We start from the raw sequence: 55,560 nt of genomic DNA on the forward strand, positions 1-55,560 counted from the left end.
GACGCCGCCGGGCGGCGGCACCACGGACTATGCGGTCGACATCTTCCATGCAGCCGTGAAGGGCGAGCCTTACACCTGCTTCCTGAAGGAAGACGAGGCCCTGCCGATGATGTACATGCCCGACGCGCTGCGCGCCACCATCGAGCTGATGGAGGCGCCGGCCGAACGGCTGGGCGAGCGCGGCAGCTACAACATCGCCGGCACCACCTTCACGCCCGCGCAGATCGCCGCGGCGATCCGCGAGCACGTGCCCGGCTTCGAGATCCGCTACGAGCCCGACTACCGCCAGGCGATCGCGCAAGGCTGGCCGGATTCGATCGACGATTCGGTGGCGCGCGCGGACTGGGGCTGGAAGGCGCAGTACGGACTGAAGGAAATGGTCGCGGACATGCTGGCCAACCTGAGGGCGACACTGGCCGCCTGAGCGCTACGGCACGGCAGCGTCGATCGCGATCCGCACGCCTTCGCTGCCGACCGCGAGCGGGCCGCTGCGCCCGACCAGGTCGCCCGACTGCGGCATGGCATTGCCGCTCGCGGAAAGGCGCGCTTCCACCACTACCTGCGTGTGTCCCGACAGCTTGCGGTCGGGCCGCATCGCCATTGCGTCGTCCAGCGTGAACGTCAGCGGCAGGTCGCGCGCCTGCCGGCGCAGCACCGCCAGCGGCAGGCGCGAGCCATCGACAGGAAGGGCGTAGACGAAGAGGGTGTCGCCCGGCTGCGGCGTGCGCCCCGCCTTTTCACTGAGCGTGACCATGCCGGTAATCCTCGCCGGCTGCGCGATGGACGTGCCGCGCGCCGCGGCAAGGTTGGCGGCAACGCGTGCCGCGGTCTGCGAGTCCGGCGGCAGCAGCCGGTACAGGTGTTCCCAATAGCCGATCGCCGCTGCCGTGTCGCCACGTTCCACCGCCGCGCTGGCCGCCAGTGCCAGCGCCTTGGGGTCATCCGGATCCAGCGCCAGTGCCCGGCTGATCTCCGCCATTGGCAGACCTTGCAGTGAGCCATTGCTGAGACTGGCCAGCACATCGGCGTAATCGGAGCGCAGCGAGGCCACGTCGGGCGCCAGCTCCACGGCGCGGGCGTAGGCCGCGGCGGCGTCGGCATACCGCTCCAGCACAGCGTAGGATCGCGCCAGCATGGCCCAGCCTTCGGGATCGGCCGGGGCTTCGCGCAGCCGCTGGGCCAGCTGGTTGACCATGCCTTCGACCTGCGCGCCGCTGAGCTGGTGCTGGCTGCCGGTCGCTTGCGGCATGTCGTCGGCGCGCCAGAGCGCGACCGGGTTGCCCAGGTGCAGGTAGAGCAGGATGGCGGCGCTGGGCAACGCCGCCAGCAGCGTGGCGGCGAGCAGCGGCGAGGTGCCGGCCCGGCGCGTGCCGGTGGCGGTGTCGGCGGTCTCGTCCAGCAGCCGGCGGCCGAGTTCGTCGCGGGCTTCCGCGTGCCGGGCCGCGCTCAGCGTACCGACACGCAGGTCGGCGTCGAGTTCGCGCAGCTGGTCGCGGTACAGGTCGACCAGCAGCGTGCGCTCCGGCATGGCGGGATCGGCGGGGGCGTGGCGGCGCAGCAGCGGCCACAGCAGCCCGGCCATGGCGGTGGTGATCGTTGCGGCGGCGAGCAGCCAGAAGGTCGTCATGGTTGTCGGGGGGCGGCAGGATCGGCGGCGTCGTTGAGCAGGCTTTCCAGGTCGCGCCGTGCGCCGCCGTCAAGTGGAGTGTCCGTGCCGCCATGCCTCGCGCGGGCGCGCACGATCGCCCAGGCAACACCGGCAACCAGAAGCAGCGGGCCAAACCACAACAGCCACGTCAGCGGCCGCAGCGGCGGCTTGTACAGCACGAAGTCGCCATAGCGTTGCGCCAGGTAATCCTTGACCGCCTGGTCGCTGGCGCCGCCGCGCAGTTGCTCGCGGATCTGGCGGCGCAGGTCGACGGCCAGGTCGGCATTGGAATCGGCCAGCGTCTGGTTCTGGCACACCAGGCAGCGCAGTTCGTTGGAGAGCGCATGCACGCGCGCATCGAGCTCTGCCTCGGTCGGCGCTGCGGTCGCCTGCAGCGACAGGCAGCATAGCCACAGTGCTAGCGCTGTCCGTAGCCTACGCATGGCCGCTTCTCTGCCGCTGCAGGCGCTCGATCAGCGGGATCAGCTTCTGCTCCAGCACCTCGCGCGTGACCGGGCCGACCTGGCGGTAGCGCACCACGCCCTGCTGGTCGATGACAAAGGTTTCGGGCACGCCATAGACGCCGTAGTCGATGCCCACGCGCCCGTCGGCATCGACCAGCGATGCTGTATAGGGATTGCCCAGCCGCTGCAGCCAGTCGCGCGCGGCGCCGGCCTCGTCCTTGTAGTTCAGGCCGTACAGCGGCACCGGCGCGCGCGCGGCGAAGTCGACCAGCACCGGGTGCTCGGTGCGGCAGGCCGCGCACCACGACGCCCACACGTTCAGCAGCCACACCTTGCCGCGCATGTCGGCGGACGCCAGCGTGCGGCCTTCCGGCTCCAGCAGCGGCAGCGTGAAGGCTGGCGCGGCCTTGCCGACCAGCGGCGAGGGCAGCTCGCGCGGATCGTGGCGCAGGCCCGCGGCCAGCGCGACGGCCAGCGCGAGGAAGGCGGCGAGCGGCAGCAGGAAGCGCGTCATGCCGGCGTCTCCTCGCGCGTGGAGGCCAGTGCGGGCGCGGCAGGGGCATTCGCAGGCGCAGGAGCGGCTTCGGCCGCGGCGAGGCGGCGCAGCCGGTAGCGCTTGTCACACGCCGCCAGCAGGCCACCCAGCGCCATCAGCACGCAGCCAGCCCAGATCCAGTCGACAAAGGGCTTGACGTGGATGCGCACGGCCCAGGCGCTGCCGTCGACGCCGTTGGCCACGTTCTCGCCCAGCGCCACGTACAGGTCGCGCGTCAGGCCGCTGTCGATCGCGGCTTCGGTGGTTGGCATGTCCTGGCTGCGGTAGATGCGCCGTTCGGGATGGAGCACCGCCACGCGCTTGCCGTCGCGCGATGCGGTCAGCGTGCCGCGCAGCGCGTCGTAGTTGGGGCCGGCGGCCTGCCTCACGCCGGCGAAGCGGAAGTCGTAGCCGCCGACGCTGACGGTATCGCCCGCGCGCATCGGCAGTTCGCGCAGGCTTTCCTGCCCGGTGACCAGCGTCACGCCTGCGATGAAGATGCCGACGCCGGCGTGCGCGAGCAGCATGCCCCAGTAGCTGGGCGCGAGCTGGCGCAGCGCAACGAGCCGGCGTCCCTGCTGGTGGCGCAGCCGTGCCGCCAGGCTCGCCACCGCGCTCAGCACGCACCACGCCGCCAGCAGCAGCCCCAGCCCGGTCATGGCGGAGGCGTTGCGAAGCACCAGCAACAGCCCCAGGCCGATGGCCACGCTGGCGATGCCGGCCCAGCGCAGCCGCCGCGCCATGTCGGGCAGGCCACCATGGCGCCAGCGCGCCAGCGGCGCCGCGCCCATCAGCAGCACCGCGGGTGCCATCAGCGGCACGAACACCTGCTCGAAGTAAGCGGGGCCGACCGAGATCTTGCCCAGCCCCAGCACATCGACCAGCAGCGGGTAGAGCGTGCCGAGCAGCACCGTTGCCGCCGCCACCGCCAGCAGCACGTTATTGGCCAGCAGCAGCGATTCACGCGAGATCGCGGCAAACTCGACACGCCGCGACAAGCGCGGCGCGCGCCATGCGTACAGCGCCAGCGCGATGCCGGTGACGAGGCCGAGCAGGGCCAGGATGAAGACGCCGCGCTTCGGATCGACCGCGAACGCGTGGACCGAGGTCAGCACGCCGGAGCGGACCAGGAAGGTACCGAGCAGGCTCAGCGAGAACGTGAAGATGGCGAGCAGCACGGTCCACGCGCGGAACGCCCCGCGTTTCTCCGTGACCGCCAGCGAATGCATCAGCGCGGTGCCGGCCAGCCACGGCATGAACGAGGCGTTCTCGACCGGGTCCCAGAACCACCAGCCGCCCCAGCCCAGTTCGTAGTACGCCCACGCGCTGCCCAGCATGATGCCCAGCGTCAGGAACGCCCACGCCACCGTGGTCCACGGCCGCGACCAGCGCGCCCAGGCGGCATCGACGCGCCCGGCCAGCAGCGCCGCCACGGCAAAGGCAAAGGTCACCGAGAAGCCGACATAGCCCATGTAGAGCAGCGGCGGGTGGAATACCATGCCCGGGTCCTGCAGCAGCGGATTGAGGTCGCGCCCGGCCATTGCCGGCGGCAGCAGCCGCACGAAGGGGTTGGAGGCAAACAGCAGGAACAGCAGGAAGCCCGCGCTGATCGCGCCCATCACGCCCAGCACGCGAGCCACCGCGGCCAGCGGCAGCTGGCGGCTGTAGTGCGCCACCGCCAGCGACCACAGCGCCAGCATCAGCGTCCACAGCAGCATCGAGCCTTCATGCCCGCCCCATACCGCTGCCATGCGGTAGGCCAGCGGCAGCGCGCTGTTGGCGTTGGCGGCGACATAGCGCACGCTGAAGTCGTTGGCGACGAAGCTCCATGTCAGCGCCGCGAACGACGCTGCAACCAGCGCGCATTGCACGCGCGCCGCCGGCCGTGCCACTGCCATCCACGCCAGCCTGCCGCGCGCCGCGCCGGCAAGCGGCACCACTGCCTGCACCAGCGCGACCAGCAACGCGACGATCAGCGCGAAATGTCCCAGCTCGGCAATCATTGGCGCGCTCCCTGCGCCGGCGCCCCGGCCATGCGGCGGTTCACCTGTTCAGCCTGCTTCAGCGCATCGGCGGCTTCGGGCGGCATGTAGTTCTCGTCGTGCTTGGCCAGCACCTCGCTGGCGACGAAGGTGCCGTCGGCTTCCAGCTTGCCGCGCGCGACCACGCCCTTGCCCTCGCGGAACAGGTCGGGCAGCAGGCCGCGGTAGCGCACCGGCACCTGCCGCGCGGTGTCGGTGACGACGAAGCGCACGGTCATGCCGTCGCCTTCGCGCCGGATCGAGCCGGGTTCGACCAGTCCGCCGAGCCGGAAGCTGCGCGCCACCGGCGCCTCCTGCGCGGCTACCTGGCTCGGGCTGAAGAAAAACACCAGGTTGGAGCGAAAGGCATTGAGCACCAGCGCCAGCGCGATGCCGCCACAGGCCAGGGCCGCGGCGAGCATGCCGAAACGGCGCTGGCGCGGCGTCATCGGCGCGTGCCGGCCTGTTGCGCGCTGGCGCGGCTGCGGCGCGCCAGCAGCACCAGTTCCAGCGCCAGCAGCAGCGCGGTCATGCCGAAGGCGCCGGCGATGAAGATGCCGTGGTGCCCGTATTGCAGCACATTCGGCAACAGCGACGACAGGCTCATGATGTCTCTCCGTTGACTGGTGCCTCGCCGCGCTCGCGCAGGATGCAGCGCACGCGCACCAGCGCGACGGCGATGGTGTACATCCAGCATGCCAGCGTCATCAGCAGCATGCCGGCCAGCATCGTGGCCGCCATCGACGGCGCCGCGGTCAGGCTGACAGAAGCGCCCTGGTGCAGCGTGTTCCACCACTGCACCGAGAAGTAGATCACCGGGATGTTGGCTACGCCCACCAGCGCCAGCACCGCGCAGGCGCGCTCGGCGCGGCGCGGCTCGTCGATGGCAGATTCCAGCGCGATAAAGCCCAGGTACAGGAACAGCAACAGCAGTTCGGAGGTAAGCCGCGCATCCCAGACCCACCACGTGCCCCAGGTCGGCTGGCCCCACAGCGCGCCGGTCCACAGCGCCAGCGCCGTGAACAGCGCCCCGGTGGGCGCCAGTGCCGATGCCATCATCGACGACAGCCGCGTGCGCAGCACCAGCGCCAGCGCGCAGTAGCCCGCCATGACCAGGTAGATGAACATCGACATCCATGCCGCCGGCACGTGGATGAAGATGATGCGGTAGACCTCGCCCTGCTGCGCATCGGTGGGCGCCACGGCAAAGCCGACCCACAGGCCGGCCAGAGCGAACACCGCCGCCGCGGCGAAGAACCAGGGCACCATGCGTCCCGCCAGCGGATAGAAGCGCACTGGCGCGGCAAAAGCCATCCAGCGGCCGCCGCTACGCGGGTGCGGCGCCTCGGCCGAGTGCAGCGAAGGCAGCGGCTGGCTCATGCCGGCGTCTCCATGGCGATGCGCAGCCCGACGGCGGTGGCCAGCGGGCACAGGAACAGCGACAGTGCCAGGCACGCGCCCAGCAGAGAGAACTGCGGCACGACGTCGAGCCCGGCATCGGCGGCCGCCGCGGCGCTGGCGCCGAATACCAGCACGGGCACGCACAGCGGCAGCACCAGGATGCACAGCAGCACCGCGCCGCCGCGCACGCCCAGCGTCAGCGCGGCGCCCACCGCGCCGATCAGGCTCAGCGCCGGCGTGCCGACCAGCAGCGAGGCCGACAGCAGCAGCGACGCGCTCCACGGCAGCCCGTACTGCTGCGACAGCAATGGCGTCAGCAGCAACAGCGGCAGGCCGCTGGTCAGCCAGTGCGCGGCAATCTTGGCCAGCACCAGCAGCGCCAGCGGATGCGGCGACAGCAGCAGCTGGTCAAGGCTGCCATCCGCATGCTCCTGCGCGAACAGCCGCGACAGCGACAGCATCGACGCCAGCAGCGCCGTGACCCACAGGATGCCGGGCGCCAGCGCGCGCAGCTGCTGCGGCTCGGGGCCGATCGCCAGCGGGAACAGGCTGGCCGCGATGACAAAGAACACCACGCTGCCGAGCAGGCTGCCGCGCCGGCGCCAGGACAGCGACACGTCGTGCGCGACGATGGCGGCGAGGGTGCGGGTCATGCCGGCGCCTCCAGCCGCAGCACCGCGCCGCCGGCGCCGAGCAACTGGTGGGTGGCGATCACCGCCATGCCGCCCGTTGCCAGGTGCGCGTCGAGCTGCGCGTCGAAGCGCGCGCAGGCGTCGGCATCCAGCGCCGCCACCGGTTCGTCAAGCAGCCACAGCGCGCGCCGCGCCAGCGACAAGCGCGCCAGCGCCACGCGCCGGCGCTGGCCCTGCGACAGCGCGCGCACTGGTGTGTGCGCGACGCGCTCCAGCGCCTGCGCTGCGAGGGCACGGTCGACCGCGCCCGCATCATCGGCGCCGGCCATGCGCGCGGCAAAGCGCAGGTTTTCCGTTGGACTCAGGTCCGGGTCGATGCCATTGGCATGGCCGACATAGGCCAGCGCCTGCAGGTAGGCGGGGTCGCCCGTGCGCAGCGGCCGTCCGTGCCAGTGCAGCGTGCCTTCGTCCGGCATGGCCAGGCCGCACAGCACGCGCAGCAGGCTGGTCTTGCCGCTGCCGTTGGCGCCCAGTACCTGCAGCAGCGAACCGGGCGACAGCGACAGGTCGAGGCCGCGCAGCACCGGGCGGCCGGCGCGCGACAGGCCCAGCCCTTCACCGCTCAGCGCGGGCGGGATCCAACCGGGCCGGGCAACGGGTTGCTGCACGCGTCATTTCTCCTCGGCCTTGGATACGTCCGGCAGGTGGTGCGCGATACCCTTGTGGCAGTCGATGCAGGTCTTTTCCTTGTTGGCTAGGTAGGTCGAGTGCATGGCCTGCGCGCGCGGGCTCTGCCGCGTGAAGTCCATCGACTGGTAGTCATGGCAGTTACGGCATTCCAGCGAATCGTTGGCCTTGAAGCGGGCCCATTCGTGCTGCGCCAGCGTGAGCCGGTGCGCCTGGAATTTTTCGCGCGTGTCGACGGTGCCGAAAATCTTGGCCCAGACCTCCTTGGACGCCTGCATCTTGCGCGCCATCTTGTCGGTCCAGTTGTGCGGCACGTGGCAGTCCGAGCATTTGGCGCGCACGCCGCTGCGGTTGGTGAAGTGGATGGTGCCCTGCAGTTCCTGATAGACGTTGTCGCGCATCTCGTGGCAGCCGGTGCAGAACTGCTCGGTGTTGGTCAGTTCCAGCGCGGTGTTGAACGCGCCCCAGAACACCAGGCCGGCAATAAAGCCGCCCAGCGTCAGGAAGCCCAGGCTGAAATACGCGCTGGGCCGGTTGATGGTCCGCCAGTAGCGCTTGAGCAGGTCGAGCATGGCGCGCATCCGCAATGAGGTTGTTGTCGGGGCCGGGCGCTGCTATTTGGCCGCTCCCTTGGTGTCGGCCGCTCCTTTGGCGCCGGGCTTGCGCTTGAGCATCTGCTCGACATCGATGAAGGTATTGCCCACCAGCGGCTTGGCGTCCGCCTGCGGCACATGGCATTGCGTGCAGAAATAGCGGCGCGGCGACACATCGGCCAGCACGTTGTTGTCGCGGTCCATGTAATGCGTGATGCTGACCGGGATCGCCTGGGTTTCTTCGGTGCGGGTGCGCGCGTGGCAGAACATGCAGCGGTTGAAATCCTTGTCGACCTGGTAGCCGTCGATCTTGTGCGGGATCGTCGGCGGCTGCATGGTGTAGTTGCGGTTGCGGCGGATGTCCTTGTTCTCGGTCGGGTACATGATCGGGGCCTTCGATTCGTTGCCGATAGGCGTGTTCCCGCGCATGGCATCGACCAACCCTTGTTGCTGTTGCTGCTGCGCGCGCACCGGCAGCGGCAATGCCGCCAGGACCCCCAGCAGCAGCGTGAGCAAGGCCAGCAGTGGCAGCCAGGATCGACTCGGTTTCATGGCGTCTCCTGTTGTATCGGCCGTGCTAGACCTTGACGATCTTGACCGCGCACTTCTTGAAGTCGGTCTGCAGCGAGATCGGGCAGGTCGCGTCCAGCGTTACCTTGTTGATCAGCTGGCTGGCGTCGAACCACGGCACGAACACCAGCCCGCGCGGCGGCGCGTCGCGCCCGCGGGTCTCCAGGCGTGAGCGCATGCGCCCGCGCCGCGACACCACTTCCACTTCCACGCCGCGCCGCAGGCCCATGGCCTTGGCATCTTCCGGATGCATGAACACCACCGCGTTGGGGAAGGCGCGGTACAGCTCGGGCACGCGGCGCGTCATCGAGCCGGAATGCCAGTGCTCGAGTACGCGGCCCGTGACCAGCCAGTACGGGTATTCCTTGTCGGGCGATTCGGCCGGCGGCTCGTAGGGCAGGGCGAAGATCACCGCCTTGCCGTCGGGGTGGCCGTAGAACTGGTAGCCGGTGCCGGCCTTGACATAGGGATCGCTGCCTTCGCGGTAGCGCCAGCGCGTTTCCTTGCCGTTGACGACCGGCCAGCGCAGGCCGCGCGCCTCATGGTAGGCGTTGAACGGCGCCAGGTCATGGCCGTGCCCGCGACCGAAGGTGGCGTATTCCTCGAACAGTCCCTTCTGCACATAGAAGCCGAAGGCCTTGGCCTCGGCGTTGTTGTACTCGGCGCTGACTTCCTTGAGCGGGAACTTGTCGACCTGCCCGTTGCGGTAGAGCACGTCGAACAGTGTCTTTCCGCGGTATTCCGGCTTCTTCGCGATCAGGTCGGCGGGCCAGACGTCCTCCACCTTGAAGCGCTTGGAGAACTCCATCAGCTGCCACAGGTCCGAGCGCGCCTCGCCGGGCGCATCGACCAGCTGGTGCCAGAACTGCGTGCGGCGCTCGGCATTGCCGTAGGCGCCTTCCTTCTCGACCCACATCGCGCTGGGCAGGATCAGGTCGGCGGCCAGCGCGGTGACGGTGGGGTAGGCATCTGACACCACGATGAAGTTGGCAGGATTGCGATAGCCCGGCAAGCCCTCTTCCATCAGGTTGGCCGCTGCCTGCATGTTGTTGTTGACCTGCACCCAGTACGCGTTGAGCTTGCCGTCCTTGAGCATGCGGTTCTGCAGCACGGCGTGGAAGCCCGGTTTGTCGGGGATGGTGCCCGCCGGCAGCTTCCAGATGCGCTCGGCTTCTTCGCGGTGCTTGGGATTGGTCACCACCATGTCGGCCGGCAGCCGGTGCGAGAAGGTGCCCACCTCGCGCGCGGTGCCGCACGCAGACGGCTGCCCGGTCAGCGAGAACGGGCTGTTGCCCGGCGTGGCGATCTTGCCGGTCAGCAGGTGCAGGTTGTAGACCATGTTGTTCGCCCAGCTGCCGCGCGTATGCTGGTTGAAGCCCATGGTCCACAGCGACATCACCTTGACGTTGGGATCGGCATAGAGCTCGGCAAGCTGGTCGAGCTTGGCCTTGGGCACGCCCGACAGCTTGCTGACGGTATCGGCGTCGTACTTGGCCACGAAGCGCGCGAAGTCGTCGAACGTGATCGGGCGCGAGGCGCCGGGATCGGCCGCGTTCTTGGCCGCCTTCTGCAGCGGATGCTCCGGACGCAGGCCGTAGCCGATGTTGGTCACGCCTTCCTTGAAGACCGTATGCTTGTTGACGAAGTCCTTGTTGACCTTGTTGTTCTTGATGATGTAGTGGGCGATGTAGTTCATCATCGCCAGGTCGGTCTGCGGCGCGAAGATGATTGGGATGTCGGCCAGGTCGAAGGAACGGTGCGTAAAGGTGGACAGCACCGCCACGCGCGTCTTCGGGTGGCTCAGGCGCCGGTCGGTGATGCGGGTCCACAGGATGGGATGCATCTCGGCCATGTTCGAGCCCCACAGGACGAAGGCATCGGCGGCTTCGAAATCGTCGTAGCAGCCCATCGGCTCGTCCATGCCGAAGGTGCGCATGAAGCCCTGCACCGCGGAAGCCATGCAGTGCCGCGCGTTGGGGTCGATATTGTTGGAGCGGAAGCCGGCCTTGTACAGCTTGGACGCGGCATAGCCTTCCCACACGGTCCACTGGCCCGAACCGAACATGCCCACCGCGGTCGGGCCTTTCTCTTTCAGCACGCGCTTGAACTGCTGCTCCATCTCGTCAAAGGCCCGCTCCCACGTGACCGGCGCGAATTCGCCGTTCTTGTCGTACTTGCCGTTCTTCATGCGCAGCAGCGGCTTGGTCAGCCGGTCCTGGCCGTACATGATCTTCGACAGGAAATAGCCCTTGACGCAGTTCAGCCCTTTGTTGACCTCGGCCTGCGGGTCGCCATTCGTGGCGACGACCTTGTTGTCCCTGACCGCGACCGTGACCCCGCAGCCGGTGCCGCAGAAGCGGCACGGCGCCTTGGACCATTTCAGCTTGGTGGCCTCGCTGTCCGTGACAAAGTTGGCGGCGCCGGCCGGCAGCGTGACGCCGGCCACCGATGCCGTCGCGGCGACAGCGGTCTGCTTGATGAAATCGCGGCGTGAGATGTTCATCTTGCGCCCTCCTCGTAGATGGTCTCGCTCATGGCTTCGGCGTCTTCGTTGTGCTGGTAGACAAGCGCGGCCGACAGCACGCCGGGGAGCTGGTGGAGGTAGGTGAGGTTCGCGGCAATGGCGCGCGAGGTGGGCGCTTCGATGGTGACCACGAGCTTGCCGGCATCGCTGGCGGCGTGGACTTCGGCGCCGGTAATGGCTTCGATGGCGCTGCGTACCTGCGCCACGCTGGCCGGATGCGCATGCACGACGATGCCGGCAATATGCCACTCGTCGCTGGCGGGCAGCGGCTGGATGGGGATCGCACATCTGGCTGCGGGCATGCGGAAGCTCCGGTTCAATGCCGTTTCAGTCTGTGCTGCAGCTTGTTTTTATCTAAAAACATCGCGCCCATGGCGCGCCACGCGTTTAGTGCGTCGGGGGGCCGCTGACCAGCTGGGTCATCCAGACAATGAACCCATAGCCTGCCACGACGATGACGGACAACACCGGCACCATCACGGCGGTCAGGAACAGGAAGCTGCGCAGTTCTTCCTTCTTGCGCTGCGGATCGTGGACTTCCCCGGTTTCCATCATGGCTCGACGTAATCGGTGAACATGGTCAGGGCGATGCACCTGATGCGTAACACCATTAAAGGTAGCGCAGTCGAAGGTGTCAAGACTGCACTCGTGCGGCGTTCTGGCGGCTTGGGCAAGGCCTGATGCAATGTCCTACGCAATCAGCCCGCGCGCACGCGCCAGCGCGACCGCCTCGGTGCGGCTCTGCGCGCCCAGCTTGGCATGGATGCGGCGCAGATGCGACTTGACCGTCAGTTCCGAGACGAACAGCTTTTGCGCGATAACCCGATTGCGGTATCCCGCCGACAGCATGTGCAGCACCTCGAGTTCACGCGCGGTCAGCGGATCGGCCGATCCTGCCCTGGCCGTGGGCGGTTCGGCCGCCAGCGCGCTTGCCTGCGTACCGGCATCCGGGCCTTGCCCCAGCCGCGCCAGCAGGCCGGCCACGAACGGCGCCGCCACGCCCAGCGCCGCGGCTTGCTGCAGGTGCGTGGCGGCCCAGTCGCGCAGCAGCGCGGCCACGCGCTCGCCTTCGTCCAAAAAGCTGCGCACAAAGCCTTCATGGCTCGCCAGCCGCAGTGCCTCGGTGACATCCTGCAGTGCCGCCTCGCGCTGGCCCAGGCCGTCGAGAGCGGCGGCGCGCAGCAGGCGCAGGCGGATCAGGCGCCAGTAGCGCTGGTGCGCCAGCGCAGCGGCGATGGCGGGCTCAAGCAGGTCGCGAGCCTGCGCGAACTCGCCTTGCGCGATGGCAAGGCGGCAGCGCGCCACGGTGGGCCGCTCGATATCGTTGGCGTGGCCGGCGGCGTCGTCGGCTTCCCAGGCGCCGTAGAGCTGCGCGGCACGCACCGCCTGCGCGGCGGCTTCTAGCCGGCCTTCCAGCGTGGCGACGCGCGCGCGCTCCAGCCACGCCGAGCACACCGCGCGTGCGACGTTGGCCTGCTGGCCGAGCTGCTCCAGCTCGGCCAGGCGTTGCAGCCACTGGCCGCGGTCGCCGCGCAACAGCGCTACGCGGGCGCTCAGCACGTGGCAGGCGATCAGTGCGTCGGGCGGGCCATTGCCCTTGCTGTAGGGCAGCGCGTCGGCGAGCAGGCGCGCGGCTTCGTCGACGGCGTCGTGTTCGTACAGCGCCTGCGCCCGGCAGATGTCGCTGGAAGGCTTGCCGCCAGTGACTTCGCCGGGCGCCGCGCTCCAGCCGCCCCAGCTGCCGCCGGAGGCTGCGCGAAAGCGCGCCAGCGCATTGCCGAGCCGGCCTTCCACGAGGTCGATCACGCCTTCCAGGCTGTCGGTGATGCCGCGCATCGGCAGCGGGCGTGGCGCACGCTGCATCGCGCGCGACAGCACGCTGCGGGCCTCGTCGTAGCGGTGCGTGCAGATCAGCGCATAGGCCAGCGAGTTGGCCAGGATGCAGTACTGGAAGCTGTCATCGGGCGCGAGCCGGTGCAGGTGGGTTGCGGCGGCGTCGCGGCAGGCGTGGACCCGGTCGGCCATGGCCAGCACCACGCAGTGCAGTGTCTGCGCCTCGACGGCCAGGCCGGTATCGGCATCCGCTCCCTGCGCCAGGACGGGCTCGACCGCCGCCATCGCCTCGCCGTGGCGGCGGTTGAGCAGGAGGGCCCAGGCGCGCGTCAGCGCCAGCGCGGGCTGCTGCGCCAGCGCCGCCGGTGCCACCTGGTCGAACCAGCGCAGCAGCAGCCGCACGCGGCCGGTGGCCAGCAGCGTGCCGGATTCGCTGGCGATCGCGGCCAGCGCCTCGTCGTGGTGGCCGGCCTGCAGCAGGTGATCCACGGCCGCCACCGGGTAGCCATTGGCCAGGTACCAGCGTGCGGCGGCAAGATGCAGCTGCGGCGCGCGGCCAGGTGCCTGCGCGGACAGCCGGTGCTGCAGGAAACTGGCGAATAGGCGGTGGTAGCGGTACCAGTTGCGCTCGGCATCAAGCGGGAACAGCAACAGGTTGGCGCGTTCGAGGTGATCGAGCATCTGGCGCGCGTCGCCGCGGCCGGTGAGCGCATCGCACAGCGGTGCGCTGAGCTGGCCGAGCACGCTGGTATCGAGCAGGAAGGCACGGCAGGCATCGGACTGCCGCGCCAGGATGTCTTCGGCAAGGAACTCGCCCAGCTCCAGGTGCGTGCCGGAAAACGCGGCGACAAAGGCCGCGTGGTCGCTGCGTTGCTGCAGCGACAGCGCCGCGAGGTAGATCGCGGTGGCCCAGCCCTCGGTGCCGCGATGCAGCGTGGCGATGTCGTGGTCGCGCAGCGGCAGGCCGCAGCGGTCGCGTAGCAGCCCGGAGGTCTCTTGTAGCGAAAAGCGCAGCGCCGCCGGTGCGATCTCCAGCAGCTGGCCCCGCGCGCGCAGCCGGCCCAGCCCGAGCTCCGGCGTCGCCCGGGACCCGGCCACCAGCGTGCCGCACGGCGGCAGCGCCGCGATCAGCTGCTGCAAAAAGTCGAGCGCGGGCGCGCCATGCAGCGTTTCGAGGTCATCCAGCACGATCGCGAACGGCTGTGATGCGTTGCCCACCCGCTCTAGCAGGGTATGCGCCAGCCGCGGCCCGCTGGCACCCGGCTCGGCAGTGCCCCCGCGCGGGCCGCGCAATGGCGCCAGGCCCGATTCCAGGTGCACCAGCAGGCGCTCCAGGTCGTTGTCGCCGGCATCCAGGCGCAGCCAGGCGACCGCGTGATGCTGCGCCGCGCAATGCGCGGCGTACTGCTGCATCAGCGTGGTCTTGCCGAAGCCGGCGGCGGCGCGCAGCACGATCACGCGTGCCGCGCGCGCCTCGGCCATCTGCGCCACCAGATGCGGGCGGTGCAGCATCGTCGCATGCGCCACCGGCGGGGCGAGCTTGGAGGCAAGGACGGCGGGCCGGGCCGGGACAGCACCGGAAGTGGCATGAAGGGCAGGCAGGTGCAAGGACGATCCTGGGGCGCCCGGAGCGCGGGCGGGGGCTGGAGTGGGGCCGATTCTTCCACGTGCCTCAGGGTTGCGTCCTAGTTCGTTTGGACGAATTTGGCCGCGGGCGGGATTTTGCTTCTTTCGATGGACGACACTGCCGCGCGCTGCGCCTAAAGTGGCCCGCACTCCCGCTGGGTGCGCAGCAGGGTTCAATACCGACACCTCCCCGGAGCGGCCCGCAGAGGCCGGCCGGCAGCGTGGCGCAGCACAGGCCGGCACGGGCGCTGTCCGGATGCCGCCGGCCCATGACAGGAAACCAAGGAGACAAGCAATGCAGCAAGGCAGGCGCAGGGTACTGCGGCAACTGGGTCTTGGCGTCGCGGGCGCGGCACTGGGAGGCACCGGCTGGACGGCACGCGCGCAGGGCGCGGCCTACCCGGGGCGCACGGTGCGTATCGTGATGCCGTACGCCGCGGGCGGCACCGGCGACGTGGCCGCGCGCGCCATCGCCGATGGCCTGGCCAAGGCGTGGGGCAAGGCGGTGGTGGTCGACAACCGGCCCGGCGCCGGCGGCATGATCGGTGCCGACATGGTGGCCAAGGCCGACCCCGACGGCTATACGCTGCTGTTCGCGCTGACCGGGCTGGTGCAGGCGCCCAGCCTCTATACCAAGGCCACCTTCAACCCGGTGCGCGACTTCGCGCCGATCTCGGAACTGGCGACGTCGCACCTCGCGCTGGTGGTGCAGCCGGACGTGCCCGCGGCCAATGTCAGGCAACTGGTCGACTACATCCGCAAGCTTGGCAAGCCGCTGCCGTACGGTTCGTACGGGCTGGGTTCGAGCGGGCACCTCTACATGGAGATCTTCGGCCGCAACGCGGGCGTGCAGCTGACCCACGTGCCTTACAAGGGCGAGGGGCCGATGCTCAACGACCTGCTCGGCGGCCAGCTGCCTGCCGGCATGGTGGCCGCGGTGTCGGCGCGCCAGCATGCGCGCACCGGCAAGCTCAAGGTGATCGCCGTTGCCGGGCACGCGCGCTCGCCGCTGCTGCCCGACGTGCCGACGTTCCAGGAGGGCGGCGTGCCGGGCCTGGAGCGGCAGGGATGGATCGGCCTGTTCGCGCCGACGGGAACGCCACGCGCCATCGTCGACAAGGTGTCGGTCGACGTCAATCGCGTGCTGACCAACGCCGAGCTGCGCGCGCGCATGGTCGAACTTGGCATCTCGCTGAAGGGGTCATCGCCGGCGGCGTTCACCGAGGTGGTGAAGCAGGAGCAGGCCTACTGGGCCGAGGCGATCCGCGCCTCCGATATCCGGCTCGATTGAACGAAAGAACGGGCGGCCGTGCCGCCCGTATGACACGCCTACTGGTAAGTCACCACCATCACGTAGCCGTCCGGCTTGCCGCGCCGCCCGCCAAGCAGGCTGCGGAACACCGGCTCCACGCGCATCTTTGCCGTGGCGACATGCGCATGCGCGCTGGCGCGCACCGGCTTCATCGGCACTGGCGCCGAGACCGTCCGTCCCGATGCATCGATGCAGCGCGCCTGCACTTGTGTCGCCGCAGGCGCGAAGCCGCATGACGGATTGGCGATGGCGCCGCGAAACCTGATCGTGCCCGTTTGCGCCGCCGCGATGCCGGCCAGCGCCAGCGCCAGGACTCCACCCGCTATCAGCTGCCCGGTGATGCCGGGAACTGCCCCGCTTCGTTTCATTGATCTCATGTCATCACTCCGCTGTCGGTGTGGTGCGGATGCAAGCCCCCGAGCAATGCGGTGCTGCCACTGCACGACTGGAAGGGACAGTACATGCGCCGCTTGATGATAGTGGCCGCAATAGCCGTTTCCAGAGATTTGGAACAATGCTGTGACTATTGTTCCGGCGAGCGGAGCGCAGGGCGCGAAGGCGCCCTGGGCGGGTTCAGCCAGCCTCGCCAGTGCCTTGCCGCAGGATCAGGCGCGAGCGTGCGAAACCGGCGTGCGTGCGCAGCGCCTGCATCAGCTGCTCGGATGGCACGCGGTCGAGATCGGTCACCACATAGCCGGTGGTGCCGCGCGTCTGCAGGTGCTGGCCGGTAATGTTGACCCCTTCCTGCGCCAGCAGCGTATTGAGCGCGGCCAGCGCGCCCGGCGCGTTGCCATGCACGTTGAGCAGTCGCGCCGGTGCCTGCAGCGGGCCCGGATCGACCTCGGGGAAGTTCACCGCGCCGATGGTGCCGCCGGTCGCGAGGAAGTGCGCCAGCTTGGCCGCGACCTCGGCGCCGATATTCTCCTGCGCCTCTTCGGTGCTGCCGCCGACGTGCGGGGTCAGCAGGACGTTGGGCAGGTTCTGCAGCTCGCTCACGAAGGGATCATTGTTGGTCTTGGGCTCCTGCGGGAACACGTCGATGGCAGCGCCGCCGAGGCGCTTTTCGCGCAGCGCCTCGGCCAGCGCGGCAATGTCGACCACGCTGCCGCGCGAGGCATTGATCAGGATCGCGCCGGGCTTGAACGCGGCCAGCACGCTGGCATCGATCATGTTCTTCGTGCGCGGCGTGGCCGGGACGTGCAGCGTCACGACCTCGGCCTGCGACACCGCTTCCTCGAGCGAGCCCGCGGCACGCGCGGAGCCGTGCGACAGCCGCGCCAGCACGTCGTAGTAGACCACGCGCATGCCCATCGACTCGGCCAGCACGCCGACCTGCGAGCCGATATTGCCGTAGCCGACGATGGCGATGGTCTTGCCGCGCGCCTCGAAGGCGCCGCTGGCCCCTTTGGCCCACTTGCCGGCATGCGCCAGCGTGTTTTTCTCGGGGATCCGGCGCAGCAGCATCACCGCTTCGGACACCACCAGTTCGGCCACCGAGCGCGTGTTGGAAAAGGGCGCGTTGAATACCGGGATGCCGGCGTGCGTGGCGGCCTCCAGGTCGACCTGCGAGGTGCCGATGCAGAAGCAGCCGATCGACAGCAGGCCCGGGGCGCTGCGGATATCGTCGCCGCGCAGGTGCGTGGCCGAGCGGATGCCGACCACATCGTGGCTGGCCAGCACTTCGCGCAATTCAGGTCCGGCCAGTGCGCCGGCACGGCGCTCGACCTGAAGGCCGGCTTCAGCCAGCCGTGCGTTGGCGCTCTGGTGGATGTTCTCGAGCAGGATTGCAGTGGTCACGTTCGTTTTCCGCCTGGAGGGATGGGTATACCCTCCATTCTGCGCGCAAAACGGCACGGGCCCCGGGGAGTCCCTGCTGCCGGCAATGACACCGGCATTGGCACCGCCGTGCCGGGGGCAATGCGCCCGTGCGTTGCCCCGTGCCGGTTCAGCGCGAGCGGCGCGAGTCGCCGCCGAGCGGGTCGACGATGATCATGGTCTGGCGCAGCACCCCGCCGTCATCGAAGTAGGCGCTGAAATGCGCGCTCTGCAGTCCGTCCTTGTACATCCGCCACGACCACGCTTCGCGCTTCATCAGGGGGTAGTACTGGATGGGTTCGCGGGGCAGGCCGAAATGCTCCTGCATGTCTTTCTTGGTCCAGACATTGACCTGGGCACGGTAGACCTCCGTTTCGGTCAGCATCTGGCGGTAGCTGGTGAGCCTGCCGCCGGCATCGAAATCGGCGGCGTAGACCTCATGCCCGAAGGGCTGGCGCGACCACAGCCAGCGGGTGGTGCCGTTGGCCAGGCGGAAGGTCTCGGTGGGTGGCCCGAAAGTCTGTTGTACGGCACTTTCCGGGCTGCCGATCAACTTCTGGCCGGTCTGTACGGGCTGCAGCGTGGCGCAGCCCCCCAGCGTGCCGGCCAGCCATGCGGCCGCGCAAAGGCGGCCGGCCAGCCGAAGTTGCATGCGAAGCTGCATGGCGTTCTCCTGCGGGCGTCATGCCCGCATCCGCCATTCTCCGGCCAGTGCGATGGCCGGCGCAACAGGTGCCCGGTACGTGGGGACGCCGGGCGCTGCCGTGACGATCAGCAGCGGCCTTTCTTGGCCTGTCCCGGAGGGCAGAAGGACTCGTTGCCGTACTGGTCGACGCGGCAGTTGCCCTTCTTGGCTTGGCCCGGCGGGCAGCCGGGACCGGCGCCGCCGCCGTAGCTGTCATACGGGGCAACCACGCAGCCGCCGAGCAGGGCGCTACAGGCGACGAGCAGGGCCAGGACGGATTTCATCGATTTCTCCTTGTTGTGGGGATCCAAATGCGCACGAGGATAATGCGTCGACCTGTCGTCAATTGTAAGGAATGGTGAATAGGCGAGCCGCTCCCGGCGCCGGGCATGGCGCCTCGGATGCGTGCGGGAATATCCGGGCCGCGTTAGGGCAGGTGCCGGCCCGGCAGCCGGGCGGGCGGCGCGCCGGTTGGACGGACTGCCTGGCCCGCGGTGCCTTGCCGGCGTGCCAGCCCGGTCCTGGCCTGGCCGGACGCGCGAGGCGCAGTCAGCCGGCGTTCGCCGTCGATGCGCTCCCCCGGCGCGGAGAATGCCCCGATCCTGACAGGCTCGCCCATGCCGCCGGTAACGTGCTGCGCATGGGCGATGCCTGAGGCCGCAGCGAGCAGCGCGGCGGCAACGAGGGGAAGGGCGGGGAGGCGGTGCATGGGAAGTTCCGGTCGTCGGTGCCGTACGGCGCGCGGCAGACGGATGTGTCGCGGCATCGTGCGGGCCACGGGAGCATAGTCGAGCTCCCGGTCCGCGGGTGTAATCGATTGTTAATCGGCGGCCAGGTTCGTGTGTGAAGGCTGGCCACCGGCCCGCTAGCTCGCCGCGCCGTGCGCCGCCAGTACCGGGTCGCCCTCGATCGCCGTCGAAGGCTTGCCGTCCGGCCCCACCGGCACATCGCCCACCAGCGTCACGCGGTACAGCTCGCGGTCGAAATCGAGGTCGAAGATATCGGACGGCGCCAGGTGCGCGGTGGCGCGGTTGTCCCAGAATGCAACGCTGTTTGAGGTGTTCGGCGCGTTTTCGTCATCAGTCATCCTATGACATTGAGCAAATCACACCAAGAGGATCTGAGCAGGGATAACGGTTTACGCCGGCCAAATTTGCGGAGGTAAGGGGCACCATATGGCACATCGCGCACCAGATAGCTTGACGATACCGGGGTAATCCCCAGCACAATCTTTGCCGTAACCTCGTAAAATGTTGTACGACAACGTATTACGTTAGCCCTGCGGAGACCCAAGATGCGCGAGAACCGGATCCGGAAGATGTGGGCGGCAGGCCAGGCCGTGGTCAATGGCTGGCTGTCCATCCCCAGTGCCTTTGCCGCCGAGACCATGGCCCACCAGGGCTGGGACTCGCTGACCGTCGACCTGCAGCACGGCGCGCTCGACTATGCCGATGCCCTGGCGCTGCTGACCGCGATCTCGACCACGGACACCGTGCCGGTCGTGCGCGTTCCGTGGAACGAGCCCGGCATCCTGATGAAGGTGCTCGACGCCGGCGCATACGGCGTGATCTGCCCGATGGTCAACACCCGCGCCGATGCCGAGCGCCTGGTGGCCGCCACGCGCTACCCGCCGCTGGGCGCGCGCAGCTTCGGGCCGATCCGCGGGCTGCTGTATGGCGGCGCCGACTACGCGCAGCATGCCAATGACACCGTGGTGGTGCTGGCGATGATCGAGACCCGGCAGGGGCTGGAAAACCTGGACGAGATCCTGTCGGTCGACGGGCTCGACGGCGTCTATATCGGCCCGTCCGACCTGTCGCTCGCGCTGGGCTGCCGGCCTACCTTCGATGACGTCGACCCGCCCGTGGCACAGGCGATCGAGCACGTGGTGGCCCGTGCCAGGGCGAAGGGGCGGGTCGCGGGCGTTCATAACGGCGCGCCGGCGGCCGCATTGCGCCGCATCGGGCAAGGCTTCAGCTTCGTCACGGTGGGCTCCGATGCGCGGCTGATGGCCGCGGGCGCGCAGCAGGTCATGGCCGAGATGCGCGCCGGACAGTCACAGCAGACCGCAGCACCGGCGCCCGACAGCGGCGGCTACTAAGCCCGCCTGGCTACATACAACACCGAACCGTACCGAACGCAAGGAGAGCAAAACGTGAAACTCGGATTCATTGGTCTTGGCATCATGGGCAGCCCGATGGCGCAGAACCTGATCGCCGGCGGGCATGAAGTCAGGCTGTCGAGCCGCAGTGGCGCGCCGCAGGCGCTGGTGGACCTGGGCGGCATCGCCTGCGCGTCGGGCCGCGAAGTGGCGCAGGGCGCCGACGTCATCTTCCTGATGGTGCCCGACACCCCGCACGTGGAAGCGGCACTGTTCGGCGAAGACGGCATCGCCGCTGGCCTGGGCGAGGGCAAGACCGTGGTCGACATGAGCTCGATCTCGCCGATCGCCACCAAGGAATTCGCCAGCCGCATCAATGCGCTGGGCTGCCAGTACCTCGATGCGCCGGTGTCCGGCGGCGAGGTCGGTGCGCGCAACGGCACGCTCTCGATCATGGTGGGCGGGCCCGAAGCCACCTTCGAGGCCGTGCGGCCGCTGTTCGAGCTGATGGGCAAGAACATCACGCTGGTCGGCGACAACGGCGCCGGCCAGACCGCCAAGGTCGCCAACCAGATCATCGTGGCGCTGAACATCGAGGCCGTGGCCGAGGCGCTGCTGTTCGCAGCCAAGGCCGGCGCCGACCCGGCGCGCGTGCGCCAGGCGCTGATGGGCGGCTTTGCCTCGTCCAAGGTGCTGGAGGTGCATGGCGAACGCATGATCAAGCGCACCTTCGAGCCCGGCTTCCGCATCGGGCTGCACCAGAAAGACCTGAACCTCGCGCTGTCCAATGCGCGCGAAATGGGCCTGTCGCTGCCCAATACGGCGACCTGCCAGGAGCTGTTCAACGCGTGCGTGAGCCATGGCGGCGCTGGCTGGGACCATTCCGCAATGGTGCGCGCGCTGGAGCTGATGGCCAACCACGAAATCGGATCCTGAACATGACTGCAACCACGACCTCCAGCCAACCCGCCGACAGCATCGCCTGGATCCGGCTGTCTTCCAGCTACCTGCCGCTGGCCACGCCGATCAGCGACGCCAAGGTGCTGACCGGCCGGCAGAAGCCGATGACCGAGGTGGCGATCCTGTTCGCCGAGATCCGCACCGCCAACGGCCACGAGGGGCTGGGCTTCAGCTACAGCAAGCGCGCAGGCGGCCCCGGCCAGTTCGCGCACGCGGCGGAGATTGCGCCGGCGCTGATCGGCGAGGATCCGAGCGATATCGCGCGGCTGTGGGACAAGCTGTGCTGGGCGGGCGCTTCGGTTGGCCGCAGCGGCCTGTCGACGCAGGCCATCGGTGCCTTCGACGTGGCGCTGTGGGACCTTAAGGCCCGGCGCGCCGGCCTGTCGCTGGCCAAGCTGCTGGGCGCTCATCGCGATGCGGTGCGCTGCTACAACACCTCGGGCGGTTTCCTGCATACCCCGCTGGACCAGTTGATGGTCAATGCCGCGGCGTCGGTCGAGCGCGGCATCGGCGGCATCAAGCTCAAGGTGGGCCAGCCCGACGGCGCGCTCGATATCAAGCGCGTGGCCGCGGTGCGCGAGCACCTGGGCGACGCGGTGCCGATCATGGTCGACGCCAACCAGCAATGGGACCGCCCGACCGCGCAGCGCATGTGCCGCACCTTTGAATCGTTCAACCTGGTGTGGATCGAAGAGCCGCTCGACGCCTACGACCACGAGGGCCACGCCGCGCTGGCGACGCAGTTCGACACCCCGATCGCCACCGGCGAAATGCTGACCAGCGCCGCCGAGCACTGGGACCTGATCCGCCACCGCGCCGCCGACTACCTGATGCCCGATGCGCCGCGGGTAGGGGGCATCACGCCCTTCCTCAAGGTGGCGGCGCTGGCCGAGCACGCAGGCCTGATGCTCGCGCCGCATTTTGCGATGGAGCTGCACGTGCACCTTGCCGCGGCGTATCCGCGCGAGCCGTGGGTCGAGCATTTCGACTGGCTCGAGCCGCTGTTCAACGAGCGCCTGCAGATCAGCAACGGCCGCATCCAGGTGCCGACCGCGCCGGGGCTGGGCCTGAGCCTAAGCGAACAGGCCAGGGCCTGGACGCGCCAGCAGGCGGAATTCGGCCAGCAGCCGTAAGCCGCAAGCACGACATACCAGACACAAGCACAAGACACAAGACACAAGACGCACAGCACACAGGAGACAACCCATGAAAAAGCTGATCGCATCCCTGCTGCTCGGTGCAGCCATGGCCACCGCGCACGCCGCCTGGCCGGAAAAACCCGTCACGCTGCTGGTGCCGTTCCCCGCGGGCGGCTCCAGCGACAACGTCGCCCGCATCCTGGGCGCCAAGATGCAGGCGCAGTTCGGCGGCAGCTTCGTGGTCGACAACAAGCCGGGCGCGGCGGGCATGATCGGCGCCGCCATGGTCAAGCGCGCGCCGGCCGATGGCTACACGGTGTTCGTGTCTTCGCTGGGCCCGTTCGTGATCGGCCCGCACCTGACCAGGAACGCCGGCTACGATCCGCTCAAGGATTTCGACTACATCAGCGTGGCGGTGCAGGCGCCCAACGTGCTGGCCGTTCCCGCCAATTCGCCGCACAAGAGCCTGCAGGACGTGATTGCCTACGAGAAGGCGCATCCCAACAAGATGACCTTTGCCTCGGCGGGCAACGGCACCAGCGACCACCTGACCGCCGAGCTGTTCTGGCAGCAGACCGGCACCACCGGCCTGCACGTGCCCTACAAGGGCGGCGCGCCGGCGCTGAATGACCTGCTGGGCGGGCAGGTCGATGCCACCTTCATGAACATCAACACCGCGATCCCGCATATCAAGGCCGGCAAGCTGCGCGCGCTGGCCATCACCAGCAGCAAGCGCTCGCCGATCCTGCCTGACGTGCCGACCATGGAAGAGTCGGGCGTGAAGGGCGTGACGGTCTACTCGTGGCAGGCCGTGGCCGCGCCCAAGGGGCTGCCGCCGGAGATCAAGTCCAAGCTGCATGCCGCCGTGGTCGCGGCGCTTAATGACCCGGCAGTCAAGCCCAAGCTGCTCGACCTGGGCTTCGAGATCGTCGCCAATACGCCGGAGCAGTTCACGGCGTTCCAGGCGTCGGAGTATGCGCGCTGGAAGAAGGTGATCGAGGTGGGCAAGATCACGGCTGACTGAGGCCGCTGATCCCGGGGCATGCTCAGCGCCGTGCCAGCCGCTTGAGCGCCCCCGGCTCCAGCAGTTCGATCTGCCGGTACTGGCGCCGGATCCATCCGGCGTCTTCCCATGCCTGCAGGTACTTGGCCACGGTCTGGCGCGAGCGGTTGACCATGTCGCCCAGGTCTTCGGCGCTGATATGCACGACGTGCTCGGTGCGGTCGGCCAGTTCCAGCAGCCGCGCCGCCATGCGCGCATCGACCGGCGCCTGCGCCGCGCTCTCGGCGTGGTCGAAGGCCACGCGCAGCCGCGCGCAGATCTGCTGCACGATCAATTGCATCCCCTCCGGGTGTTGCGCCAGGATCTGGCCGAACGCGCGCCGGTCCAGTACCAGCAACTCGGTATTGCCGACCGCGAAGGCGTCATGCGTGCGCGGCTTGCCATCGAGCAGCGAAATCTCGCCAAACCAGCGGCCCCGCCCGATCACCGAATACACCGACTCGCGCCCTGCGCTGCTGACCCGGCTCATGCGCGCGCGCCCCGACACCACCATGCAGAAGTAAGTCGGCGGATCGCCGCGCGCGAAGATCATCTCGCCATCGGCAAAGCGCAGCCGGCGTGCGGCGGCGGCCACGGCGTCGAGCACGCCTGGCGGCGCATTGCGCAGCCAGCCGCTGGCCAGCACGCTGCGCGGCAGCGGCCGCGCGGGTTCGATGCGCTTCACATTGCTTGCCACGTGTTCTCCCAATGCCTTCCAGTGCCCTTCCGGTGGAGCCGAGATTGTCTACTACTTAACAGACTTTGGCACGGTGCGCCGCGACAATGCCCGGGCTACTTCACAGAACTCACCCCCGGGAGACCCACGCAGATGGCGCAGATCCAGCTCGTCGATTCAGTAAGGGACCGCGTTTCCGACGCGGAATGGCAAATGCGCGTCGACCTCGCCGCGGCCTACCGGCTGGTGGCCCACTTCGGCTGGGACGACCTGATCTTCACGCATATCTCGGCGCGCGTGCCCGATGCGCCGGACCAGTTCCTGATCAATCCGTACGGCATGATGTTCGACGAGATCACTGCGTCGAGCCTGGTCAAGGTCGACCATGAAGGCCAGCCCGTGCTGGAAACGCCGTACGACGTCAACCCGGCTGGCTTCATCATCCACAGCGCCGTGCACGAAGCGCGCCCCGAAGTCGGCTGCGTGATGCACACCCATACCTCGCACGGCGTTGCCGTTTCCGCGCAGCAGGCGGGCTTGCTGCCGATCTCGCAGCAGTCGATGTTCGCGCTGACCGGGCTGGCCTACCACGACTATGAAGGCGTGGCACTGCGCGAGGACGAGAAGGCGCGGCTGGTGGCCGACCTGGGCCGCTGCAAGCAGATGATCCTGCGCAACCACGGCCTGCTGACGTGCGGGCGTACCGTGTCAGATGCCTTCCTGACCATGTACACGCTGGAGTCGGCCTGCCGCATCCAGATCCTGGCGCAGAGCGGCGGCACGCCGCTGACCCTGGTGCCTGAAGCCGCCAGCGCCAACATGGGCCAGCAGGCGCGCCAGGCCACCAAGGGCAAGGGCTCCAACCTGGCCTGGCCGGGCCTGCTGCGCCGGCTCGACCGCATCAACCCCGACTATCGCAACTGAGCAGCAACTGACCATGGCCATCCTTGTTCACCTGCCGTCGTTCATGGCGGTCCCCATCACCGCCCTGCTGCGCGAGGCGGCGCCGGATATCACTGTCTGGAACGGCCGCGAGGCTGCCGTGCCGGAAGAGGTCGAGGCCATCATCGCCTGGGGCCTGAAGCCCGGCGTGGTGCCCGCCTACCCGAAGCTGCGGCTGGTTTGCGCCGCCACTGCCGGCGTCGACAAGCTGCTGGCCGCGCCGGACCTGCCGCAGGGCATGCCGGTCACGCGCATCGTCGATCCCGGCCAGCAGACCGGCATCGCCCACTTCGTGCTCGCCATGGCGCTGCGCCATACCCGCGAGCTGGGGGTGTATGCCGGGCAGCAGCGCAGCGGCGAATGGAAGCGCCATCGCGGGCGTTCGCTGGAGCGCTGCCGCGTGGGCGTGCTGGGGCTGGGCGAGATCGGCAGCGAGGTGGCGCGCATGTTCGCCGCCATCGGCTTCCCGGTGGCGGGCTGGAGCCGCAGCGCCAAGCACCTGCCCGGCGTGGCCGACTTCACCGGCGACGACGGGCTGGACGCCATGCTGGCGCAGACCGATATCCTGGTCTGCACGCTGCCGCTGACGCCGCGGACCAATGGCATGCTCGACCGCAAGACGCTGTCGCGGCTGCCGCAGGGCGCTTACTTTATCAACGTGGGGCGCGGCGAGCATGTGGTCGAAGCCGACCTGCTCGCGCTGATCGACGAAGGCCACCTCTGCGGCGCGGCGCTGGACGTGTTCGCCAAGGAGCCGCCGGCAGCCGACGATCCGATCTGGACCCACCCGCGCATCGAAGCGACGCCGCATATTGCCGCCGATCCTTCCTACGAGCTGGTGGCGCAGCAGTGCATCGAGAACCTGCGCCGCGCGCGCGACGGCCGGCCGCTGCTGAACCAGGTGGACCGGCAGGCCGGCTACTGAGCGGCGCGCCCGCGTTGCGTTACAGCGGCGCGGGCTGCGGCGCTGCAGGTACGGCCGCGGCGGCTGGCTTGCTGCCGGCGCCGCTGTACGAAAAGTACTTTGCCTTGGCGTTGCGGGCCCAGTAGGCCACGGTGAAGTGCTTGCCGTCGCGGCCGTAGAGCAACTCCAGGCTGCCGTTGGCGGCGCCCCATTCCGCATAGCCGTTCCCGGCCGAGGCCTCGGTCTTGCGCAGCGAGGCGTAGCGCGCGTCGAGCTTGCCGCGCACGTCTTCCAGCGCCGTACGGTCGAAGGTCATGGTGATCAGCGCCACCGTATCCTGCGCGTCGCAGTTCAGCGTCACGCGCGTCAGGCCGGCCAGGTGGAAGCGCTCCAGGCGCTTGAGTTCCACCGTATCGCCGCCTGCCCATTCGGACTTGCCGGTGCGGGCGTGGTTTTCGGCCGGGGCGAGCCGCGTGCATTTTGACTTGCCGAGCTCCAGGCCGAGCGGTGCCGCGGTGTTGGAGGCGGCAGCGGTGGTGGCGGCGGTAGTCGTAGGGGCGGTGGCGGTGGCCGCTGCCTGCGGGGCGGCATGCGCGGCAAATGCTGCAAACGCGGCCAGCAGGGCGGCGCAGTGAGGGAAAGCCTTCTTCATCTTCAGGTGCGGAACGGATTCACTATGTGGGGGATCGATAGGTTACCGCGGATTCTACGGCTTTCCCTTGCGCGTCTGTAGGGTCCGCCTGTTCACCGGGCACGAACTCTACAACTCGCCGGTCGGGCAGGGCGCGATGCTTACCCAGCCGCTTACCGCCGCTGCGCCAGCCAGATCCCCGCCCCGATCGCTGCGAGCCCGACCCCGTGGTACCAGCGCGGCCAGTCGCCCAGCAGCAGCGTCGACAGCAGCGCCGCGAACACCGGTGTCAGCGTGATGAAGAACACCGGCAGTTGCGCGCCCGCGCGTGCGATGGCGCGGTCCCAGGCGAAGTAGGCCAGCAGCGACGGAATCGTCGCCACGTAGAGCAGGATCGCGGCGACCTTGCCGTTCCATGGCAGCGGCTGCTCCTGCGCCATCAGTTCCCATGCCGTCACCGGCGCGCTCGCCAGCACGCCGGCGACGATCTGGGCGAACAGCAGGACCGGCAGAGGTACGTCGGGCCGCTGCTTGCGCAGCAGCCAGGTGTAGGCGCTCCAGGCGATGGTGGCCGCCAGCATGTAGAGGTCGCCGGGCACGAGGTCGAGCTGGGCCAGCCGCGCGGGCTCGCCGCGCACCAGCACGAAAGACACGCCGACCAGGCACAGCAGGGCGCCCGCGACTTGCAGTGGCTTGACCCGTTCGCGGAAGCAAAGCGCGCCGATCACGATCAGAAAGAGCGGCGTGGACGCGCCGATCAGCGTCACGTTGATCGGCGTCGACGTGGTCAGCGCCAGGTACTGCAGCGCGTTATAGCTGCCGATGGACAGCACGCCCATGGCCATGATGACGCCGGCGTGCCGGCGCAGCGCCGCACGATGTTCCAGCACGCCGCGCCAGGCGAATGGCGCCAGCAGCAGGCCGGCCAGCACCCAGCGCACGGCGTTCAGCGTGATCGGCGGTATCGTGCCCGCCGCAAGGCGGCCGACGATGGCATTGCCGGCCCAGCTCAGCGGCGGGAAGGTCAGCAGGAACAGGGTGGTCCAGTCGATGCGTCCGGAACCGGCGCGGATTGCTTGCATGGCGAAGGGGGTGTTGGCGGATCGCGCATTATCCGCCAACACTGGCAAGGTCCGCAGCGGCGGGGCCGCAAATCAGGCGTTGGTCTTGCGTCCCACGCTGCGGATCAGCTGAGTGACCCGCGTCATGTACTGGTCGAATGCCTGGTTCGCCTGCGCCTGGCTGTCGATGGGTTTGGCGACGGTGCGTCCTTCCGCCTCCAGCTTGCCCAGGATATCCGGCTTGGCCAGCGCTTCGCCAATCGCCTTGCGCAGCACCGCGACCCGGTCCGCCGGCGTGCCGGCCTTGACGAAGTAGCCGCCGCCGATGGTGTATTCGAAGTCGGGAATCTGCTTGCTTTGCGAGATCAGCGGGATGTGCTTCAGCGCCGGCGGCAGTGCCCTGGAGAAGCTGGTCAGGATGCGCAGCCTGCCTTGCTGCTGCATGGCGTCGAAGCTCGACTGGTAAGGCAGGATAGCGAAGTCGACCTCGCCGCCGGCCAGCCCCTGCAGCGCCGGCGCGCCGCCCTTGTACGGCACGTGCAGCAGCGGTGCCCCGAGCCTGGCGGCCAGCGCGTCGCCCATCAGGTGATAGATCGAATCGATGCCGACGGTGGCATACGTCAGCGGCTTGGCCTTGCTCTGCTTCGCGAGATCGAGGAACTTGTCCAGGCTGTCGGCGGCCAGGCCGTTCCTGACCATCAGCACGATATTGGCGTCGCTGATCGGCGCGGCCAGCATGAAGTCCTGCCGCTTGTAGCGCGCGGACGGGTTCAGCAGCGGAGCCAGGAACACCTCGTTGATCGAGCCGTGGAAGAAGGTGTAGCCGTCGGCCGGTGCGGCCAGCACCTTGTTGGCGCCGATCAGGCCGGTGCCGCCGCCATAGTTCTCGACCACGACCTGCTGCCTGATGCTCTTGCCGATCGATTCGCCGAAAATCCGGGCGGAGGTGTCGCTGGCACCGCCGGCCGGATACGGCACCACCAGCGCCAGCGGCCGGGCGGGAAAGCTTTCAGCGGCAAGCGCGGGTATTGCGCTCAGTGCGCCCAGTGCGCCCAGTGCCGAGCTGCCGGCGGCACAGCCGGCCAGTTGCAGGAAGCGGCGGCGGTTCAGTGAATGCATGAAGACTCCCGAAAAAAGGCGGTGCTCAAACCAGGTAGCTCTGCGCTAGGTGCGCCCAGAAAGCGGCGCCCACGGGCAAGGCCTTGTCATTGAAGTCGTACAGCGGGTTGTGGACCATGCAGCCGCCGTCCTCGCCCAGGCCGTTGCCGAGCCGGATATAAGCACCGGGCCGTTGCTCCAGCATGTAGGCGAAGTCTTCGCTGCCCATCACCGGCGGGCGCTCCACCACGTTTCCGGCGCCCACCAGCCGGATGGCAGCCTGGCGTGCGTACTCGGTCTGCCCGGCGTGATTGACCAGCACCGGATACTTGCGTTCGTAGACCACCTCGAACTGCATCTGGTAGCTCTGCGCCTGTGCCGCGACGAATTCGCGGATGCGCGTTTCCACAAGGGAGCGCACCTTGGGGTCCAGCGTGCGTACGCCGATCTTGATGGTCGCGTTTTCCGGCACGACGTTGTAGGTGCTTCCGGCCTGGATCGAGCCCACCGTGATGACCGCCGACTTCAGGGCATCGATCTCGCGGCTGACAATCGACTGCAGGCCCAGCACGATGCTGGCCGCGCATTGCATCGGGTCGATGCCGTGGTGCGGCATGGCACCATGCGCGCCGCGGCCGCGCAGCGTGACCGTGGCACGGTCGAACGATGCCATCGCCGGGCCGGCGATCACGCCGATCTGGCCGACCGGCATTCCCGGCGAGTTATGCAGCGCGTAGACCTCGTCGCACGGGAAGCGCTCGAACAGGCCGTCCTCCAGCATGCGCAGCGCGCCGCCTTCGTTTTCCTCGGCCGGCTGGAAGATCAGGTTCAGCGTGCCGTTGAAATCGACTGACTCGGCCAGGTATTTCGCCGCGCACAGCAGGATCGCCGTGTGCCCGTCGTGGCCGCAAGCGTGCATCTTGCCGGCGATGGTGCTGGCGTAGGCCAGGCCGGTCTGCTCCTGGATCGGCAGCGCATCCATGTCGGCGCGGATGCCGAGTGCCTTGGTGCCGTCGCCCTTGCGCAGGGTGCCGACCAGGCCGGTCGAGCCCAGGCCCCGATGCACCGCGTAACCCCACGCCGCCAGCTGTTCGGCGACCAGGTCGCTGGTGCGGCGCTCCTCGAAGGCGAGCTCGGGATGGGCGTGGATCTGGTGGCGGATGCGGACGAACTCCGGCGCGATGGCCTGGACGGCCTGCCGCAGGCTGGTGGTTGGGGGCTGGGTCATGGTTGTCGGCGTACGTGGTATTCCGGCCTATTCTCTACGCCCTTGGCCGCCGCATCCATGACAATGTTTGGGCAGAAACGTTGTATAAATAGCAACAATCCAAAAACGGCCCGGCTCGACCGGGGGCAGGACCTGGCAAAGGGGGAGCAAAGACATGGATGACGTGCTGGACCGCAAGCGGGCGATGTGCCTGCTGCAGATCATTGAAACCGGCACCGTGCGCGGCGCGGCGGAGGTACTCGAACTGGATCCCTCGGTGGTAAGCCGAGCCGTGGCCAAGCTGGAACAGGACACCGGCCTGACGCTGCTGGAGCGGCGCGGGCGAGGCGTGGTCGCCACCGACGCCGGGCGCCTGCTGGCGCTGTTCGCGCGGCGCCAGCAGGATCTCAACGACACCTTCCTGGCAGAGGTCAACAACCTGAAGAACGCCCAGCGCGGCCATATCGAGCTGGTCTTCGGCGAGGGTTTCGTCGACCTCGTGCTGGAGCCGGTGCTGCAAGGCTTCCTGAGCAAGCACCCGGACGTCACCTGCAGCATCCAGGTGGCGGGCACCGACGAAACCGTCCGCCATATCCTGGAAGACCTGGCGCATATCGGCTTCGCCTTCCAGCCGCCTGACGATGTGCGCCTGCGTTCGCACTATTCGCGGCTGTCGCCGATCCGCGTGCATGTCCGCAAGGACCATCCGCTCGCGCGCCGCCGGCGCGCGCTGACCCTGGCGGACCTGGCCGCGCACCAGGGCGCGGCGCTGGCGGAATCGTTCGGCGTGCGCAAGCACGTGCAGGCGGCGGAGCTGGACGAGCACATCACGCTGAAGCCGATGCTGGTGACCAACTCATTCAAGGTGCTGTGGGAATTCGCCGCAATGGGGCTCGGCTACATCCTGACGCCGCGCTCGGTGCCGCTGAAGGGCGCGCAGTTCCGGCAGCTGGTGTCGCTGCCGCTGGCCAACCCGATCCTGAACAACAGCCGCATCCATATCATCACGCGCGCGGGCAGGCACCTGTCGCCGGTGGCCAGCAGCATGCTGCGGCATGTGATGAAGGCTTTCCCCATGATCTGAGCGGGCACCGCAGGCATCATTGCATCGGATGCAACGGATAGCCTGCTTTCTTGTCATGCCTGAACGCGCGAAGGCGGTGCCGCGGCCTCGCGCAACCATTGCGCGAACTGGCGGATCAGCCCCTGCTTGGGGTTGTCGCCGCGCCAGACGACATAGCAGTTGTGGCTCGCCGGGAAGCTGGCCGGCAGCGGTTGCACCAGCCTGCCGGCGGCGATCGCCTCGCGTGCCAGCAGCGCCCGTGTCAGCGCCAGGCCGAGTCCATTGGCGGCGGCTTCGATCAGCAGCGCGCGGCAGTCGAACACGATACCGTCGCCGGGTTCGTCCAGCACCACGCCGGCCGCCGCGCCCCATTGCGCCCAGCGGAAGCGCGCGTGCCGCAGCCGCGGCAGTTGCGCGGTATCGGCGGCGGTCATGCCGGCATGCTGTTGCGCGAAGGCGGGGCTGCAGACGGCGATGATGTCGTCGTCCAGCAGCTTCACGTTCTGGTAGCCGCTGAAGGGCGCGGGGCCGTAGCGCAGGCTGACGTCGAGGTCGGAGCGGGCGAAGTCGGGATCCTCGGTGCTGGCGGCGATCGACAGGTCAAGTCCGGGCAGTGCCTCGCGCAGTGACTGCAGTTTCGGCACCAGCCATGCGCCGGCCAGTTCCGGACTGACATTGACGTTCAGCGACTGGCGTTCGCGCGCGCGCCGCTCGGTGGCGCCCGTCAGCGACAGCTCGACCGCGCGCAGCGCGCGGTCCAGTTCGTCGGCCAGCTCGCGGCCGGTGGCGGTCAGTTCCAGCTGGCGGCCGGCGCGCACGAACAGCGCGCAGCCCAGCAGTGTCTCCAGCGCACGGATGTGCCGGCTGATGGCGCCATGCGTGACGCACAGCGCATCGGCCGCGCGCGTCATGCTGCCCGTGCGCGCGGTGGCGGCAAAGGCCTGCAGGACCTGCATGGAAGGGAGCCGGCGGATCATGGCTGTGATCTTGCCTCACAGGTCATGGCAAAACAAGTCGATTGTCCCGCCATGGGCGCGCGTCCGATACTGGGCCTCCTACCGCCACCCCGAAGCGGCCACCCCGAAGCCGGAGCGTTCCCCGAGGAGACCTAATGAAACTGCAGCTGAAGATCAACGGCAAACGCCATGCCGTCGAGGCCGAGCGCGACATGCCCCTGCTGTGGGTGCTGCGCGACTACCTGGGCTTTAGCGGCACCAAGTTCGGCTGCGGCGCCGGGCTGTGCGGCGCGTGCACCGTGCATGTCGACGGCAAGGCCGTGCGCGCCTGCATCACGCCTGTTGGCACCGTGGCGCGTGCCGACATTACTACCATCGAAGGATTGTCGGCCGACAATTCCCACCCGATCCAGCGTGCGTGGATTGTCGAGCAGGTGCCGCAGTGCGGCTATTGCCAATCGGGCATGATCATGGCGGCCAGCGCGCTGCTGAAGGAGAAGCCGGCACCGGGCCCGGAAGATGTTCGCGCCGCCATGACCAACCTGTGCCGCTGCGGCACGTACCCGCGCGTCGAACGCGCGATCCTGCGCGCGGCCCGTGCAAGCGGCGCGGGCGCCGCGGACGAGAGGGCGCAATCATGAGCGCGCAACCGTTTGGCCGCCGCCGCTTCCTGCGGGCCACCGGCGCCGTGCCGGCGGCGCTGGTGCTTGGCTTCCACCTGCCGCTGGCCAAGGCCGGCGCGACCCTCGCGCTGCCAGCGCGCGACCCTGACGATGTCAACGCCTGGTTGCGCATCGCCGGCGATGGCAGCGTGACCATCATGGTCCCGTCGGCCGAACTGGGGCAGGGCGTGATGACTTCCGCGCCGATGCTCGTCGCCGAAGAGCTGGAGTGCGACTGGCAGCAGGTGCGTGCCGAGCTGGCGCCGACCGATCCGGTCTACAACAACCGCATGTTCAAGGTGCAGGCCACCGCGAGCAGCACCTCGGCGCGCTGGTCGTTCGAACCGCTGCGCCGCATCGGCGCCACCGCGCGCGAGATGCTGCGCGAGGCCGCCGCGCAGACCTGGGGCGTGCCGCCAGCGGAATGCCGCGCGGTGCAGGGCAGCGTGCAGCACCGGCCCACCGGCCGCGTGCTCGGCTATGGCGAGCTGGCGTCCCGCGCTGCCGCGCTGCCGCGTCCCGCCAGCGTGGCGCTGAAGGACCCGCGTGACTGGAAGCTGATCGGCCGCGCTACCAACCGGCTCGACATCCCGCCGAAGACGTGCGGCGCCGCCGTGTTCGGTGTCGATGTCAGCGTGCCCGGCATGCTGGTCGGTTCGGTCACGGCGTGCCCGGTGTTCGGCGGCAAGCTGCGCCGGGTCGATGCGCGTGCTGCAATGGCCGTGCCCGGGGTGCGCCGCGTCGTGCCGCTCGACGATGCCGTGGTGGTGCTGGCCGACAGCTACTGGTCCGCACAGAAGGGCCTGAAGGCGCTGCAGCCGGACTGGCAGTTGCCACCAGGTGCGCCCGCATCCGACGACGCGTTGATGGCCCGCTACCGTGACGCGGCCCGCAGCGCCGCCGCGGTGGCGCTGCGCAACGGCGACCCCGAGGCCGCGATGCACGGCGCGCCGGTCTACACCGCCGAGTATGAAGTGCCATACCTCGCGCACGCGACGATGGAGCCGATGAACGCCACTGCCCACGTGCGTGCCGACAACGCCGAGATCTGGGGGCCGACCCAGGTCTGCGGCGAAATCGCGCAGCGGCTGGCGCCAGTGCTGGGCCTGCCCGCCGAGCGCATTCGCGTGCATTCGACCTTCGTCGGCGGCGGCTTTGGCCGGCGCGAGGAGTTCGATGTCTTTATCCAGGCGGCCCTGGCATCGAAGGCCGCGGGGCAGCCGGTCAAGCTGATCTGGTCGCGCGAGGAAGATATCCGGCACGATTTCTATCGCCCGGCCGCGGTAGCGCAATTCAGCGCGGTGCTGGCACCCGGCAAGGCCGGCGGGCAACCTGCCATCCGCGCCATGGAAGCGCGGCTGGCGTGCTCCTCCATCTACGTGCGCAATTTCCCGGACCGCGTAAAGAACGGCGTCGATCCGAAATCGGTCGAGGGCGTGGTCGACCTGCCGTATGCGCTGCCCGACCTGGCGGTGCGCTACGCGATGGTCAATTCCGCGGTGCCGGTCGGATTCTGGCGCGGTGTGGGCTATACCCAGAACACGTTCTTCGCCGAGAGCTTTATCGACGAGCTGGCCCATCGTGCCGGCGCCGATCCGCTGCAGTTCCGGCTCGGCCTGCTCGCGGAGCGCCCGCGCGCAGCGACGCTGTTGCGGCGGCTTGCGCAACAGGCCGGCTGGGGCGGCGCGCCGGCGGGGTGCTTCCAGGGCATGGCGCTGTCGCAGGCATGGGGCTCGCTGTGCGCGACGGTGGTGGAGCTGTCGGTGCAGCACAAGCGCATCACGCTACACCGCATCGTCAATGCGATCGATTGCGGCACCGTGATCAATCCCGCCACGGTCGAGCGCCAGCTGGAAGGCGCCAGTATCTGGGGCCTGAGCGCGGCGCTGTCGGGCGCTATCACCATTCGCGACGGCGCCGTGCAGCAATCCAACTTCCACGACTATCCCCTGCTGGCGTTCTCGCAGACACCGCGATTCGAAGCGGTGCTGGTGCAAAGCGGCGAGCGCATCGGCGGCGTCGGTGAATCTGCGGTGCCGACGCTGGCGCCGGCGCTGGCCAACGCGTTGTTCGCTGCCACGGGCGAGCGAGTTCGCGCATTGCCGCTGGCGCGGAGTGGGTTTGCGCTGGCGTAGTCGCGACGTGGCGAGGCGGCTATTGACGAAAGCGCCGCCACGCGTCCGCTGGATGACGGAAATGTGACAGATTTTTTAACCTGCCCTGGCGAACGATGATCTGCTAGCCTGAATTGCTCAGGCCAGACGCCTTGTTGCCACTCGCGGGAAGAGGAATCATGAAGCCAAAGCCCGATTTCCGGTCCGGTTTCAGCAGGACCCTGTCCAAGTTGTTGGCGGTCGTGTGGCTGTCGGTCGGCGCGGTGACGCTGGCCAGGGCAGGAGATATCACCGGCGCCGGCTCTACCTTCGTCTATCCGCTGATGTCCAAGTGGGCGGCGACTTACTACGCGCGCACCGGCCAGCAGGTCAACTACCATCCCATCGGCTCGGGGAACGGGATCCGGCAGATCCGGGCTGCGGGCGTGACGTTCGGCGCCACGGACATGCCGCTCAAGCCGGACGACCTGCGCGCCGCGGGGCTGGCGCAGTTTCCGATCGTGGTGGGCGGGGTCGTGCCGGTGCTGAACCTGGACGGGATCGCAGCGGGGCAATTGCGCATGACCGGGGCGCTGCTGACCGACATCTACCAGGGACGGATCGTCAACTGGAACGACCCCGCCATCGCGGCGGCGAATCCCGGGCTGGCGCTTCCTGACCAGAAGATCGTGGTCGTCCACCGCAGCGACAGTTCCGGCACCACCTTCAACTGGACCGATTACCTGGCCAAGGTCAGCCCGCAATGGAGCGAAAGCGTTGGCGCAGGCACCACGGTGAAATGGCCGGTTGGCGTCGGGGCAAATGGAAACGAAGGCGTTGCCACCTATATCCGCAATGTGAAGGGCGCCATTGGCTACGTGGAGCTGACCTACGCCTTGCAGCGGAAGCTGGCCTATGCCGCGGTCCGGAACCGCGATGGCGTGTTTGTCCAGCCATCGCGCGAAACCTTCAGCGCCGCGGTCAAGGCGGCCGAATGGAATCCCAGGGCGGACTTCTACCAGGTGCTGACGAATGCCTCCGGCCCGCAGGCCTGGCCGATCACCGGTGTTGTCTTTGTCCTGATCTCGAAGAACAATAACAAGGCCGCGGAGACCCGCGACGCCCTCGCTTTCTTCCGCTGGGCTCTTTTCGAGGGACAGGCCGACGCCGCCGCGGAGCACTACGTCGCGTTGCCTGATGGCCTGGTCCGCCAGGTCGAAACCTATTGGAAAGAGGCTTTGCCGTAACCAGCCCGCATGGCCGGGCATTCCGATCATGAACGATGCACCCGACCCCATGGAGAGCGCCCGCGCGACGGCAGCGGACGAGGCCGCGCAAGATATCGTGGCGGATATTGCATGCGGGCTGAACGGCAACGAACTCTACATCAACCGTGAACTGAGCCAGCTGGAGTTCTACGACCGCATCCTGCAACAGGCCGCGGACATTGCCGTGCCGTTGCTGGAGCGGTTGCGCGCGCTGTGCACGGTCAGCAGCAGCCTGGACGAGTTCTATGAAATCCGTGTCGCGGCGCTTAAGGAACGCTGCCTGCTGCAGTCTGCTCCCGTCGGGCCCGACGGGCTGACGCCACAGGAGGTTTTTGCAAGGGTCAACCAGCGGGTTGGCGACCTGGTCGGACAGCAATACCGGCTGTTCAACGAGGTGCTGATCCCGGCCATGGCCGAGCAGCAGATCCGCTTCCTGCGGCGTCCGAGCTGGGATCCCGCGCAGGCGGAATGGATCCGGCAGTTCTTTTTCAATGAGCTGATGCCGGTGCTGACGCCCATCCGCCTGGATCCGGCGCATCCGTTTCCTCGTGTGCTGAACAAGAGCCTGAACTTCGCGGTGGAACTGGAAGGTAGGGACGCCTTCGGACGTGCCTCGGGCAATGCCATCGTGCAGGCGCCGCGGGCGCTGCCGCGCGTCATCGCATTGCCTGAGGAGGTTTCCGGATGCCGGCATGGCTTCGTCTTTCTCTCGTCCGTCCTGCACGCGCATGTCGGCGAACTGTTCACCGGCATGACGGTCCGCGGCTGCTACCAGTTCCGCGTGACCCGCAACAGCGAGCTGTTTGTCGACGAGGATGAAGTCAAGAACTTGCGCGAGGCCCTGCAGGGCGAGCTGCCGCAACGGCATTTCGGCGATGCGGTGCGGCTGGAGGTGGCGGACAACTGCACGCCAGCCATGGCCGGCTTCCTGCAGGAACAGTTCGGCTTGTCCGCGAGCGAAGTGTTTTCAGTCAATGGCCCGGTCAACCTGGTGCGCCTGCTGCAGGTGCCCGACCAGGTCGACCGGCCTGACCTGAAGTACGTGCCGTTCCGGGCGGGCTTGCCAAAGCGGCTGATGGAGCATCCCGACATCTTCCACGCCATTCGCGAGGGCGATATCCTGCTGCATCACCCGTTCCAGTCGTTCGCGCCGGTGGTGGATTTCGTCAGGCAGGCGGCCCAGGATCCCGGTGTGGTGGCGATCCGCCAGACGGTGTATCGGGCCGGGCAAGACTCGGTGCTGCTGTCGGCGCTGATCGACGCGGCGCGCAACGGCAAGGAAGTCACTGTGGTGGTGGAGTTGCTTGCCCGCTTCGACGAAGAGGCCAACATCAACTGGGCGGCGCAACTGGAGCAGGTCGGCGCCCATGTCATCTATGGGGTGGTCGGCTACCGCGCCCATGCCAAGATGGTCCTGGTCTTGCGCCGCGAAGACGGCAGGCTCAGGCGCTATGTTCATCTCGGCACGGGCAATTACCACAGCCGTGCCACGCGTTCCTATACCGATTTCGGCCTGCTGACCTGCGATGCGTCGCTGACGCAGGATGTGGCGCAGGTCTTCAGCCAGCTGACCGGCCTGGGGCAGACCAACACCATGGCGCATATCTGGCTGTCGCCGTTTACGCTGAAGAAGGAGCTGCTGGCGGCAATCCGGGGCGAAGCCGCGCATGCCAGTGCCGGCCACAAGGGATGGATCATCGCCAAGATGAACGCCTTGCTGGAGCCGGAACTGATCCAGGCGCTGTACGACGCGTCACGTGCCGGTGTGCGGATCGAACTGATCGTCAGGGGGGCCTGCGCGCTGCGGCCGGGCGTTGCGGGACTTTCCGAGAACATCGAGGTGAGATCGGTGACCGGCCGCTTCCTCGAACATTCGCGCGTCTTCTATTTCCACGACGGCGGCGCCGAGCGGGTCATGCTTGGCAGTGGCGACTGGGTGGAGCGCAGCCTGTCCCGGCGCATCGAGATCTGCTTTCCTGTCCTCGATGCGGGGCTGAAGGCGCGGGTCATCGCGGAAGGCCTGGCCCCCTACCTGGGCGACCGGTGTGACGCCTGGAAACTGGGACCGGACGGCAAATACCGGCGACGGGGCTCCTCGGGCCGCGAAGCCGTGCAAGACGGCCTGCTGGCTGCGCTGACCTGAGCGCTGCCAGCGGCACGGCAGGCCAGGCGTCAGAAGCTGCGGTCGGCGGCCCTGGCGCGCCGCTTCCGGCGCGCGCTGGACCGGGCCGCGACTGCGGCGAGCGATGCGCGTCCTCACGCATGCGCACCGTCCAGGTAGGGATCAATGGAGCGCGCCGGATCGGCGGAGGGCCCGGTGCGGTCCATGCCGGCGAGGGTGCGGGCACCGTCGGTGTAAGGATCGACGTTGCGCGCGCCGTCGGCAAACGGGCTGCGAGCGTCCTGCACGCCGCGTGCGCCGTCGGTGAACGGGCTGCGAGCGTCCTGCACGGCGCGTGCGCCATCGGCGAACGGGCTGCGTGCGTCCTGGACGGCACGTGCGCCTTCGCTGAACGGGTCCCGCGCGCCCGGTGCGGCTTGTGCGCCGGCGGCAGCAGCGGCCAGGGCGATAGCGAAGACGATGCGTTGCGTGAATTGGATGGCCATGATCGGTTTCCTTTATGTCTCAGTGGATCTGCGAGGGACTGCGTGGATCTGCGCGGCCGGGGCTTCTGTCTTTGCCGACGTTTGCCGCCGGGCCACGAGAAGCATTAAAGGAGACCGGTGTATCTGCCCTGTAGCGATGTAGAGCGGATTCTGTCAAGACACGTATCGTTGCCCGTGCCGGATACAAAGCGGTACAAACGAACGTCCGGTGGAGCGGCTTGGCTCGGGCCGGTCACGCGAGAGATCCGGCTGGAGTGCGCTGCGCGCGGCCTCGAACGCCAGCGAGTCGGCAAAGTCGGGCATCGAAGGCCCGTGATCACCTCACCCTGGTCCAGTCTGGCCATTCCGGTCTGGCCGGCTGCATGAAACCAGGATCCGGCGCACAATGGCGTGGCAATAAGGGATGGATGCCACCTTTCCTGCCACCCAAGGACGCCGATCATGCATCACGTAGCGCTTGCCCTGTACCCCGGCTTCCAGGCGATGAACCTGGCGGTTTCCACGGTGCTGGAATTCACCAACCGGACGCTCGGCACGCCGCTGTACCAGGTCCACCTGCTGTCGGAGCAGGGCGGGCCGGTGATGTGTTCCGGCGGTTTCGCCGTGAGCACCGAGCCGTTCGGCAGGCGCCGCTTCGATACCGTGCTGGTGGTGGGCGACAACGACGTCACGCCCACGCCGCCTGCGCTGGTCAGGTTCCTGCAGCGAGCGGCGCGCACCTCGCGGCGCATCGGCGCCACCTGCACCGGAGCCTTCAACCTCGCGGAGGCCGGGCTGCTGGATGGCCGCCGCGCCACCACGCACTGGTACTACGCGGAGCAGCTGCGGCGGCGCTTCCCCAGCGTGGGCGTGGAAGAGGACCGCATCTTCATCATCGATGGCCCGGTGTGGACGTCGGCCGGCATGTCGGCCTGCATCGACCTGGCGCTGGCGCTGGTGGAGAAAGACGCCGGCGGCGCAGTCGCGCGCGACGTGGCAAAAAAGCTGGTCGTGTACCACCGCCGTGCCGGCGGGCAATCGCAGTTCTCGGCACTGCTCGACCTGGATCCGCGCTCGGACCGTATCCGTGCCGCGCTGGACTTCGCGCGGCAGAATCTCCAAAGCGACCTTTCCGTGGAACAGCTGGCGGAAGCGGCGCACCTGAGCCCACGGCAGTTCGCGCGTGCGTTCCGGGACGAGACCGGGCAGACGCCGGCGAAGGCTGTCGAGCACCTGCGCGTCGAAGCAGCGAGGCTGATGATGGAAAGCGGCCGCCATGCCATCGACGTGGTGGCGCGGGATACCGGATTCGGCGACCGCGAGCGCATGCGCCGTGCCTTTCTGCGTGCCTTCGGCCAGCCGCCGCAGGCGATCCGGCGCCTGGCGCGCGGCGTTGAACCGCAGGCGGCGTAGGGGGCGAGAAGAGAAAGTGGATCAGGGGCTACAATGCGGCCGCACTTCGATCCACCCCCTTCAGGTTTGCGCGCCGCTGCCGTTGTACCGGCAACGCCAACCAGCACCCTGTGAGCATTGCCGACATGACCCGCCAACCCCAGTCCCCCAGCCCGCTGCAGGCCGCATTCCTGCGCCACGAATCCACGCTTGCCCCGTCCACCCGCATGTTCGGCGACGACGACAGCACGGTCTACCGCACCTTGCTGGAATCGACCAAGGCCATTCCCTGGAAGATCGACTGGGCCACCATGGCCTTCACCTACATTGGCCCGCAGATCGAGGCGCTGCTCGGCTGGGCGCCGTCGACCTGGAAGACGGTCAACGACTGGGCCGAGCGCATGCATCCGGATGACCGCGCCGCGGTGGTGGAGTTCTGCGTGGCCCAGTCGCAGGCCGGCACCGACCATGAGGCCGACTACCGCGCGCTGACCCGCGACGGCGGCTATGTCTGGCTGCGCGACGTGGTGCACGTAGTGCGCAACGCGCAGGGCGGGGTCGATTCGCTGGTCGGCTTCATGTTCGACATCAGCGAACGCAAGCGTACCGAGGAAGAACTGGCGCGGCTGCAGCAGGAGCTGGAAGACCTGTCGTTCCGCGACAGCCTGACCGGCGTGGGCAACCGCAGGCTGTTCGACAGCGCGATGGAACGCGAATGGGAAGCCGGCAAGGGATCGGGCAGGCCGCTGTCGCTGGTGCTGGTCGATATCGATTTCTTTAAGTCCTACAACGACTACTACGGCCACCTGCAGGGCGATGCCTGCCTGAAGCAGGTCGCAGGCCTGCTGGCGCAGGCGGCCGGATCGGATGTGTTCCTGGCGCGCTTCGGCGGCGAAGAATTTGTCATGGTGCTGCCTGATACAGATGCCGAAGCCGCCATGCGCCTGGCCGAGCGCTGCCGCGCGCTGATCGCCGCGCAGGCCATCCCGCATGTACGCTCGCCCTACAGCCAGTGTGTGACGGCGAGCTTTGGCATCGGCACCATCGTGCCGTCCGAGCGCGAGGAAGCGTCGGCCTTCATCAACCTGACCGACGCGCAGCTGTACCACGCCAAGGACAACGGGCGTAACCGCATCGCGGCGGTGGACAAGGCGGGGCGCAGCGGCGAGGCGTTCCGGCTGCATTCGCGCTGAGAAGAGCGCCTGGGGCGGTGAATGCCTCCCGTCCGGCATCCGTCACACCGATTGAAGCGTTTTTGTAATAACCGCCTGACGCGATTGCAACTGGCCAATGGCGCGCCGGTGCCTGCCCGGTCATTCCGGCGCAGCATACTGCCCGCGCACGGTGGAAAAGTGCGTGCGAATCTATACGGCACGTTTGTTGCTGGACAAGGGCAGGTGAGCCATCCGGCCCGTCACCTCGTCCACGTCCCAACGGACATCACCAGGGAGCCGCCATGAATATCGTCTGGCTAGTTGGCGCGGTTGTCATCATCCTCGCGGTGCTCAGCTTCTTTGGCCTGCGCTGATCGACAATCGCCTGGCGCTGGCGCGGTATCTTTCCGCGACCACAGCGCTGACTTTTACTTATGGGGGCGCGTACCGGGCGCGCCCCTACAACTCCGGTGTTCCCAGCGCGCGGCTGATGCGCAGTGCCGCCAGCGTGCCGATCACTCCTGACAGCAGGTAGAGGCTGACCGCCACCAGCCCGAACAGCGACGACAGTCCCAGCGCCACCAGCGGCGCGAACGCGGCGCCGAACAGCCAGCCGAAATCCGTGGTCAGTGCCGCCCCGGTATAGCGGAACCTGCGTTCGAAGTTCGACGTCACCACACCTGCCGCCTGCCCGTACGACAGCCCCAGCAAGCCGAACCCGACCAGGATGAAAATATTCTGGCCAGTGGCGCTGCCACCCAGCAGCCACGGCGTGACCAGGCTGAACACACCGATCAGCACCGCCATCGTCGCCAGCGTCGTGCGGCGGCCGATGCGGTCCGCCAGCCAGCCCGAGATCAGCGTGCCGATAAAAGCGATAAAGCCGCCCGCGATCTGCACCGCCAGCACCGCGGAAATCGCCTGCTCCTGGTGCAGCACCGCCCACGACAGCGGGAACACCGTGACCAGGTGGAACAACGCATAGCTGGCCAGCGCCGCGAACGCGCCAAGGAAGATGTTGAAGCCCTGCGCATTGACCATCTGCAGCGTGCTGATCGGCTCCAGTTCGTCTTCTTCGAGCAGTTGCGTGTATTCGTGCGTGACCACCAGCCGCAGCCGCGCGAACAGCGCCACCACGTTGATGGCGAAGGCCACGTAGAACGGGTAGCGCCAGCCCCATTCGATGAACTCCTGCGGGGTCAGGCTGGTATGCAGGAACAGGAACAGCGCGCCGGCGATGATAAAGCCCGAGGGCGCGCCAAGCTGGCCCACCATCGCATACCAGCCGCGCTTGTTCTCCGGCGCGTTCAGCGCCAGCAGGGACGGCAGCCCGTCCCATGAACCGCCGAAGGCAATGCCCTGCAGGAAGCGGAACAGTGCCAGCAGGTAGATCGACGCGGCCCCGATCGACGCGTACGACGGCAGGAATGCAATCCCCACCGTGGCGGTGCCCAGCAGGAACAGCGATGCGGTCAGCTTGATGCCGCGGCCCCAACGCCGCTGGATGCGCATGAACAGCCCCGTGCCGAACGGCCGCCCGATGAATGCGAAGGAAAAGATGGTGAAGCTGTACAGCAGCCCGGTCAGCTCGCTCGCGAACGGGAAGTAGACCGCCGGGAAGACGAGCACGGAAGCGATGCCGTACACGAAGAAATCGAAGTACTCCGACGCTCGCCCGATTACCACGCCTGTGGCGATTTCGGCAGGAGCCACCTCATGGTGGCCGGGCGCCGGAGGTGCAGTCGGCGATGCTCGGTGCTGGTGGGACAGGCTGGCCATCGTCAGTCTCCTCTCGACAGGAGTGCTTCGATACTGCACTTAAACTCGCACAGTCACAAGAATAGCGCCTAAACTGCCTTAGAAAATCGAAAGGTGGATTCATCGGTGCTTGCCGATATTCCTCAGACGCCACTTCTGTGACTATGGGCCACTTCGACGCTGCAGTACCGCATACCCGTATGCCGAGAAGATTACTGCAAGGATGTGCTGCGGTAGTCGCGCTGGCGTGCCTGTCCGGCTGTAACGCAGTGCTGCTTTCGCCATCCGGCGACATGGCCCTGCGGCAGCGCGACCTGATCATCATCGCCACCTGCCTGATGCTGCTGATCATCGTGCCGGTGATCATCCTCACGCTGGCATTTGCGTGGCGCTACCGCGAAAGCGCGACCGACGCGCCCTACAACCCCGACTGGGACCATTCCACGGTGCTGGAACTCGCGATCTGGGCCGCGCCGCTGCTGATCATCATCGCGCTGGGTGCGGTGACCTGGGTCAGCACCCACCAGCTCGATCCCTACCGGCCACTCACGCGCATCGACGCCGGCCGGCCCGTTCCCGCCGACGTCAAGCCGTTGCCGGTGCAGGTGGTGGCCATGGACTGGAAGTGGCTGTTCCTGTATCCGGAGCAGGGCATCGCCACGGTCAACGAGCTGGCCGCGCCGGTGGACCGGCCCATCGCCTTCCACATCACCGCCACCTCGGTGATGAACGCATTCTTCGTGCCGTCGCTGGCCGGCATGGTCTACGCCATGCCCGGCATGGAAACCAAGCTGCACGCCGTGATCAACAAGCCCGGCGAGTACGAGGGCATGTCGGCCAACTACAGTGGCGCGGGCTTCTCCAACATGCGCTTCAAGTTCCACGGGCTGTCGAACGAAGACTTCGACCGCTGGATCCAGCAGGTCAAGTCCTCGGGCCAGGGCTTGTCGACGGATGCGTACCTGCAGCTCGCGCAGCCGAGCGAGCGCGTGCCGGTGCAGCGCTATGCCAACGTGGCGGCCGGCCTCTATGACCTGATCCTGAACCGCTGCGTGAGCGGCGGCCGGTGCATGGCCGACACCATGGCACTCGACCGCAGCCGCGGCAAGTTCGACCCGTCACGCGAGATCTGCACCGCGAGCAACACCCAGGCCGTTGCGCCCGCCTTTGCGACCGAAGTCGCGCGCAACGAAGGCCGGCTGCTGCTGCGGTAAGACGCGGATCCCTTTTTCCCAGCGGTACTGGCCAGCTACCATCGGCCACGGTTGGTTACTTCAGGCCCCAGGTGAACAAATATGCCCGAGCGCTCGGAACTCGCCAATTTGATCTTCGGACGGCTGACGTGGGAGGCCATCCCGCTGCATGAGCCCATCCTGATCGCCACCTTTGCCGCGGTGGTGCTCGGCGGGCTGGTGCTCGTGGGCGCGGTGACCAAGTACGGCCTGTGGGGCTACCTGTGGCGTGAGTGGTTCACCAGCATCGACCACAAGAAGATCGGGATCATGTACGTGATCCTGGGCATCATCATGCTGCTGCGCGGGTTTGCCGACGCGGTCATGATGCGCATCCAGCAGGCCATTGCCTTCGGCGACAACGCGGGTTACCTGCCGCCGCACCACTACGACCAGATCTTTACCGCGCACGGCGTGATCATGATCTTCTTCGTGGCCATGCCGCTGGTCACGGGGCTGATGAACTTCGTCATGCCGCTGCAGATCGGCGCGCGCGACGTGGCCTTCCCGTTCCTCAACAACTTCAGCTTCTGGATGACCACCGGCGGCGCCATCCTGGTGATGATGTCGCTGTTCCTCGGCGAGTTCGCGCGCACCGGCTGGCTGGCGTATCCGCCGCTGTCCGGCATCATCCACAGTCCGGACGTTGGCGTCGACTACTACATATGGTCATTGCAGATTGCCGGGGTCGGGACATTGCTATCCGGCATCAACCTGCTGGTGACCATCGTCAAGATGCGCGCGCCGGGCATGACGCTGATGCGCATGCCGATCTTCACCTGGACCGCGCTGTGCACCAACGTGCTGATCATCGCCGCCTTCCCGGTGCTGACCGCCGCACTGGCGCTGCTGTCGCTCGACCGCTACGTCGGCACCAATTTCTTCACCGCCGACCAGGGCGGCAGCGCCATGCTGTACGTCAACCTGATCTGGATCTGGGGCCACCCCGAGGTCTACATCCTGGTGCTGCCGGTGTTCGGCATCTTCTCCGAGGTGGTCGCCACCTTCTGCCGCAAGCGCCTGTTCGGCTATGCGTCGATGGTCTACGCCACGGTGGTGATCACGGTGCTTTCCTACCTGGTCTGGCTGCACCACTTCTTCACCATGGGCTCGGGCGCCAGCGTCAATTCCTTCTTCGGGATCACGACGATGATCATCTCGATCCCGACCGGCGCCAAGATCTTCAACTGGCTGTTCACGATGTACCACGGCAAGATCCGCTTCGAGGCGCCGATGCTGTGGACCATCGGCTTCATGGTCACCTTCGTGATCGGCGGCATGACCGGCGTGCTGCTGGCGGTGCCGCCAGCGGACTTCTCGCTGCACAACAGCCTGTTCCTGATCGCCCACTTCCACAACGTGATCATCGGCGGCGTGGTGTTCGGGCTGATGGCCGGCATCCACTACTGGTTTCCCAAGGCTTTCGGCTACCGCCTGGTCTCGTCGTGGGGCAAGGCGTCGTTCTGGTTCTGGCTGACCGGCTTCTACTTCGCCTTCATGCCGCTGTACTGGCTCGGGCTGCTTGGCGTCACGCGCCGCATGAACCGTTTCGAGGATCCATCGCTGCAGATCTGGTTCCAGATCGCCGCCTTCGGCGCCGCGCTGGTCGCCATCGGCATCGCCTGCTTCATCATCCAGCTGGTGGTCAGCTTCCTGCGCCGCGAAGAACTGCGCGACCTGACCGGCGACCCCTGGAACGGCCGCACGCTGGAATGGTCGACCTCGTCGCCGCCGCCGCAATACAACTTTGCCTTCACGCCGGTGGTGCACGACACCGACGCCTGGTGGCACATGAAGCAGAACGGCTACACCCGCCCGCTGCAGGGCTTCAACCCCATCCACATGCCGAAGAACACCGCGGCCGGCATCGTGCTGGCGGGGCTGTCCACACTGTGCGGCTTCGGCCTGATCTGGCACATCTGGTGGCTGGTGGTGGCGTCGTTCGCGGCGACCATCATCGGGGCGATCATCCATACCTTCAACTACAAGCGCGACTACTACATTCCGGCCGAGCAGGTGGTCGGAACCGAATCGGCGCGCACACAACTGATGGCCGGCCATGGTTGAGACGACCTATCCCCAGTACGTGAGCGGGACCTCCGCGGCGGATGAAGTGCCGCCGGGGGGCTTCACCTTCCACCTGACCGAAGAGCACCACCCGCAGAACGGCACGCTGCTCGGGTTCTGGCTCTACCTGATGAGCGACTGCCTGATCTTCGCGTGCCTGTTCGCCGCCTACGGCGTGCTCGGCCGGGAATACGCGGGCGGGCCGACCGGGGCCGAACTGTTTGAACTACCGCTGGTGGCGCTTAACACCACCTTCCTGCTGCTGTCATCGATCACCTATGGCTTTGCCATGCTGCAGATGCAGCAGAACCGCGTCGCCGGCACGCAGATCTGGCTGGCGATCACCGGCGTCTTTGGCGCGGCCTTCCTGGCGGTCGAACTGTATGAATTCGCGCACCTGATCCACCAGGGCGCCGGGCCGCAGCGCAGCGCCTTCCTGACCTCGTTCTTCGCGCTGGTCGGCACGCACGGGCTGCACGTGACCTTCGGCATCGTCTGGCTGATCGTGCTGATGATCCAGGTGACGCGGCACGGGCTGATTACCGCCAACAAGCGCAGGCTGATGTGCCTGTCGATGTTCTGGCACTTCCTGGACGTCGTCTGGATCGGCGTCTTTACCTTCGTCTACCTGATGGGATCGCTGCCATGAGCGCGCACGACGAGACGCTGGGTGGCCACGGGCATGGCCACGGCCACGAGCACGAGGAAGACGTCGGCCCGCACGCCACGCTGGGCGGCTACCTGACCGGCTTCGTGCTGTCGGTCTTCCTGACCGCGGTGCCGTTCTGGCTGGTGATGGGCGAAGTGTTCGAGAAATCCCACACCACGGCCATCGTCATCCTGCTGATCGGCGCGGTGCAGATCGTGGTCCACATGATCTACTTCCTGCACATGAACGCCAAATCGGAAGGCGGATGGAACATGCTGTCGCTGATGTTCACGCTGACGCTGGTGGTGATCACGCTGTCGGGATCGCTGTGGGTGATGTTCCACCTGAACAGCAACATGATGCCCAAGATGCATCACGAGCGCACCGTGGAGCCCGGCGCGACCATCGTGCCGCCCAAGGCCCCGTAGCCCCGCATACCCGCCAGTCCTGCTAGTGGGCCGCTGCCTTCTGTGCGCGGCCTTGCGTACGCGGCTTCGCCGCGTGGGCTCCCGCGGCCCCGACCAGCAGCCAGCAGCACAACTGCACCGAACGCTCCATCAGCCGGCGCCGCCCGGCGCTGTCGGCTTCGATGTAGTCGACGCACTGGTGGAACAGGTAAGGCACGACATAGGCGCAGAATTCATCGATGAGCGGGCGCGGGAGTTGCGGACACAGTTCGAGCCGCTCGATGTCGTCGGCCATCTCGGCGGCAATGTCGTCAAGCACCACGCGGATCGCCGCACGTAGCGCCGGCTGCGGGCCGGTGATGCCGCATACCCCCACCACGAAGGCATCGGGGTGATGCCGGGCATACAGGAACAGCGCCTCGCACGCGCGGCTGGCCACTTCGTTGGGATTGTCGCGCGCGGCGGCCCAGCGCACCGAGCGCAGCATCGGGCGCAACTCGGCGCTGGCCTCGGCCACCGCGGTCAGCGCCAGGTCTTCCATGTCCCGGAAATGCCGGTAGAAAGTATTGGGATTGAGGTCGGCCTCGCGAGCGATCTCGCGCAGCTTGAGTGCGGCGAAGCTGCGCTGGGCGGCGGCCAGCTTCAGCGCGGCGTCGATCAGGCGGCGTTTGCCGTCGGCAATGGCTTCCATGCGATTAGTAGTGATGCTCGGTTTTTGGTCGACCTGCTGCGTTGACACCGTGTCTACGGTTGTCTACTCTTCGCCGAGGTAGACAGTTGTCTACGTTAGACGAAACGGCGGCAGATGGCAATCGCCCCGCCGGCCCCCGGACCTTGGTGCAGATCGCGCAAACCGCGCAAACCGAGCAAACTGCACAAATCGCCCCCCAGTCATGCCGCACCCAACCGTGTCCCCGGGCGCCGACGCCCTTGCCGAGCCAACCCATCCCGCCGCCCGCACGGCGCCCGAGCCGATTCCGCGCGATCCCGGCTGGCCGCTGGTCGGCAACCTGCTGCAGATCACGCCGGGTGAGGTGGGCCAGCACCTGCTGGCGCGCAGCCGCCACCATGACGGCATCTTCGAGCTCGACTTCGCCGGGCGGCGCGTGCCGTTCGTCACCTCGGTCGCGCTGGCTGCCGAGGTGTGCGATGCCGCGCGCTTCCGCAAGTACATCGGCCCGCCGCTGTCCTACCTGCGCGGCATGGCCGGCGACGGCCTGTTCACCGCCCACACCGACGAGGCCAACTGGGGCAAGGCGCACCGCATCCTGATGCCGGCCTTCAGCCAGCGGGCGATGAAGGGCTATTTCGACGTGATGCTGCGCGTGGCCAACCGGCTGGTCGACAAATGGGACCGGCAGGGCCCCGACGCAGATATCGCCGTCGCCGACGACATGACGCGGCTGACGCTCGATACCATCGCGCTGTCCGGCTTCGGCTATGACTTCGACTCGTTCGCCAGTGCGCAGCTGCACCCGTTTATCGAGGCCATGGTCGGCGCGCTGGAAGAAGCGATGTCCAGGCTCACGCGCTTTGCACTGCAAGACCGCTTCATGCACGCGGCGCACCGCAAGTTCGATGAAGACACGCGCTTCATGCGCGAACTGGTCGACGACGTAGTTCGCCGGCGCCGCGCCGCTGACGAAGGCGAGCGGCAGGGCACCGCCATGGACCTGCTCGGGCTGATGCTCGAAGCGCGCGACCCCGACACCGACCTGCGCCTGGACGACGAGAACATCCGCAACCAGGTCATCACCTTCCTGATCGCCGGCCACGAAACCACCAGCGGGCTACTGACCTTCGCCCTGTACGAACTGCTGCGCAATCCCGGCGTGATGGCGCAGGCTTACGCCGAGGTGGACGCGGTACTGCCCGGCGACACCGCGCCGGTGTACGCCGACCTGGCACGGCTGCCGGTGCTCGACCGCGTGCTCAAGGAAACGCTGCGGCTGTGGCCCACCGCGCCTGCTTTCGCCGTCGCGCCGTACCAGGACGCGCTGCTCGGTGGCCGCTACCTGATCCGCAAGGACCGCCGCGTGTCCGTCGTGCTGACCGCGCTGCACCGCGACCCCAAGGTCTGGACCGATCCCGAACGCTTCGACATTGACCGCTTCCTGCCCGAGAACGAGGCCAGGCTGCCGCGCCACGCCTACATGCCGTTCGGCAATGGCGAGCGCGCCTGCATCGGCCGCCAGTTCGCGCTGACCGAGGCCAAGCTGGCGCTGGCGCTGATGCTGCGCAATTTCCAGTTCACCGACGCGCACGACTACCAGTTCCGCATCAAGGAAACGCTGACGATCAAGCCCGATGGCTTTACCATGCGCGCGCGCAGGCGCCGACCGCATGAACGCATCGCCGCGGTGCCGGTCGGCGCGGCAGGGCAGGCGCCGGCGGCCAGCGCCGAAGTGCAAGGCGCGGGGCGCCCGCTTGCCGTCCTGTGCGGGTCCAGCCTCGGCACCGCGCGCGAACTGGCCGAGCAGGTGCACGCCGGCGCGCTGGCCGCGGGATTCGATGCAACCCTGCGCGACCTCGACGAGATCGCCGATGCCTTGCCCGCCAGCGGCATGGCTGTCATCGTGGCCGCGACGTATAACGGCCGCGCCCCGGATTCCGCCCGTCGCTTCGAAGAACTGCTCGACAGCAACGCCGCCGGCGGCTACCGCGCGCCGGAGCTGCGCGTTGCGGTGCTGGGCTGCGGCAATTCGCAATGGCCGACCTACCAGGCCTTCCCGCGCCGGGTATTCGAGTTCTTCACCAGTGCCGGTGCCACGCCACTGCTGCCGCGTGGCGAGGCCGACGGCAACGGCGACTTCGACCACGCCGCGGAACGCTGGCTGGCCCTGTTGTGGCAGTCGCTGCAGGGCGGCGACGGCGCCAGCGGTTCGCCACAAGTGCCGGCTGTGCAGGTACAGCTGCGGGGCGTGGCCGAGATCCGCGCGACGACGCTGCCGCCCAATACACAGGGCTTCACGGTGCTGTCGAACACGGAACTGGTGAACGATCCCGACGGCCTGTGGGACTTCACGCGCGAGGCGCCGCGGACTTCCACGCGCGATATCCGGCTGCGCTTGCCGGAAGGCGCGCGCTATAGCACTGGCGACCACCTTGCCGTCTATCCGCAGAACCGGCCAGAGATCGTCACCGCGCTTTGCGAGCGGATCGCTGCCGACCCGGAGGCCATCGTCACCTTGTCTGCCGCGCCCGGTGCGGCACGCGGCCTGCCGGTTGGCGAGGCGCTTTCCGTGCGGCAACTGCTGACGCATTTCGTGGAGCTGCAGGATGTCGTTTCGCGCCACACGCTGCGCAGCCTCGCGCAGGCAACCCGTTGCCCATTCACTCAGCAGTCGCTACAGCAGCTTGCCTCGGACGATGAAACGGCTGGCTATGCAGCACAAGTCGCGCAGCGCCGGCTAGGTCTGGCCGATGTACTTGACCGGTTTCCCGCGATCGAACTGGACCTGGCCGGCCTGCTTGCCTGCACGGTGCCGATGCGGCCACGGTTCTATTCCATCGCGTCGTCGCCGCTGGTCTCGCCCGACGTGGCGACCGTCACCGTCGGCACGGTTTGCGCGCCGGCGCTGTCGGGCCGCGGCACGTTCCGTGGCGTGGCTTCCACCTGGCTGCAGGGCCTCGCACCCGGCGTGGTAGTAGCGGGCGTCATTCGCACACCCAATCCGCCGTTCGCGCCCGAGGCGGCGGGTGTCCCGATGATCCTCGTCGGGCCCGGCACCGGCATCGCACCGTTCCGCGGCTTCCTGGAAGAACGCGCGGCGCAGCAGGCCGCCGGAGAGGCGGTGGCGCCGGTGCAGTTGTACTACGGCTGCCGGCACCCGGCGCACGACTGGCTGTATCGAGAAGACGTCGCCCGCTGGCAAAAGCAAGGCGTGGCCGACGTCCACACCGCATACTCGGTCGTCGATGGCGCGCCGCGCTTTGTGCAGGATCTGCTCTGGCAGCGCCGGACAGATATCTGGACGCGGCTGAACGCAGGCGCTGTGATCTATGTATGCGGGGATGGCCGGCAGATGGCGCCTGCGGTCAGGCAGGCGCTGATCCGGATCGCCGCGGAGCAGGGCGGGATGACCGAGGCGGCGGCTTCGGACTGGCTGGCGGCGCTGGTAGCGGCAGGGCGCTATCGGCAAGACGTCTTTAACTGACCAGCGTACGTGCCCGTCCGCCGCCAGGGCCGTCAGATCGGGGGGAAGTGCAACTGGCCATCCGAGCCCAGCACACGACCATCCGGCGTCGCCGGCAAATGGGTGAGCTCAAACGCCAGGATCTGCTGCGGCGTGCGATAGATGCCGCCGTGGATTGCAGACATGGTGCTCGCGTCGAGGGCGCGGTGACCGGCAAGGTCTCGGATGATCAGGGTGCTCATGGCAGTTCTCCCAGGGATTGGTGAGCGGGACGCTCTGACCGGGAGATTGCAACCATCGTGCCTGTCGGGCACGGGCGCAGCTTTCGGCATGGAAACGGCGGGGGCGTGATGCCGACGGCGCGGCGCATCATGCGCGCTGTTGGGTGGCGACGCACACTGGTGCGATCAGGGATGGCGCCGCACCAACAACGGCATGGAAAGCGGGCAGCTTGCGCAAGCCCGTGAGGCACTTTGCAATCGGAAGTTGACAGACTAATGTTGGACTATGCTCCGGGGGCCAGACGACGGAGGCAGTTATGACCACGGTCTCGATAGAACCCGGCAGCTATCACGTTGCACTGCCGCAAAACCCCGGTGAAGTCATCGATCTGATCAACAAGCACGCTATCGAGGTCGTTGACCTCAGGTTCACCGACTTGCCCGGCGTGTGGCAGCACTTCTCGATCACGCTGCCAGAAGTCAACGACGATTTGTTCTCGGCCGGCATCGGGTTCGACGGGTCTTCCATTCGTGGGTTCCAGGAAATACACGAGTCCGACATGCTGGTCAGGCCTGACCCGGCCACGGCATTCATCGATCCGTTTTGCACGGCACCAACGCTGGTGCTGATCTGCGACGTGCTGGACCCTGTCCTGCACCAGCCGTATTCGCGCGACCCGCGCTACATCGCGCGTAAGGCGGAGCTGTACCTCCAGCAAACCGGTCTTGCTACGGTTTGCTACGTTGGCCCCGAACTGGAGTTCTTCGTTTTCGACTCCATTCGCTTCGGGCAGGACCAGCACTCCGGCTACTACTATGTCGAATCCGCCGAAGGCGAATGGGCCTCGGGCCGTGACGAAGGCGCCTATGGCGGAGGCAATCTTGGCTACAAGCAGTCCTACAAGGGAGGATATTTTCCCGTGCCGCCAAGCGATACGCTGCAGGACATCCGCTCCGAGATCGTCCTCGCGCTGATGCAGGCAGGCGTCCGGGTCGAGGTGCATCACCATGAGGTAGCCACGGCGGGCCAGAATGAAATCGACATGCGCTTTGCACCTCTGACCCGGATGGCAGACAACGTGATGATGTACAAGTATATCTGCAAGAATGTTGCACGCCGCCACGGCAAGGTCGCCACATTCATGCCCAAGCCCCTGTTTGCCGACAACGCGAGCGGCATGCATTGCCACCAGAGCCTGTGGCGCGGCGACGAGAACCTCTTCTATGACAAGGACGGTTGGGCGCAGACATCCCAGATGTGCCGGTGGTACATAGGCGGCTTGCTCAGGCACGCCCCCGCCCTGATGGCTTTCTGCGCGCCGAGCACAAACTCATACAAGCGACTGGTGCCTGGATACGAGGCGCCTGTCAATCTGGCCATGTCGCAGCGCAACCGATCTGCCGCAGCCAGGATTCCCATGGTTTCGGATTCCCCAAGCGCCAGACGCGTTGAATTCCGCTGTCCTGACCCGTCGGCCAATGCCTATCTCGCCTTCTCGGCAATGCTGCTCGCCGGCCTTGACGGCATTGAAAACCAGACGGACCCCGGCGACCCGCTCGACAAGAACATTTATGATCTGCCACCCGAGGAAGCCGCCAGCATCCGGCAGGTTCCAGGTTCCCTCGAAGAGTCGCTTTCCGCACTGGAAGCCGATTCAGCCTTCCTGCGGAAGGGGGATGTCTTCACTGAAGACCTGATCAGTACGTGGATTGATTACAAGCGCACGCGCGAGATTGATACATTGAAGTTGCGGCCGCACCCGTGGGAGTTCCATCTCTACTTCGACATTTGATCAGTGGCGCGCTGATGGTGCTGGAACGGCGAGCGCGCCGACGGCCTTTCTCCGGTCTTCAAAAGGTCAAAAGGTCAAAAGGTCTCAGGCAGATCGCGCAAGCTGGACACAACGCTTTGCCAGCACGTCCGTAGGGTCGACCAGAGAAACGGTCGGCGCGCTTCCAACCTCGAATTGATCCGTTTGCGCAAATATCAACGGGAGTTCGGTGCAGCCGAGAATCTGCACCCTGGCGCCTTTGCCGTGCAGGTGAGCAATGGCAGCGCGCAGCAACTCGGCGCAATGGCCTTGCGTATGGCCTGCCTTGACGCCTTCAGCGCCGTAGATGGCATCCATGACCATCTGCTGGATCTCTGGCGCTGGCGTGATGAGTTCCAGGTGGCCCGCGGCGGCTTCGTGATAGACGCGGCTTTCCACGGTGCCTGATGTCGCAAGCAGGCCAACCTTCGAGCCTTGGCCATACTTGTCGACGATATGCCGGACCGTCTCCGTCAGCATATTGACGATCGGTACGGACAGGTGAGGCTGGATACGCTCGACATAGGCATGCGCCGTATTGCAGGGAATTGCAATCGCATTCGCGCCTTCGGACTCCAGCCGCTTGCACGTGGCGAAGAGCGCAACCGTCGGGTCGGCCTCCTGGTGCAGGAGGTTTGCCGTACGGTCCGGAATTTGAGGGTTTTGCTCGACGACCATCTTGATATGGTCCTGATCCTTCGCCGCAGTGGTGTTCTTGACGACTTTTCCCATGAAGTCGACCGTCGCGGCGGGCCCAACGCCACCGACGATGCCCAGCTTGAACGCGAGATTGACCTGCCCGTCCGCCAGGGTGGTGGCATAGTCCGCATAGACCTGGTTCACATCGACAAATGCGATGCCGCGCCGCTGCAAGGCCGCAGCCACGAGTGAGAGTTCGGTCATGCCTGGAACAATCAGCTCCGCGCCAAGTTCGATCAGTTCCTGGCAGGCCTGGCAAATCCGCTCCAGAGCGAGGCCTTCCGTATTGCCGGACCTGATGCCTCCAGGACCATAAATCGCATCCATCAAACTGCCCTGCGTTGCTTCGGAGGGATACACAATCTCAAAATCGCGGCCGAAGCTCTCATCGAATTGCCGCGACTGACGCACGAAGTCCGAAGCAAGAACGCCGATTTTTCCACCGCGGGGCAAGGCGTCATTCAGCGTGGGCACCAATGCATCGAGCATATTGACGAGGCGCACCGACAGTTCCGCCTGAAGCTCTTCACGGAAGGTGTGGGACGCAAAGCAAGGCATGAGCACCGCATCGACCTTCCTGCTTTCGAAGGACTGGCAAGTCTTGAAGACATAGAGCTTGCGGCTGGTCATGCTCGCATTGCGGGTCAGTGGCATCGCTACATCGCGAAACGGATGCTGCTCGAACAGGAAGTGGTACCGACCCTGGTCGGCCATGACCGCACGGCTCTTGACCAGCTTGAGAAAGAGGTCGGCGCCGGCCAGTGCGCCGAGCCCGCCAATGATTCCGAACGTGAGCTGTTGCATGCTTGTGAGATGACAATAAAGCCTTATTGGTTGAGTGCAACCGGTGCACGCGGGGCGGTCAGGACCTCGGGTCGCAAGATCTCCGCCAGTGCTGCCGCCGAGAGAAGTTCGCGTTCAAGAACGATGTCAGCGACCTTGCGTCCGGTTTCCAGGGCTTCCCGTGCAACTTCCGTGGAACTGGCGTAGCCGATGTAAGGATTCAACAGCGCGCGTCATCCAGCAGGCCGAGGTCCCGGTTCGTGAGTGCGGCCGCCTCCTTGATGTCGACCAGGGCGACAATCAGTTCGGGATACTTCGAAATGGGGTCGCCCGAAATCGGGAAATTCTCCAGCGCCCGCAGCGTATGGATGCCGTAGTACGCGTCTGCCGGCACCTCGCGGTAGCCCAGCAGATCGTGCTCGCGTCGCGTCCCCCTGAAAAATTCTTCCTTGCTCATCGCGTTCCTCATCAGTGCGCCTGATTGGCGCAACCAGATTCTAGGAGCGCAAAGAAACC

General features: G+C 67.3%; 53 protein-coding genes and 2 pseudogenes (1 of these 55 running past the window's edge). 21 read left to right on the top strand and 34 right to left on the bottom strand.

The genetic code is table 11. The annotated features are described in order from the left end of the window. Positions 1-424 carry the 3' end of an L-threonine 3-dehydrogenase gene (locus tag CTP10_RS20180; protein WP_116319847.1) on the top strand. The gene continues 533 nt to the left of window position 1, outside the view, so 424 of the gene's 957 nt are visible here — the last part of the coding sequence; its start codon lies off the left edge, out of view; the stop codon is at positions 422-424. Positions 425-427: 3 nt separating this feature from the next. On the opposite strand, the gene ccmI is transcribed toward CTP10_RS20180, so the two are convergent. The 15 genes from ccmI to CTP10_RS20255 all read right to left on the bottom strand — a co-directional run bounded on the left by ccmI (position 428) and on the right by CTP10_RS20255 (position 14,516). Continuing rightward, positions 428-1,627 (bottom strand): c-type cytochrome biogenesis protein CcmI, encoded by a 1,200-nt coding sequence (ccmI, locus tag CTP10_RS20185; RefSeq protein WP_116319846.1) that lies wholly within the window; start codon positions 1,625-1,627, stop codon positions 428-430. Next, complete coding sequence (locus CTP10_RS20190; protein WP_116319845.1) at positions 1,624-2,091, bottom strand: cytochrome c-type biogenesis protein; 468 nt, start codon at positions 2,089-2,091, stop codon at positions 1,624-1,626. Before CTP10_RS20190 ends, ccmI begins: the two co-directional genes overlap by 4 nt. Next, complete coding sequence (locus tag CTP10_RS20195) at positions 2,084-2,626, bottom strand: DsbE family thiol:disulfide interchange protein (protein WP_116319844.1); 543 nt, start codon at positions 2,624-2,626, stop codon at positions 2,084-2,086. Before CTP10_RS20195 ends, CTP10_RS20190 begins: the two co-directional genes overlap by 8 nt. Further along, positions 2,623-4,650 carry a heme lyase CcmF/NrfE family subunit gene (locus CTP10_RS20200; RefSeq protein ID WP_116319843.1) on the bottom strand — a complete coding sequence of 676 codons (2,028 nt, stop codon included), beginning with the start codon at positions 4,648-4,650 and terminating at the stop codon, positions 2,623-2,625. The genes CTP10_RS20195 and CTP10_RS20200 overlap by 4 nt, the downstream gene beginning before the upstream one ends. Further along, positions 4,647-5,117, bottom strand: a complete 471-nt coding sequence (gene ccmE, locus CTP10_RS20205; RefSeq protein WP_116319842.1) for a cytochrome c maturation protein CcmE — start codon at positions 5,115-5,117, stop codon at positions 4,647-4,649. Before ccmE ends, CTP10_RS20200 begins: the two co-directional genes overlap by 4 nt. Next, positions 5,114-5,275 carry a heme exporter protein CcmD gene (gene ccmD, locus CTP10_RS20210; RefSeq protein ID WP_116319841.1) on the bottom strand — a complete coding sequence of 54 codons (162 nt, stop codon included), beginning with the start codon at positions 5,273-5,275 and terminating at the stop codon, positions 5,114-5,116. Before ccmD ends, ccmE begins: the two co-directional genes overlap by 4 nt. After that, complete coding sequence (ccmC, locus tag CTP10_RS20215; protein ID WP_116319840.1) at positions 5,272-6,048, bottom strand: heme ABC transporter permease CcmC; 777 nt, start codon at positions 6,046-6,048, stop codon at positions 5,272-5,274. The genes ccmD and ccmC overlap by 4 nt, the downstream gene beginning before the upstream one ends. After that, positions 6,045-6,722, bottom strand: a complete 678-nt coding sequence (ccmB, locus tag CTP10_RS20220; RefSeq protein WP_116319839.1) for a heme exporter protein CcmB — start codon at positions 6,720-6,722, stop codon at positions 6,045-6,047. Before ccmB ends, ccmC begins: the two co-directional genes overlap by 4 nt. Beyond that, the gene (gene ccmA / locus CTP10_RS20225) at positions 6,719-7,369 is read right to left on the bottom strand and encodes a cytochrome c biogenesis heme-transporting ATPase CcmA (RefSeq protein WP_442875238.1); all 651 of its coding nucleotides are present in this window, start codon (positions 7,367-7,369) and stop codon (positions 6,719-6,721) included. The genes ccmB and ccmA overlap by 4 nt, the downstream gene beginning before the upstream one ends. 3 nt (positions 7,370-7,372) lie before the next feature. Next, positions 7,373-7,960 (bottom strand): cytochrome c3 family protein, encoded by a 588-nt coding sequence (locus CTP10_RS20230; RefSeq protein ID WP_116319902.1) that lies wholly within the window; start codon positions 7,958-7,960, stop codon positions 7,373-7,375. A gap of 42 nt (positions 7,961-8,002) precedes the next feature. Continuing rightward, entirely contained in the window at positions 8,003-8,533 is a 531-nt protein-coding gene (locus tag CTP10_RS20235; protein ID WP_116319838.1) for a nitrate reductase cytochrome c-type subunit, read from the bottom strand. A gap of 25 nt (positions 8,534-8,558) precedes the next feature. Further along, a complete protein-coding gene (gene napA / locus CTP10_RS20240; RefSeq protein ID WP_116319837.1) occupies positions 8,559-11,054 on the bottom strand; it encodes a periplasmic nitrate reductase subunit alpha in 2,496 nt (831 codons plus the stop codon). Further along, complete coding sequence (locus tag CTP10_RS20245) at positions 11,051-11,377, bottom strand: chaperone NapD (RefSeq protein WP_116319836.1); 327 nt, start codon at positions 11,375-11,377, stop codon at positions 11,051-11,053. The genes napA and CTP10_RS20245 overlap by 4 nt, the downstream gene beginning before the upstream one ends. 85 nt (positions 11,378-11,462) lie before the next feature. Then, positions 11,463-11,627, bottom strand: a complete 165-nt coding sequence (napE, locus tag CTP10_RS20250; RefSeq protein WP_029044694.1) for a periplasmic nitrate reductase, NapE protein — start codon at positions 11,625-11,627, stop codon at positions 11,463-11,465. Positions 11,628-11,765: 138 nt separating this feature from the next. Continuing rightward, positions 11,766-14,516 carry a LuxR C-terminal-related transcriptional regulator gene (locus CTP10_RS20255; protein ID WP_271815874.1) on the bottom strand — a complete coding sequence of 917 codons (2,751 nt, stop codon included), beginning with the start codon at positions 14,514-14,516 and terminating at the stop codon, positions 11,766-11,768. Positions 14,517-14,829: 313 nt separating this feature from the next. Here CTP10_RS20255 and CTP10_RS20260 point away from each other — a divergent pair, with 313 nt between their 5' ends. Continuing rightward, positions 14,830-15,825 carry a Bug family tripartite tricarboxylate transporter substrate binding protein gene (locus CTP10_RS20260; protein WP_116319834.1) on the top strand — a complete coding sequence of 332 codons (996 nt, stop codon included), beginning with the start codon at positions 14,830-14,832 and terminating at the stop codon, positions 15,823-15,825. A gap of 38 nt (positions 15,826-15,863) precedes the next feature. On the opposite strand, the gene CTP10_RS20265 is transcribed toward CTP10_RS20260, so the two are convergent. The 6 genes and pseudogenes from CTP10_RS20265 to CTP10_RS20290 all read right to left on the bottom strand — a co-directional run. Continuing rightward, entirely contained in the window at positions 15,864-16,214 is a 351-nt protein-coding gene (locus CTP10_RS20265) for a hypothetical protein (RefSeq protein WP_233528136.1), read from the bottom strand. Positions 16,215-16,419: 205 nt separating this feature from the next. Continuing rightward, complete coding sequence (gene serA / locus CTP10_RS20270; RefSeq protein ID WP_116319832.1) at positions 16,420-17,643, bottom strand: phosphoglycerate dehydrogenase; 1,224 nt, start codon at positions 17,641-17,643, stop codon at positions 16,420-16,422. A 148-nt stretch (positions 17,644-17,791) separates the two neighbouring features. After that, positions 17,792-18,313 carry a hypothetical protein gene (locus tag CTP10_RS20275; protein ID WP_116319901.1) on the bottom strand — a complete coding sequence of 174 codons (522 nt, stop codon included), beginning with the start codon at positions 18,311-18,313 and terminating at the stop codon, positions 17,792-17,794. Positions 18,314-18,432: 119 nt separating this feature from the next. Then, on the bottom strand, positions 18,433-18,630 hold the full coding sequence (locus CTP10_RS20280) for a hypothetical protein (RefSeq protein WP_116319831.1): 198 nt from the start codon (positions 18,628-18,630) through the stop codon (positions 18,433-18,435). A gap of 143 nt (positions 18,631-18,773) precedes the next feature. Further along, positions 18,774-19,055 (bottom strand): hypothetical protein, encoded by a 282-nt coding sequence (locus CTP10_RS20285; RefSeq protein ID WP_116319830.1) that lies wholly within the window; start codon positions 19,053-19,055, stop codon positions 18,774-18,776. Positions 19,056-19,211: 156 nt separating this feature from the next. Further along, positions 19,212-19,397: pseudogene (locus CTP10_RS20290) on the bottom strand (TauD/TfdA family dioxygenase); the annotation flags it as partial. Between the two features lie 243 nt (positions 19,398-19,640). Here CTP10_RS20290 and CTP10_RS20295 point away from each other — a divergent pair. The 4 genes from CTP10_RS20295 (at position 19,641) to CTP10_RS20310 (ending at position 23,570) form a co-directional block, all read left to right on the top strand. Further along, positions 19,641-20,447 carry an HpcH/HpaI aldolase family protein gene (locus CTP10_RS20295; protein WP_116319829.1) on the top strand — a complete coding sequence of 269 codons (807 nt, stop codon included), beginning with the start codon at positions 19,641-19,643 and terminating at the stop codon, positions 20,445-20,447. Positions 20,448-20,501: 54 nt separating this feature from the next. Beyond that, positions 20,502-21,383, top strand: a complete 882-nt coding sequence (gene glxR / locus CTP10_RS20300) for a 2-hydroxy-3-oxopropionate reductase (RefSeq protein ID WP_116319828.1) — start codon at positions 20,502-20,504, stop codon at positions 21,381-21,383. 2 nt (positions 21,384-21,385) lie between these two features. Continuing rightward, a complete protein-coding gene (locus CTP10_RS20305) occupies positions 21,386-22,540 on the top strand; it encodes an L-talarate/galactarate dehydratase (RefSeq protein WP_116319827.1) in 1,155 nt (384 codons plus the stop codon). 73 nt (positions 22,541-22,613) lie between these two features. Then, positions 22,614-23,570: a Bug family tripartite tricarboxylate transporter substrate binding protein gene (locus CTP10_RS20310; protein ID WP_116319826.1), complete on the top strand. Its 957-nt coding sequence runs from the start codon at positions 22,614-22,616 to the stop codon at positions 23,568-23,570. 22 nt (positions 23,571-23,592) lie between these two features. On the opposite strand, the gene CTP10_RS20315 is transcribed toward CTP10_RS20310, so the two are convergent. Beyond that, the gene (locus CTP10_RS20315; protein WP_233528135.1) at positions 23,593-24,285 is read right to left on the bottom strand and encodes a Crp/Fnr family transcriptional regulator; all 693 of its coding nucleotides are present in this window, start codon (positions 24,283-24,285) and stop codon (positions 23,593-23,595) included. A 132-nt stretch (positions 24,286-24,417) separates the two neighbouring features. Here CTP10_RS20315 and CTP10_RS20320 point away from each other — a divergent pair, with 132 nt between their 5' ends. Both CTP10_RS20320 and CTP10_RS20325 read left to right on the top strand, forming a co-directional pair. Next, positions 24,418-25,188, top strand: a complete 771-nt coding sequence (locus tag CTP10_RS20320) for a class II aldolase/adducin family protein (protein WP_116319825.1) — start codon at positions 24,418-24,420, stop codon at positions 25,186-25,188. A 13-nt stretch (positions 25,189-25,201) separates the two neighbouring features. After that, entirely contained in the window at positions 25,202-26,131 is a 930-nt protein-coding gene (locus CTP10_RS20325; RefSeq protein WP_116319824.1) for a 2-hydroxyacid dehydrogenase, read from the top strand. A gap of 19 nt (positions 26,132-26,150) precedes the next feature. Here the strand turns inward: CTP10_RS20325 and CTP10_RS20330 are convergent, their stop codons facing one another. The 4 genes from CTP10_RS20330 to CTP10_RS20345 all read right to left on the bottom strand — a co-directional run bounded on the left by CTP10_RS20330 (position 26,151) and on the right by CTP10_RS20345 (position 30,128). Further along, positions 26,151-26,762, bottom strand: a complete 612-nt coding sequence (locus CTP10_RS20330; RefSeq protein WP_116319823.1) for a hypothetical protein — start codon at positions 26,760-26,762, stop codon at positions 26,151-26,153. Positions 26,763-26,914: 152 nt separating this feature from the next. Then, positions 26,915-27,823 (bottom strand): DMT family transporter, encoded by a 909-nt coding sequence (locus CTP10_RS20335; protein WP_116319822.1) that lies wholly within the window; start codon positions 27,821-27,823, stop codon positions 26,915-26,917. Between the two features lie 72 nt (positions 27,824-27,895). Continuing rightward, complete coding sequence (locus CTP10_RS20340) at positions 27,896-28,921, bottom strand: tripartite tricarboxylate transporter substrate binding protein (protein WP_116319821.1); 1,026 nt, start codon at positions 28,919-28,921, stop codon at positions 27,896-27,898. Between the two features lie 25 nt (positions 28,922-28,946). After that, positions 28,947-30,128, bottom strand: a complete 1,182-nt coding sequence (locus CTP10_RS20345; RefSeq protein ID WP_116319820.1) for a M20 aminoacylase family protein — start codon at positions 30,126-30,128, stop codon at positions 28,947-28,949. 154 nt (positions 30,129-30,282) lie between these two features. On the opposite strand from CTP10_RS20345, the gene CTP10_RS20350 reads away from it, so the two are divergent. Next, complete coding sequence (locus tag CTP10_RS20350; protein WP_116319819.1) at positions 30,283-31,191, top strand: LysR family transcriptional regulator; 909 nt, start codon at positions 30,283-30,285, stop codon at positions 31,189-31,191. A 53-nt stretch (positions 31,192-31,244) separates the two neighbouring features. On the opposite strand, the gene CTP10_RS20355 is transcribed toward CTP10_RS20350, so the two are convergent. Further along, positions 31,245-32,147, bottom strand: coding sequence for a LysR substrate-binding domain-containing protein (locus tag CTP10_RS20355; protein ID WP_116319818.1), 903 nt, complete (start codon positions 32,145-32,147; stop codon positions 31,245-31,247). A gap of 134 nt (positions 32,148-32,281) precedes the next feature. On the opposite strand from CTP10_RS20355, the gene CTP10_RS20360 reads away from it, so the two are divergent. The 4 genes from CTP10_RS20360 to ppk1 all read left to right on the top strand — a co-directional run bounded on the left by CTP10_RS20360 (position 32,282) and on the right by ppk1 (position 38,292). Then, complete coding sequence (locus CTP10_RS20360) at positions 32,282-32,767, top strand: (2Fe-2S)-binding protein (protein WP_116319817.1); 486 nt, start codon at positions 32,282-32,284, stop codon at positions 32,765-32,767. Continuing rightward, complete coding sequence (locus CTP10_RS20365; protein ID WP_116319816.1) at positions 32,764-34,923, top strand: xanthine dehydrogenase family protein molybdopterin-binding subunit; 2,160 nt, start codon at positions 32,764-32,766, stop codon at positions 34,921-34,923. The genes CTP10_RS20360 and CTP10_RS20365 overlap by 4 nt, the downstream gene beginning before the upstream one ends. Before the next feature lie 158 nt (positions 34,924-35,081). Then, positions 35,082-36,128, top strand: coding sequence for a phosphate ABC transporter substrate-binding protein PstS (gene pstS, locus CTP10_RS20370; RefSeq protein ID WP_116319815.1), 1,047 nt, complete (start codon positions 35,082-35,084; stop codon positions 36,126-36,128). 28 nt (positions 36,129-36,156) lie between these two features. Beyond that, positions 36,157-38,292 carry a polyphosphate kinase 1 gene (gene ppk1 / locus CTP10_RS20375; RefSeq protein WP_116319814.1) on the top strand — a complete coding sequence of 712 codons (2,136 nt, stop codon included), beginning with the start codon at positions 36,157-36,159 and terminating at the stop codon, positions 38,290-38,292. Between the two features lie 113 nt (positions 38,293-38,405). Here ppk1 and CTP10_RS20380 read toward each other — a convergent pair whose 3' ends face one another. After that, a complete protein-coding gene (locus tag CTP10_RS20380) occupies positions 38,406-38,756 on the bottom strand; it encodes a hydroxyquinol 1,2-dioxygenase (RefSeq protein ID WP_116319813.1) in 351 nt (116 codons plus the stop codon). Positions 38,757-39,197: 441 nt separating this feature from the next. Between CTP10_RS20380 and CTP10_RS20385 the strand changes: the two genes are divergently transcribed. Both CTP10_RS20385 and CTP10_RS20390 read left to right on the top strand, forming a co-directional pair. Further along, positions 39,198-40,148 carry a GlxA family transcriptional regulator gene (locus tag CTP10_RS20385; protein ID WP_116319812.1) on the top strand — a complete coding sequence of 317 codons (951 nt, stop codon included), beginning with the start codon at positions 39,198-39,200 and terminating at the stop codon, positions 40,146-40,148. A gap of 125 nt (positions 40,149-40,273) precedes the next feature. Then, positions 40,274-41,320 (top strand): GGDEF domain-containing protein, encoded by a 1,047-nt coding sequence (locus CTP10_RS20390; protein WP_116319811.1) that lies wholly within the window; start codon positions 40,274-40,276, stop codon positions 41,318-41,320. Positions 41,321-41,740: 420 nt separating this feature from the next. Here CTP10_RS20390 and CTP10_RS20395 read toward each other — a convergent pair whose 3' ends face one another. Beyond that, positions 41,741-43,060, bottom strand: coding sequence for an MFS transporter (locus CTP10_RS20395; protein WP_116319810.1), 1,320 nt, complete (start codon positions 43,058-43,060; stop codon positions 41,741-41,743). A gap of 143 nt (positions 43,061-43,203) precedes the next feature. Between CTP10_RS20395 and cyoA the strand changes: the two genes are divergently transcribed. From cyoA to cyoD, 4 genes are all read left to right on the top strand, one after another. Then, a complete protein-coding gene (gene cyoA, locus CTP10_RS20400) occupies positions 43,204-44,253 on the top strand; it encodes a ubiquinol oxidase subunit II (RefSeq protein WP_116319809.1) in 1,050 nt (349 codons plus the stop codon). An 81-nt stretch (positions 44,254-44,334) separates the two neighbouring features. Further along, a complete protein-coding gene (cyoB, locus tag CTP10_RS20405) occupies positions 44,335-46,338 on the top strand; it encodes a cytochrome o ubiquinol oxidase subunit I (RefSeq protein WP_116319808.1) in 2,004 nt (667 codons plus the stop codon). Beyond that, a complete protein-coding gene (cyoC, locus tag CTP10_RS20410; RefSeq protein WP_116319807.1) occupies positions 46,331-46,987 on the top strand; it encodes a cytochrome o ubiquinol oxidase subunit III in 657 nt (218 codons plus the stop codon). The genes cyoB and cyoC overlap by 8 nt, the downstream gene beginning before the upstream one ends. Continuing rightward, positions 46,984-47,415, top strand: coding sequence for a cytochrome o ubiquinol oxidase subunit IV (cyoD, locus tag CTP10_RS20415; protein WP_116319806.1), 432 nt, complete (start codon positions 46,984-46,986; stop codon positions 47,413-47,415). Before cyoC ends, cyoD begins: the two co-directional genes overlap by 4 nt. Positions 47,416-47,437: 22 nt before the next feature. On the opposite strand, the gene CTP10_RS20420 is transcribed toward cyoD, so the two are convergent. Beyond that, on the bottom strand, positions 47,438-48,085 hold the full coding sequence (locus tag CTP10_RS20420; RefSeq protein WP_116319805.1) for a TetR family transcriptional regulator: 648 nt from the start codon (positions 48,083-48,085) through the stop codon (positions 47,438-47,440). A gap of 202 nt (positions 48,086-48,287) precedes the next feature. Here CTP10_RS20420 and CTP10_RS20425 point away from each other — a divergent pair, with 202 nt between their 5' ends. Beyond that, on the top strand, positions 48,288-51,551 hold the full coding sequence (locus CTP10_RS20425; RefSeq protein WP_116319804.1) for a bifunctional cytochrome P450/NADPH--P450 reductase: 3,264 nt from the start codon (positions 48,288-48,290) through the stop codon (positions 51,549-51,551). A 32-nt stretch (positions 51,552-51,583) separates the two neighbouring features. On the opposite strand, the gene CTP10_RS20430 is transcribed toward CTP10_RS20425, so the two are convergent. Beyond that, positions 51,584-51,772, bottom strand: coding sequence for a hypothetical protein (locus CTP10_RS20430; RefSeq protein ID WP_116319803.1), 189 nt, complete (start codon positions 51,770-51,772; stop codon positions 51,584-51,586). 296 nt (positions 51,773-52,068) lie between these two features. On the opposite strand from CTP10_RS20430, the gene glnA reads away from it, so the two are divergent. Further along, positions 52,069-53,544 (top strand): type I glutamate--ammonia ligase, encoded by a 1,476-nt coding sequence (gene glnA, locus CTP10_RS20435; protein WP_116319802.1) that lies wholly within the window; start codon positions 52,069-52,071, stop codon positions 53,542-53,544. Between the two features lie 84 nt (positions 53,545-53,628). Here glnA and CTP10_RS20440 read toward each other — a convergent pair whose 3' ends face one another. The 3 genes and pseudogenes from CTP10_RS20440 to aspA all read right to left on the bottom strand — a co-directional run. Continuing rightward, a complete protein-coding gene (locus CTP10_RS20440) occupies positions 53,629-55,065 on the bottom strand; it encodes an aspartate/glutamate racemase family protein (protein WP_116319801.1) in 1,437 nt (478 codons plus the stop codon). Between the two features lie 23 nt (positions 55,066-55,088). Beyond that, positions 55,089-55,268, bottom strand: coding sequence for a hypothetical protein (locus CTP10_RS20445; protein ID WP_233528133.1), 180 nt, complete (start codon positions 55,266-55,268; stop codon positions 55,089-55,091). Between the two features lie 8 nt (positions 55,269-55,276). Next, positions 55,277-55,501: pseudogene (aspA, locus tag CTP10_RS20450) on the bottom strand (aspartate ammonia-lyase); the annotation flags it as partial. Positions 55,502-55,560: the final 59 nt, after the last annotated feature.

Origin of the sequence: Cupriavidus sp. P-10, from assembly GCF_003402535.2 — a bacterium.
Classification (GTDB): Bacteria; Pseudomonadota; Gammaproteobacteria; order Burkholderiales; family Burkholderiaceae; genus Cupriavidus.

Bases quoted from the DNA above. Each gene is read 5' to 3' on its own strand.
- ccmI (WP_116319846.1), bottom strand. From the start codon at position 1,627: ATGACGACCTTCTGGCTGCTCGCCGCCGCAACGATCACCACCGCCATG.
- CTP10_RS20190 (WP_116319845.1), bottom strand. From the start codon at position 2,091: ATGCGTAGGCTACGGACAGCGCTAGCACTGTGGCTATGCTGCCTGTCG.
- CTP10_RS20195 (WP_116319844.1), bottom strand. From the start codon at position 2,626: ATGACGCGCTTCCTGCTGCCGCTCGCCGCCTTCCTCGCGCTGGCCGTC.
- CTP10_RS20200 (WP_116319843.1), bottom strand. From the start codon at position 4,650: ATGATTGCCGAGCTGGGACATTTCGCGCTGATCGTCGCGTTGCTGGTC.
- ccmE (WP_116319842.1), bottom strand. From the start codon at position 5,117: ATGACGCCGCGCCAGCGCCGTTTCGGCATGCTCGCCGCGGCCCTGGCC.
- ccmD (WP_116319841.1), bottom strand. From the start codon at position 5,275: ATGAGCCTGTCGTCGCTGTTGCCGAATGTGCTGCAATACGGGCACCAC.
- ccmC (WP_116319840.1), bottom strand. From the start codon at position 6,048: ATGAGCCAGCCGCTGCCTTCGCTGCACTCGGCCGAGGCGCCGCACCCG.
- ccmB (WP_116319839.1), bottom strand. From the start codon at position 6,722: ATGACCCGCACCCTCGCCGCCATCGTCGCGCACGACGTGTCGCTGTCC.
- CTP10_RS20230 (WP_116319902.1), bottom strand. From the start codon at position 7,960: ATGCTCGACCTGCTCAAGCGCTACTGGCGGACCATCAACCGGCCCAGC.
- CTP10_RS20235 (WP_116319838.1), bottom strand. From the start codon at position 8,533: ATGAAACCGAGTCGATCCTGGCTGCCACTGCTGGCCTTGCTCACGCTG.
- napA (WP_116319837.1), bottom strand. From the start codon at position 11,054: ATGAACATCTCACGCCGCGATTTCATCAAGCAGACCGCTGTCGCCGCG.
- CTP10_RS20245 (WP_116319836.1), bottom strand. From the start codon at position 11,377: ATGCCCGCAGCCAGATGTGCGATCCCCATCCAGCCGCTGCCCGCCAGC.
- napE (WP_029044694.1), bottom strand. From the start codon at position 11,627: ATGGAAACCGGGGAAGTCCACGATCCGCAGCGCAAGAAGGAAGAACTG.
- CTP10_RS20260 (WP_116319834.1), top strand. From the start codon at position 14,830: ATGCAGCAAGGCAGGCGCAGGGTACTGCGGCAACTGGGTCTTGGCGTC.
- CTP10_RS20265 (WP_233528136.1), bottom strand. From the start codon at position 16,214: ATGAAACGAAGCGGGGCAGTTCCCGGCATCACCGGGCAGCTGATAGCG.
- CTP10_RS20275 (WP_116319901.1), bottom strand. From the start codon at position 18,313: ATGCAACTTCGGCTGGCCGGCCGCCTTTGCGCGGCCGCATGGCTGGCC.
- CTP10_RS20280 (WP_116319831.1), bottom strand. From the start codon at position 18,630: ATGAAATCCGTCCTGGCCCTGCTCGTCGCCTGTAGCGCCCTGCTCGGC.
- CTP10_RS20285 (WP_116319830.1), bottom strand. From the start codon at position 19,055: ATGCACCGCCTCCCCGCCCTTCCCCTCGTTGCCGCCGCGCTGCTCGCT.
- CTP10_RS20295 (WP_116319829.1), top strand. From the start codon at position 19,641: ATGCGCGAGAACCGGATCCGGAAGATGTGGGCGGCAGGCCAGGCCGTG.
- CTP10_RS20305 (WP_116319827.1), top strand. From the start codon at position 21,386: ATGACTGCAACCACGACCTCCAGCCAACCCGCCGACAGCATCGCCTGG.
- CTP10_RS20310 (WP_116319826.1), top strand. From the start codon at position 22,614: ATGAAAAAGCTGATCGCATCCCTGCTGCTCGGTGCAGCCATGGCCACC.
- CTP10_RS20320 (WP_116319825.1), top strand. From the start codon at position 24,418: ATGGCGCAGATCCAGCTCGTCGATTCAGTAAGGGACCGCGTTTCCGAC.
- CTP10_RS20325 (WP_116319824.1), top strand. From the start codon at position 25,202: ATGGCCATCCTTGTTCACCTGCCGTCGTTCATGGCGGTCCCCATCACC.
- CTP10_RS20330 (WP_116319823.1), bottom strand. From the start codon at position 26,762: ATGAAGAAGGCTTTCCCTCACTGCGCCGCCCTGCTGGCCGCGTTTGCA.
- CTP10_RS20335 (WP_116319822.1), bottom strand. From the start codon at position 27,823: ATGCAAGCAATCCGCGCCGGTTCCGGACGCATCGACTGGACCACCCTG.
- CTP10_RS20340 (WP_116319821.1), bottom strand. From the start codon at position 28,921: ATGCATTCACTGAACCGCCGCCGCTTCCTGCAACTGGCCGGCTGTGCC.
- CTP10_RS20345 (WP_116319820.1), bottom strand. From the start codon at position 30,128: ATGACCCAGCCCCCAACCACCAGCCTGCGGCAGGCCGTCCAGGCCATC.
- CTP10_RS20350 (WP_116319819.1), top strand. From the start codon at position 30,283: ATGGATGACGTGCTGGACCGCAAGCGGGCGATGTGCCTGCTGCAGATC.
- CTP10_RS20355 (WP_116319818.1), bottom strand. From the start codon at position 32,147: ATGATCCGCCGGCTCCCTTCCATGCAGGTCCTGCAGGCCTTTGCCGCC.
- CTP10_RS20360 (WP_116319817.1), top strand. From the start codon at position 32,282: ATGAAACTGCAGCTGAAGATCAACGGCAAACGCCATGCCGTCGAGGCC.
- CTP10_RS20365 (WP_116319816.1), top strand. From the start codon at position 32,764: ATGAGCGCGCAACCGTTTGGCCGCCGCCGCTTCCTGCGGGCCACCGGC.
- pstS (WP_116319815.1), top strand. From the start codon at position 35,082: ATGAAGCCAAAGCCCGATTTCCGGTCCGGTTTCAGCAGGACCCTGTCC.
- ppk1 (WP_116319814.1), top strand. From the start codon at position 36,157: ATGAACGATGCACCCGACCCCATGGAGAGCGCCCGCGCGACGGCAGCG.
- CTP10_RS20380 (WP_116319813.1), bottom strand. From the start codon at position 38,756: ATGGCCATCCAATTCACGCAACGCATCGTCTTCGCTATCGCCCTGGCC.
- CTP10_RS20385 (WP_116319812.1), top strand. From the start codon at position 39,198: ATGCATCACGTAGCGCTTGCCCTGTACCCCGGCTTCCAGGCGATGAAC.
- CTP10_RS20390 (WP_116319811.1), top strand. From the start codon at position 40,274: ATGACCCGCCAACCCCAGTCCCCCAGCCCGCTGCAGGCCGCATTCCTG.
- CTP10_RS20395 (WP_116319810.1), bottom strand. From the start codon at position 43,060: ATGGCCAGCCTGTCCCACCAGCACCGAGCATCGCCGACTGCACCTCCG.
- cyoA (WP_116319809.1), top strand. From the start codon at position 43,204: ATGGGCCACTTCGACGCTGCAGTACCGCATACCCGTATGCCGAGAAGA.
- cyoB (WP_116319808.1), top strand. From the start codon at position 44,335: ATGCCCGAGCGCTCGGAACTCGCCAATTTGATCTTCGGACGGCTGACG.
- cyoC (WP_116319807.1), top strand. From the start codon at position 46,331: ATGGTTGAGACGACCTATCCCCAGTACGTGAGCGGGACCTCCGCGGCG.
- cyoD (WP_116319806.1), top strand. From the start codon at position 46,984: ATGAGCGCGCACGACGAGACGCTGGGTGGCCACGGGCATGGCCACGGC.
- CTP10_RS20420 (WP_116319805.1), bottom strand. From the start codon at position 48,085: ATGGAAGCCATTGCCGACGGCAAACGCCGCCTGATCGACGCCGCGCTG.
- CTP10_RS20425 (WP_116319804.1), top strand. From the start codon at position 48,288: ATGCCGCACCCAACCGTGTCCCCGGGCGCCGACGCCCTTGCCGAGCCA.
- CTP10_RS20430 (WP_116319803.1), bottom strand. From the start codon at position 51,772: ATGAGCACCCTGATCATCCGAGACCTTGCCGGTCACCGCGCCCTCGAC.
- glnA (WP_116319802.1), top strand. From the start codon at position 52,069: ATGACCACGGTCTCGATAGAACCCGGCAGCTATCACGTTGCACTGCCG.
- CTP10_RS20440 (WP_116319801.1), bottom strand. From the start codon at position 55,065: ATGCAACAGCTCACGTTCGGAATCATTGGCGGGCTCGGCGCACTGGCC.